This is a genomic window from Arthrobacter sp. 05T410 (assembly GCF_056396505.1).
Genome location: NZ_JBFTLP010000014.1, coordinates 1 through 55,752 on the forward strand (window position 1 = coordinate 1; position 55,752 = coordinate 55,752).

A 55,752-nucleotide genomic window follows, 5' to 3' on the forward strand; every position below is an offset into this window, starting at 1 on the left:
GCCTTGCCGGCGAAATCATCGACGCACTCGGCCAGCAAACAGTCACTGTCGTGGGGACGAACGCGGCCACGATCGTGCTGCCCCAACTGGCCCGGATGCTCGCCGACATCCGCGAGTCCCGGGACACCGTCTTCACCCGGGTCGAGGCCATCGCCCTCGCCCGCCGTCGTTGCGACACCCTCTACGCCATGTTGCGCGACGGCACTCTCTACGAACCACGGCTAAACCCCAGCGGCTTGACGAAAACCATAGAGGCACCCCCCGCAACTCTCCGGCAGTGGGCGAACACGGCAGCGCCGAACTCGGCACCACCGAATTCGCCGGCACCGGCAGCATCGGTAGAGACAAAGAAGGGAGGGTCTGTTTCACGTGAAACAGACCCTCCCGGAGAACTCAGCGAGTCGCGACCTAGCTGGGAGCTCCCGGCGTGAGGACGTCCATGATGCGGTTCAGGTCCTCGACGCTGGCGAACTCAATGCTGACACGCCCCTTGCGGGCACCAAGCGAAATCTTGACATTAGTATCAAGGCGGTCAGACAGCGACGACGCCAGGTAATCCAGTCGTTCGTGGCGGGCTCCGGCCCGCGGGATGTTGTTCTTGGCCGGCGAGGCGGGGCTCTGATACAGGGTCACAGCTTCTTCGGTCGCCCGGACCGACATGCCTTCTGAAACAATCTTCTGCGCCAGGCGTTCCATGGCCGCGGCGTCAGGAAGTGCCAGGAGTGCGCGGGCGTGCCCTGCGGAGATGACATTTGCCGCAACCCGGCGCTGCACCAGCGGGGGCAGCTTCAGCAGGCGCAGGGTGTTGGAAACCTGGGGCCGCGAACGTCCGATCCGGTCCGCCAGCTGCTCGTGTGTGGTGCCGAAGTCCTCGAGTAGCTGCTGGTAGGCCGCCGCCTCTTCGAGCGGATTCAGCTGGCTGCGATGCAGGTTCTCCAGCAGCGCGTCGCGAAGGAGGTCGTCATCGGTGGTGTCACGGACAATCGCGGGGATAGTTTCCAGGCCTGCGGCCTGTACTGCACGCCACCGTCGCTCACCCATGACGAGCTCATAGGGTTCGCCACCCTCCTCGGTTGAGGTACGGACCACAATTGGCTGGAGGACGCCAATTTCCCGCACAGAGTGCACCAGCTCCGCCATGTCATCCTCATCGAAGACCGAGCGGGGCTGCTTGCGGTTGGGATGGATGTCCGTGACCGGGATTTCGGCAAATCTGACGCCGGGCACCTCTACGAGGTCAACAGTTCCCTCGTCACCGTGCTCGGGCGTGGAGTCAAACGTCAGCTGTTCGCCGGCGTCGGATGCGGCCGCCTTGGCAGCAGCGGTCGCCGGCTTGGAGGCAGCCGACTTTCGGGCGGGAGTTTTCTTGGTCCCGGCAGCGGCAGCTGCGTCGGCTTTGTCGGCAGCAACGTCGGCTCCGGCAGCAGCGCTGGTTGCTTCAGTGGTGTCAACCGTGAGATCAGCGGAATCGTCGGCCTTGACAGGTGTGGACTCCGGCTCCCTTGCCAGCGCGGCCTTGGCGTCCGCGAGCGTCTCGGCGTCGGAGGCCTTTTTTCGGGCTTCAGGGAAGAAGAGGTCCACGGGCCGGGATGGGGCAGCACCGCTTCCGGAGGCATTAGCCGCGGCGGAACTTGGAATGAGTGCGCCAAGTCCACGGCCGAGGCCGCGTCGCTTATCGCTCATGGATAAATCCCTCCAGTGGAAGAGCCGGGATTCACCTGGCTCTGGTTAGTGCAATTCTTGAAAGATTCTAACGTTCCGCGATTTCCGCGGCGGCTTCCAGGTAGGACAGGGCACCGCTGGAAGAAGGATCATACGTCATGACAGTTTGCTGGTAGCTCGGCGCCTCGGAAATACGGACCGACCTCGGCACCACAGCGCCGAGCACCTGCTTCGGGAAGTGTTCCCGGACCTCGGCTGCCACCTGGGCGGCGAGGTTGGTGCGGCCGTCATACATGGTCAGCAGAATCGTGGAAACAACCAGATCAGCGTTCAGGTGCTTCTGGATCATCTCGATGTTCTTCAGGAGCTGGCTGAGACCTTCGAGGGCGTAGTACTCACACTGGATCGGGATGAGCACTTCGCCGGCCGCACAGAACGCATTGACCGTCAGGAGCCCGAGGCTCGGCGGGCAGTCGATGAAGATGTAGTCCAGCCGCTCCTCGCCATTCTTGGCGCGCTCCTTGGAGTACACATCGATTGCGCGGCGCAGCCGCTGCTCGCGGGCCACCAGGCTGACGAGTTCAATTTCGGCACCGGCAAGATGGATGGTGGCGGGCGCACAGATCAGGTTGTCGATGTCGGGGCACGGGGCCACGACGTCCTTCAGCGGGACATCATTAATCAGCACATCGTAGATGCTGTCGACATCGGCGTGGTGCTCAATTCCCAGGGCGGTGGAAGCGTTGCCCTGCGGATCGATGTCGATCACGAGCACGTTCAGGCCAGCGGCCGCCAGCGCGGCGGCGATGTTCACGGTCGTCGTGGTCTTGCCGACGCCGCCCTTCTGGTTGGAAACGGTGAAGATCCGGGTTTTCTCCGGTTTGGGGAGCTGCCGGCCGAGCAACCGCTCGCGGCGCTTGTTTTCGTGTGCGAGTTCGCGGGCGATGGGATTGGAATCGTCGATGGAATCCAGCACGTTCCCCGTGTGCGGAAGGGATGTTTCACGTGAAACACCGGCCATCCCGGTCGTCTTCGCAACCGAAGCCGTGTGATTTCCGGAGTAGTCAAAAGCTACTGCAGGAGCCGTAAACGCCCGTGCGGACCCCAGGGACACAAACGGCGGGATCCGTTGTGTGGAGGCTTCGCTACTGCTCACTATGACACGCTCACTCTCATTCGGCTCTTACTGCCGGTTACTAGCCTAACCTCTTCCCCTCAGACTCCCCGGGCACCGGGGCCGGTGCTAGGTAATCTTTTGAGGCTTGTTCACTACGATTCGCACAACGGTGGTGGGTTCCTCAAGCAGGTCTTCACCCACCACCACCACGGACGTCTGAATGCCGCCCAGTTTGCGGATAACCTTGGCGGCCTTTTCGATTTCCTCGCCGGCGCTGCGTCCCTTGATGGCGACGACTTCTCCCTTCCCGGCCAGGAGCGGAATGGTCAGCCCGGCGAGATTGGACAGCGCGGATACGGCGCGGGCAGTCACGACGTCGGCGTTCACGAGTCCCACTGCGAGTTCCGCGCGGGTGCGCATGATCGTGACGTTCTGGAGGCCAAGATCATCCACCACCTCCTGGAGCCAGATGACGCGGCGCTCCAGTGGTTCGATCAGCGTCAGTTCCAGATCCGGCCGCGCAATGGCCAGGCACAGGCCAGGCAGGCCGGCGCCGCTGCCGACGTCGGCGACATGGCTTCCGTGGGCAATCTGGCTCTCAATGACGGCGCAGTTAAGCACGTGCCGGCTCCAAAGCCGCGGCACCTCACGGGGCCCGATCAGGCCCCGCTCGGTCCCGGATGTCGCCAGGTGCTCGACGTAGCGTTTCGCCAGTTCCAGGCGGTCGCCGAAGATGGACTCTGCTGCCTTGAGTTCCGGCGCGGTAATTTCAACCATCAAGCTAGTCAACGGTTCAGTCTGCGGAGACAACGATGTGCCGGTCGGCGCCTTCGCCTTCGGACTCGCTCACGAGTCCCAAATCAGCGACGGCGTCATGCACGATCTTGCGTTCGTAGGCGCTCATCGGAGCCAGGGCAACTGCCTCACCGGAATCCTTCACAGCGGCGACGGCGTCTTCAGCGATCTTCTGCAGGTCGCCGGCGCGCTCGGCACGGTAGCCGTTGATATCCAGCACCAGGCGGGAGCGGTTCTCCGTCGCGGAGAGGACCGCGAGCCGCGTGAGCTCCTGGAGGGCCTCAAGGACTTCGCCGTCACGGCCCACCAGGCTGTCCAGCCCGGCGGCTTCCTCTTCGGCGACGATCGAGATGTAGGTGCGGCCGTTGCGGACCTCGATGTCGATGTCGCCATCAATGTCCGCGATATCCAGCAGTTCCTCGAGATAGTCCGCAGCGACGTCGCCTTCTTCTTCGAGGCGGCTGGCGGAAACACTCTTGCCGGTGCCGGTCTCCGCACCCTGTGACGAGTCGTCGGCCGCGCTCTGGGCGTCGTCCCGGTCGTCGTCAAACTCGGCGGAAATAGCGTGTTCGGTGCTCTCGGCGGACATTACTTCCTCTTCCTGTTCTTACGTTGCGGCTGGACGCGCTGGGTCTTGGCTTCGACGGCGGCCGCGGCGGAGGCTTCGGCCTCGGCGTCGACCTTCTTGCCGCCCAAAAGGGGCAGGGCGGGCAGGCCCTTGGCTGCCCGGCGCTCGGCGAGAGCCTTGGCCGCCGGCGATCCCGGCGTAGGCATCCGGCGGATCACGAAGAACTGCTGTCCCATGGTCCACAGGTTGGTGGTGGTCCAGTAGATCAGGACGCCGATGGGGAAGTTAATACCGCCCACACCGAAGACGACCGGCAGGATGTAGAGCATCATTTTCTGCTGGCGCATGAACGGGCTGGCCAGGGCCTCTTCGGACATGTTCTTGGCCATGATCTGCTTCTGCGTGATGAACTGCGAGGCCGTCATGGCCAGGATCATCACGATGGAGAGGATCCACACCGACACCACATTGCCGCCCGGAGGCGTGCCGTGCAGCAGCGTGGCGGACAGCGGGGCACCGAAGATGGTGGACTCGTCGAACTGCTTGACCTGCTCGGGGCTCATGGCGCCGATGCCCTGGCCGGTGGTGGCCGCCGCAGTGATGCCGGAGAGCACCTGGAAGAGCGCAAAGAAGAAGGGCATCTGGATCAGCATGGGCAGGCAGGCGGAGAACGGGTTGGTGCCGTGCTTCTTGTACAGCGCCATCTGTTCCTGCGCCATGGCCTGGCGGGAGAGCTGGTCCGTCTTGCCCTTGTACTTGTCCTGCATTTTCTTCAGGTCCGGCTGCAGGAGCTGCATCCCGCGCTGGGCCTTGATCTGCTTGACGAAGACGGGAATCAGGGCGGCGCGGATGACCAGCACCAGCCCGATGATGGCCAGGGTCCAGGTCCAGCCGCTGGCCGCCGGCATGCCAATGGCGCTGAGTCCGTCATGGAAGCCGACCATGATGGCTGAGACCAGCCATTTGAACGGGGCCAAGATTGTTCCAAAGATGTCCATACGATTCCCTATTCGTCAGGCCGCAGTGCGGCCTTCTCCATCAGGCTGAGCAGCCAGGTATATGTCCGGATTGTTCAGCACAACAATTGTGGGGGTGCGGCCCGCGGGCCATTCCCGATGCCCGGCGGGGACATGGTCCACACCACCGGCATTCCATGGATGGCAGCGCAACAGGCGCCTCGCAGCGAGCCAGCTTCCCTTCACCGCGCCGTGGACGGTGATCGCTTCAAGGGCATAGGCCGAACAGCTGGGGAAAAAACGGCAAACCTGGCCGTACAGCGGTGAGATCACCTTGCGGTACGCCAGGAGCAACAGGATGAGGACATCGCGGGGCAGGTTCCAGACTGCCCGGCCCAACCATGCTGCTGCGGATCTTGCAGGAGGGACGACGGCGGCAGTTGAGTTACGCACGCGGGGTCCCTTCCTGTGTCGTCTCGTTAGAACCTGGTGAAGCAGCCTGCGAAAGGCGGTTGCCCAGCCTTTTCATGGTCGTCTCCAAAGCGGCGTCATAGTCGGCAAGCAGCTGGTCCCAGCTGGCTCCCGCTGCGGCGGGCAGGGCCCGGACCACAATGGCGAACCCGCTGCCGTATTTCTGCAACGACAATGCACCGGCTTCTCTCAGTCTCCTCTTAACGAGGTTCCTGACAACAGCGTTCCCGACACTCTTGGAAACGATGAATCCGATCCGGCTTGGTTCATCGGCAGCGAGAGCTGCCGCATATAACACTACGTTCCGGCGTCCATTGCGGACACCGGAACGTACAGTTGTTGAAAAATCGGTTGATGTCCGCAGACGGTTCCTGGTGGCTAGCACCGTTCAACTCGCACAGGGATATGGACCGACGAGTCAGTTATTTAGGCCGACAGTTCGGTGCGGCCCTTGCCACGACGGGCTGCCAGGATGGCACGGCCGGCACGGGTACGCATACGAAGGCGGAAGCCGTGCTTCTTGGCTCGACGGCGGTTATTCGGCTGAAAAGTCCGCTTGCTCACGTTAGTTACTCCAGTGGATCAAAGGTGCGCCCACCCGATCAAGGGGAAGAACTGGCCGACGCTAAGTTTTGGTATGTGCCGCTTCCCTCGTATCTCGCACGACGCGGGGCGTCAGGAAAGATGCAGATGAGGCGAAAAGCGTACACATGGGACTTCACAACGTTAGGGCTTGCCAACCTCCCGAGTCAAACCGGGGACCGCGCCGCACGCTATCCCCAGCTGTGGCTAACTCCTCCCGCAGCCTGTGGATGAAGTGCGTCACGCACCCCATTTCAGAACCACAACGGTGTAATTATCCACAGGACTGAACCCAGCTATCTTCTGGCGTTTTCATCCCCTACAGTGTCTCAGTAACCCCTTATCCACGGACTGTGCATAACCCTGTGGATTGAGCCGGCCGGTGGACAGCTCCGGACCGCGTGGATGCACGTAATGCAGGCCAGCAAGTTTGAGGAACTGATTGATGACAGTAGACGAAGCCAACCAAGCCAACACTGTCGGAAGTTCCTGGCGGCGGGTAGTGAGCCTCCTGGAGAACGACCACCGTGTCTCTCCCCGGCAGCGCGGCTTCGTCATCCTCGCCCAGGCGCAGGGGCTCATCGGTTCCACCCTGCTGGTTGCAGTTCCGAATGAGCTCACCCGCGAAGTGCTGCAGACCCAGGTCAAGGAAGCCCTCGACGACGCGCTCCGCAGCGTGTTCTCCGACGAAATCCGCTGCGCGATCGACGTCGACACGGATCTGGTGCCGCTGCACACAGAACCCGAACCCGCCGTCGAACTTTCCCTGGCCGCCGACCCGACCGTGGAGTTGAAGCCGCAGCCGATGCTGCCGAGCACCTCGCATGAATTCGGCCGGCTGAATCCGAAGTACGTTTTCGACACCTTCGTGATCGGTTCCTCCAACCGGTTCGCCCACGCAGCCGCCGTGGCAGTAGCCGAGGCGCCGGCGAAGGCCTACAACCCGCTGTTCATCTACGGGGACTCCGGACTCGGCAAGACCCACCTGCTTCACGCGATCGGCCACTATGCGCGCCGGCTCTACAGCGGGATCCGGGTCCGCTACGTCAATTCCGAGGAATTCACCAACGACTTCATCAACTCCATCCGCGACGATGAAGGCACCAGCTTCAAGACCACGTACCGCAACGTGGATGTGCTGCTGATCGACGACATCCAGTTCCTGGCCGGCAAGGACCGGACGCTGGAGGAGTTCTTCCACACGTTCAACGCCCTGCACAACAACAACAAGCAGGTGGTCATCACCTCGGACCAGCCGCCGAAACTGCTCGCCGGCTTCGAGGACCGGATGAAGTCGCGCTTCGAATGGGGCCTGCTGACCGACATCCAGCCGCCCGAACTGGAGACCCGCATCGCGATCCTCCGGAAGAAGGCCCTCAGCGAGGGCCTTTCCGCGCCGGACGATGCGCTCGAATACATCGCCTCCAAGATTTCCAGCAACATCCGCGAACTTGAGGGAGCCCTCATCCGCGTCACGGCGTTCGCCAGCCTGAACCGGCAGCCGGTGGATGTGGCTCTGGCCGAGATGGTGCTCAAGGACCTGATCACCGACGACGGTGCCCAGGAAATCACCTCGGCGCAGATCCTCACCCAGACAGCCGACTACTTCAAGCTCAGCATGGAAGAACTCTGCAGCAAGTCGCGCACCCGCACGCTGGTGACCGCCCGGCAGATCGCGATGTACCTGTGCCGGGAGCTGACGGACATGTCCCTGCCCAAGATCGGACAGGAGCTGGGCGGCCGCGACCACACCACCGTGATCCACGCCGACCGCAAGATCCGCGAACTCATGGCCGAGCGCCGGGTCATCTACAACCAGGTGACCGAGCTGACCAACCGGATCAAGCAGCAGCAGCGCAATTCCTGAGCCATCGGCCGGCGCACTCATACCTTATTAACAGGGCCCTGTGGACAACCCTGTGGATAGTTAAGGGGACAACCGCGGTTAATGGGCTTAAAACCCTTAAGGCGCCTGTGGATTGGCCAGCCGGCCAAAAATCTTGTCCCCATCCACACCCTGTTTAAAACCTGCTCCGCCCACAGTCCATGAACAGGGCTTAACCGCGGATTCGCACGGCAGGATCGAGTTATCCACAGTTTCCACAGCAGTTATTAACACTACTAATCCCAAGAAAATGAAATTCCCTCAAACAACAATCTCCTTCCCACCTCCAAGCAGCGCCCAGGCCCGTTCCGGACCGGCGCAGGAGACCGGCCCCGCGAACAACACCGATGTAACCCGGGGATGGGAGAAACGCTCACCTTGGGGCTAAGCTGTCTGCAGTGCGTCCGTCCCGGACATCTTTTGTGGTTCCTACCGGGCCATGGGGCCCGGGCGGGCGGACGATTCCCTTGTTGACGGAATTCGGCGTCCCTGCCGAGGTCCGCCGCAGCTCGAGCAGTTTCAGCGATTTTCAGCACTAACAGCAGCAATGAAAGGCGGCACCCTTCCGTGAAGTTCAGAGTCGAACGGGACGTCCTGGCAGAAGCCGTGACATGGACCGCCCGGTCGTTGTCTCCGCGGCCGCCCGTTCCCGTACTTTCGGGCCTGCTCCTGAAAGCTGAAGCCGGTACCGTCAGCCTGTCGAGCTTCGACTACGAGACCTCCGCGAGGCTCGAAATCCCCGCGGACATCAGCGCCGAGGGCACTATCCTGGTATCGGGCCGCCTGCTCGCGGACATCTGCCGCAGCCTGCCATCCGCCCCCGTCGAGGTCGAAACCGACGGCAACAAAGTGACGCTCACCTGCCGCCGAAGCAGCTTCCACCTGGCCACGATGCCCGAGGCTGAATACCCGCCGCTGCCGGCCCTGCCGACGATCAGCGGCACCGTGCCCGGCGATTCGTTCGCCCAGGCCGTATCCCAGGTGATCATCGCGGCCAGCAAGGACGACACCCTGCCGATCCTGACCGGCGTGCGGATGGAAATCGAGGACGACCTCATCACCCTCCTGGCCACCGACCGCTACCGCCTGGCCATGCGGGAAGTCCCGTGGAAGCCTGCGACGCCGGGCATCTCCACGAGCGCTCTGGTCAAGGCCAAGACCCTCAACGAAGTGGCGAAAACCCTGGGCAGCAGCGGCGATATCAACATCGCCCTCGCCGACGACGACAGCCGGCTGATCGGCTTCGAGAGCGGCGGCAGGACCACCACTTCACTCCTGGTCGACGGCGACTACCCGAAGATCCGTTCGCTCTTCCCGGATTCGACCCCCATCCACGCCACTGTGCAGACCCAGGAACTGGTCGAAGCCGTGCGCCGCGTCTCGCTCGTGGCCGAACGCAACACGCCTGTCCGGCTCGCGTTCACCCAGGGCCAGCTGCACCTGGACGCCGGCACCGGCGAGGACGCCCAGGCCTCCGAAGAGCTCGAAGCCCAGCTGTCCGGTGAAGACATCACCGTGGCCTTCAACCCGCACTACCTGATCGAGGGCCTCAGCGTCATCGAAACCAAGTTTGTGCGGTTCTCCTTCACCACCGCACCCAAGCCGGCCATGATCACTGCCCAGCAGGACGCCGAGGGCGAGGACCAGGGCGACTACCGCTACCTCGTCATGCCCGTCCGGCTGCCCAACTAGCCCGTCATTGCCGTGCCCCGGACCTCCGGAGCACAGCACCTGCGGGCCATCACGGCCGTCACCAACGAAGCACCCCAGCGCAGAAAAGAGTTCATCCCCGTGCACATCGGACTAATCGGCCTTGGAAAAATGGGCTTCAACATGCGTGAACGGCTGCGCAACGGCGGGATCGAGGTCACCGGGTTTGACCGCAACCCCGACGTTGCCGACGTCGCCACCCTGGACGAACTCATCGCCGCCGTCCCGGCGCCGCGCCTGATCTGGGTCATGGTCCCCTCGGGCGAGATTACCGACGCCGTGATCACCGAACTGGGCACCAAGCTCGACGCCGGTGACCTCGTGATCGACGGCGGCAACTCCCGCTTCACGGAAGACCAGAAGCACGGTGCCGCGCTGGCCGAAAAGGGAATCCGCTTTGCGGACTGCGGCGTGTCCGGCGGGGTCTGGGGCCTCCAGAACGGTTACGGCCTGATGGCGGGCGGCGATGCCGCGGACATCGAACGGGCACTCCCCGTCTTCGATGCGCTMCGTCCCGCAGGTGAGCGGGCCGACAGCTTTGTGCACGTCGGCGGCGTCGGCGCCGGCCACTACGCCAAAATGGTCCACAACGGGATCGAATATGGCCTGATGCAGGCTTACGCCGAGGGGTACGAGCTCCTGGCCGCCAAGGAGATCGTCGCCGATCTTCCCGGGACATTCCGGGCCTGGCAGAAGGGAACGGTTGTCCGCTCCTGGCTCCTGGACCTCATGGTCAAGGCCCTTGACGAGGATCCCGGACTGGAATCGATCTCCGACTACGTCGAGGATTCGGGCGAAGGCCGCTGGACCGTCGAGGAGGCCATTGCCAACGCGGTGCCGGCCCCGGCGATCACGGCTGCGCTGTTCGCCAGGTTCTCCTCCCGCGAGGACAATTCGCCGGCCATGAAGATGGTCTCGGCGCTGCGCCACCAGTTCGGCGGCCACGCGACCCGGCCGGCCAAATAATCCTGCCCGGCCACTTGATCCTGCCTGTGAAGTCCTGAATCCCGCGTGTACCTAGAAAAGCTCTCGCTCACCGATTTCCGCAGCTACGCCCAGGTCGATCTCAGCCTTGAGCCCGGAGTCACCGTCCTGGTGGGTTCCAACGGCATCGGCAAGACCAATCTGATGGAGGCGATCGGGTATCTGGCCACGCTCAACTCGCACCGGGTCAGCACGGATGCGCCGTTGTTGCGGTTCGGTGCCGAGCGGGCCATGATCCGGGCCAAGCTGGTCCGTGGCGAGCAGTCCACCGTGCTGGAGCTGGAAATCAACGCGGGCCGGGCCAACCGCGGCCGAATCAACCGGAGCAATCCGGTCCGTGCCAGGGACCTGCTCGGGATCTGCCAGACGGTGCTCTTCGCGCCGGAGGACCTGGCGCTGGTCAAGGGCGATCCGTCCAGCCGCCGCCGGTTTCTGGACGAGCTCCTGGTCAGCCTCATGCCGCGCCACGCCGCGACCAGGAGCGACTATGACCGGGTCCTGAAGCAGCGCAACGCGCTGCTCAAGTCGGCCCGCGCCGGAAAATTCAGCACCGGCCACGAGGCAACGCTCGATGTCTGGGACCAGCACATGGCCCGGGCCGGGGCTGAGCTGCTGCACGCGCGCCTGGAGCTGGTGGACCGGCTGCAACCGCACCTGAAAAACGCCTACGCGCAGCTGACCGACGGCTCCAAGGAGGCCACTGCGGTGTACCGTTCCACGCTGCAGGACAGCCTGGACGACGACGGCGCCACCTCAGGACCAGCGGATTCCAGGCCTGCGGACGGAACCGCAGCCGATGAGGCCGCACCGGCGGACGACCTGCGCGTGCTCTCGGTGGAGCAGCTCACCGACCGCTACATCCAGGCCTTCGCCGCAGCCCGGCGCAAGGAACTGGAACGGGGAATCTCGCTGGTCGGTCCACACCGCGACGAACTTGAGCTCGTGCTTGGATCGGCGCCGGCCAAGGGCTACGCCTCCCACGGGGAAACCTGGTCCATGTGTCTGTCCCTGCGCCTGGCCTCCTACTACGTCATGCTCGACGATGCCCGCACGGGCGGCTCGCCCCCGATCCTGATTCTGGACGATGTCTTTGCCGAACTCGACGTCCAGCGGCGGCGTAAACTGGCGGCAATAGTATCCGGCGCCGAGCAAGTGCTGGTCACTGCCGCCGTCGAGGACGATATCCCGGCAGAGCTGACCGGACGGCGGGTGAAGGTCATCCCGGGAGGAATCGATGAGCAGGAAAATCGATGAATAAGGATACCGACGGCGGCCTGCAGCCCGGCCGTGACCCCGACGATATCGATGCCGCGCAGGCCGCATTGAACCGGATGCGCGACGCCGCCGCGGCCCGGGGCGAAATCCGCCGAAAGGCGCCGCCGCGGCCCGGCAGCACCCAAAAGCCTGCCCGCAGCGCTGGAACCCGCGGGTTCTCCCAATTCCACGGTACCGGCAGGGATCCGTTGGGCCTCGGAAAAGTCGTGGGACGCCTCGTGGCCGAACGCGGCTGGAGCTCGCCGGTGGCCGTCGGGTCCGTCATGGCGCAGTGGGCCGTGCTGGTGGGCCCGGAGATCTCGGCACACTGCACTCCCGAGAGTTTTACCGACACCACCTTGCATGTGCGGACCGATTCCACGGCTTGGGCAACCCAGCTGCGGCTGCTCAGCAGCAGCCTGCTGGAAAAATTCCGGACCGAGCTTGGCGATGGCGTCGTCACCAGCATCCAGGTGCTCGGACCCGCCGCCCCGAGCTGGCGCAAGGGCCTCCGGACGGTCAACGGCCGGGGTCCCCGCGACACGTACGGATAGCCCCGGCCCAATGGCGGGCACCGGATCTGAAGCACTTCTTGCAAAAACCCTTGAAAAATCCGCAAGCGGCGTGTAGGGCGCTTGAACCTCCCGGAGTCGTATAGGAACCCTAGGGCTGGACCCCGAAAGCCTTGCAGGGGGAGCCAGCGCCCTCCCAGCGGCACTTTCCCGCCCGTTTGGCGCCCTGGAATGCAAGTTTGGCCCCTATAACACGATAGAATCGGTGTAGATAACTGGGCGCCGGTGAAGCGTTGACTGAGTCCGTTTCCGACGCAATTTCAGCGTGCGGCGGACGGGATCCCCAAGTCAGCGGAAACACCCGGCGTCGTCAGTGACGTGCCTGTTGGCAGGAGCCTTTTCCACGGAAGGGGCAACCGCCGGCCTTCAACGAACATAGAGGAGTCGAAAGCGCCTGTGGCTAACGACAATGCAGAGATCCCGGCAGTGGAAGACGTAGCGGAAGCGGTGGAACAAGAGGCTGCGGTGGCGGCGCCGTCGGGGACCGCGACATCGCGCGAATACGGCGCCAGCGACATCACCGTACTTGAAGGCCTGGAAGCTGTCCGGAAACGTCCCGGCATGTACATCGGCTCCACCGGCCCCCGCGGCCTGCACCACCTGGTCTATGAAGTGGTGGACAACTCGGTGGACGAGGCCCTGGCCGGCTACTGCACGCACATCGAAATCGTGCTGCAGGCCGACGGCGGGGTCAAGGTGGTCGACAACGGCCGCGGCATCCCCGTGGACATGCACCCCACCGAGCACAAGCCCACCGTGGAAGTCGTCATGACGATCCTGCACGCCGGCGGCAAGTTCGGCGGCGGCGGATATGCTGTCTCCGGCGGCCTGCACGGCGTCGGCATTTCGGTGGTCAACGCACTCTCCAGCCGGGTCGACACCGAGGTCCGCCGCCAGGGACACGTCTGGCGGATGTCTTTCGCTGACGGCGGTAAGCCGCAAGGCGGCCTGGTCGAGGGCGAGGAAACCACCGAGACCGGCACCACCCAGACGTTCTACCCCGATGCCAGCATCTTCGAGAGCACCGACTTCGACTTCGAAACACTGCGGGCCCGCTTCCAGCAGATGGCATTCCTCAACAAGGGCCTGCGCATCACGTTGACGGACGAGCGCCGCGCTCCGGAGGAATCGTCCGAGGACGACGACCTGGACCTGGACACCGTCCCCACCGAAGGTGAGATCGCCGCGGAATTCCACACCGTGGTCTACCAGTACGACGACGGCCTGCTGGACTACGTCAAGCACCTGAACTCCGGCAAGAAGGTTGATGTGGTCCACGAGGACGTCATCGCCTTCGAAACCGAGGACACGGAACGGCACATTGCCCTGGAAATGGCGATGCAGTGGACCAACGCGTACTCCGAAAGCGTCCACACCTACGCCAACACGATCAACACGCACGAGGGCGGCACCCACGAAGAGGGTTTCCGCGCCGCGATGACTTCACTCATCAACCGCTATGCGCGGGAGAAGAACATCATCAAGGAAAAGGAAGACAACCTCACCGGGGACGACATCCGCGAGGGCCTGACGGCAGTCATTTCCGTGAAGCTCTCCGAACCGCAGTTCGAGGGCCAGACCAAGACCAAGCTCGGCAACTCCGAGGTCAAGGGCTTTGTCCAGCGCGTTGTCACGGACGGCCTGGGCGACTGGCTCGAGCGCAACCCCGGCCCCGCCCGGGACGTCATCCGCAAGGCCATCTCCGCAGCCCAGGCGCGCATGGCCGCCCGGAAGGCCCGGGACAACGCCCGCCGCAAGAGCCCGCTGGAATCCTTCGGGATGCCCGGCAAGCTGTCCGACTGCTCCTCGAAGAACCCGGAGAGGTGCGAGGTCTACATCGTGGAGGGTGACTCGGCCGGCGGCTCCGCCAAGCGCGGCCGCAACCCGGAGACCCAGGCCATCCTGCCGCTGCGCGGCAAGATCCTGAACGTCGAGCGTGCCCGGCTGGACAAGGCGCTCGGCAATGCGGAGGTCCAGTCCATGATCACGGCATTCGGCACCGGCATTGGCGAGGACTTCGACATCGCCAAGCTGCGCTATCACAAGATCGTGCTCATGGCCGATGCCGACGTCGACGGCCAGCACATCACGACGCTGCTGATGACGCTGCTGTTCCGCTACATGCGCCCGCTGATCGAAAACGGCTACGTCTACCTCGCGCAGCCGCCGCTGTACCGGATCAAGTGGTCCAATGCCCCGCACGACTACGTCTACAGCGACCGTGAACGCGACGCGAAGCTGCTCTCGGGCCAGGCCGCCGGCCGCCGCATCCCCAAGGACAACGGCATTCAGCGCTACAAGGGCCTCGGTGAAATGGACTACACGGAACTGTGGGACACCACCATGGACCCGGACCACCGGACCCTGCTGCAGGTGACGATGGACGATGCCCTGGCGGCGGACCAGATCTTCTCGGTCCTGATGGGCGAGGACGTTGAATCGCGCCGAAACTTCATTCAGCAGAACGCCAAGGACGTTCGGTTCCTGGACATCTAGAGGGCAGTCAAGCCCCGAATATGCCCGGACTGATATATACCTGAAACGGAAAATATAGACTATGAGTGACGAAACACCAGAGGTGCCGGCCGGCTCCGAGCCCGTCCTTGAAGGCGCCATCCTCGATGGCGACGTACTGACCGACCGCGTCGAGCAGGTTGACCTGCAGACCGAAATGCAGCGCTCCTACCTCGACTACGCCATGGCTGTGATCGTGGGCCGTGCCCTGCCGGATGTCCGCGACGGCCTCAAGCCCGTCCACCGCCGCGTGCTCTATGCGATGTTCGACGGCGGCTACCGCCCGGAACGCTCCTTCAACAAGTGTGCCCGCGTGGTGGGCGAGGTCATGGGCCAGTACCACCCGCACGGCGACACCGCGATCTACGACGCCCTGGTCCGCCTGATCCAGGACTGGACCATGCGCTACCCGCTGGCACTGGGCCAGGGCAACTTCGGCTCGCCCGGCAACGACGGCGCGGCCGCCCCGCGGTACACCGAAACCAAGATGGCGCCGCTGGCCATGGAGATGGTCCGGGACATCGACGAGGAAACCGTCGACTTCCAGGACAACTACGACGGCAAGAACCAGGAGCCGACCATCCTGCCGGCCCGGTTCCCGAACCTGCTGGTGAACGGTTCCTCGGGCATCGCCGTCGGTATGGCCACCAACATCCCGCCGCACAACCTCCGTGAGGTCGCCGACGGTGTGCAGTGGTACTTGGCCAACCCGACCGCCAGCCGCGAAGAGCTGCTCGAAGAGCTGATCCAGCGCGTCAAGGGACCGGACTTCCCGACCGGCGCCACGATCCTGGGCCACAAGGGCATCGAGGACGCCTACCGCACGGGCCGCGGCTCCATCACGATGCGCGCCGTGGTCAACGTCGAGGAACTCCAGGGCCGCACGTGCCTGGTGGTCACCGAGCTGCCGTACCAGGCCAACCCGGACAACCTGGCCATCAAGATCGCCGAACTCGTCAAGGACGGCAAGATCTCCGGCATCGCCGACCTCCGCGACGAGACCTCGGGCCGCACCGGCCAGCGACTGGTGATCGTGCTCAAGCGCGACGCCGTGGCCAAGGTGGTGCTGAACAACCTCTACAAGCACACCCAGCTGCAGGACAACTTCGCCGCCAACATGCTCGCGATCGTCGACGGCGTGCCGCGCACGCTCAGCCTCGATGCCTTCATCCGGCACTGGGTCACGCACCAGATGGACGTCATTGCCCGCCGCACCCGGTACCGGCTGCGGAAGGCGGAGGAGGAAGCGCACATCCTGCGGGCCCTTCTCAAGGCGCTGGATGCGCTCGATGAGGTCATTGCCCTGATCCGTGCGTCCACCACCACCGAAGCGGCCCGCGACGGGCTGATGGAGCTGCTGGACATCGACGAGGTGCAGGCCCGGGCCATCCTGGACATGCAGCTGCGCCGGCTCGCCGCCTTGGAGCGCCAGAAGATCCAGGACAAGCACGCCGAACTTGAGGCCCTGATCGTCGAATACAACTCGATCCTGGCCTCGGAGGAGCGCCAGCGCGAGATCATCAGCACCGAACTCTCGGAGATCGTGGCTAAGCACGGCGATGACCGCCGCACCAAGGTCCTGCTGGGCTACGACGGCGACATGTCCATCGAGGATCTGATCCCCGAGGAGGAAATGGTCGTCACCATTACCCGCGGCGGCTACGTCAAGCGCACCCGCAGCGACAACTACCGCTCGCAGCAGCGCGGCGGCAAGGGCATCAAGGGCGCGCAGCTGCGCGGCGACGACGTCGTCGAACACTTCTTCGTCACCACCACCCACCACTGGCTGCTCTTCTTCACCAACCTGGGCCGGGTCTACCGCGCCAAGGCGTACGAGCTCGTGGAAGCCGGCCGCGACGCCAAGGGCCAGCACGTGGCAAACCTGATGGCGTTCCAGCCGGACGAGCACATCGCCCAGGTGCTGGACCTGCGCGACTACCAGCACGCCCCGTACCTGGTGCTCGCCACCAAACGCGGCCTCGTCAAAAAGACCCGTCTGGAGGACTACGACACCAACCGGTCCGCCGGCGTCATCGCCATCAACCTGCGCGACGGCGATGAGCTTGTCTCGGCCCAGCTGGTGTCCGAGACCGATGACCTCATGCTGGTCTCCCGCAAGGGCCAGTCCGTCCGCTTCACCGCGACGGACGATGCGCTGCGCCCGATGGGCCGTGCCACCTCGGGCGTGACCGGCATGAAGTTCCGCGAGGACGACGAACTGCTGGCGGCCGACGTCGTGCAGGACGGTTCGTTTGTCTTCATTGTCACCGAAGGCGGCTTCGCCAAGCGGACCGCTGTGGAGGAATACCGCCTCCAGGGCCGCGGCGGCCTTGGCATCAAGGTGGGCAAGTACCAGGAAGAACGCGGCCACCTCGTCGGGGCCCTCATTGTCAACGAGGAAGACGAAGTCCTGGTGGTCATGGAAGGCGGCAAGGTGGTCCGCTCGTCGGTCAGCGGCGTGCCGGCCAAGGGCCGCGACACCATGGGCGTGATCTTTGCCAAGCCGGACAAGAACGACCGCATCATCGCCGTCGCGCGCAACAGCGAACGCGGGCTCGAAGTCGAGGAACCGGCCGAAGGTCAAGATGCCGGTGAAGACACCGGCGAAAATACCGCAGACGTGACCGAAAATCGGGCATCCACGCCCGATGACGTAACGTTGGCTGAAGATGGCGGACTGCATGAGGAGTCCGCAGCGGCAGAATCAGTACCGGCCCCGGAGTCAGATGAGTCATCAGGCAATGCCGAGCTGGACGAAGACAATACCGGAGGTAACGAGTGAGTAATTCCGACTCATATCCCAAGCCGAGCAGCGGCGTGCCGAGCGGAGTGCGGCAGCCCGCCGCCGCACCGCGCGTAGGCGCCCCCTCGCGTCCGCAGCAGCGCCCCGGCGTGTCCGGCGCACCCACGGGAACGGGCCAGCGGCCCGCCGCACCCGGCCAGCGCCCCACGGTCCCCGGACAGCGCCCCGCCGTCCCGGGTCAGCGCCCCGCCCAGCCCGGCGGGCAAGGCACTGCCGGGCTGATCAAGCCCGCTCCCAAGGCCAAGGTGCGCCGTGCCCGGCTGCTGGTCAGCAAGGTGGACCCCTGGTCCGTGCTGAAAATGGCCTTCCTGCTCTCCGTGGCGCTGGGAATCGTCACCGTCGTGGCGGCGATCGTGCTCTGGACCGTCCTGGACCTGACCGGGATCTTTGACCAGGTGGACAGCCTGCTCGGGACCCTCGCCGGCTCTGAAGGCGGCGGCTTCGAATTGAAGAAGGTGGCATCCCTGGGCCAGGTGGCGTCATTCGCCACCATCATCGCCGTGATCAATGTGGTGCTGCTGACGGCGTTGTCGATGCTTTCGGCGGTGCTCTACAACATTGCCGCGACGCTCGTCGGCGGCATCGGCGTGACCCTCACGGACGACTAATTCCCGTACTTTTCCGCGGATTCCCGCGGAAAAAGGCCTCGATTTGAGATCGGGCCGGGATGTGCTGTACAGTCATATCTCGGCCCGATGAGGCATCGGGGCGTATAGCTCAGGCGGTTAGAGCGCTTCGCTGATAACGAAGAGGTCCCAGGTTCAAGTCCTGGTACGCCCACGGAACCTGTACTGGTTCTGGCAGAGGTTAGTGAAGGTTCGTCCATGACAGAACCGGAACGGGGTGCATGTGAAGAAGTTGCTGGTTATCGCAGCCACGGTCGCAGGCGTCCTCCTCTACAGGAAAGTGCAGGAATCCGAAGCCGGGAAAGTGGTCTGGAGCAATTCAACCGATACGGTTGACTAGCCCGGAATCTGGGGATGGAAGCTGGAAACCGGCTCTCCAGACCTAGGGTATGATTGTCTGGTTGCTTCTTATGGGGGCATGGCGCAATTGGTAGCGCACCTGCTTTGCAAGCAGGGGGTTCGGGGTTCGAGTCCCCGTGCCTCCACCATAGGAAAAGCCCCGGACAGCGGAAACGCTGTCCGGGGCTTTTTTCATGCCTTCCCCACTCACTCCTTCGGCTTGGCGTAGTCCGCCATCCCTTGCCAGTCGATATACACGTAGGGCTCGTCGCCGAGGACCCAGGCGTCGTGGCCCGGCGGAATCACACCGAAGTCGCCGGGCCCGAATTCGAGTTCTTCGCCGTCGTCCATGACGACTTTGATGCGGCCGGAAATCGTGTAGCCGGTATGGCTGGCCATGCAGCTGTCAGTTTTGGCGATCGGCTTGACGTGGTCTGACCATTTCCAGCCCGGAAGGAAGGTGGCCCGTCCAACCGGGCCGGCCTCGAGGTTGACGAGATCCACCTGACCCATGCCCTCGGCAACGGGGCGCGTCTCTTCGGGATCGTCCAGGCTCTTGCGGATCATTGACGCCATGATGGTCTCCTTCTTCGATGATGGCGAGACCGGAACGTGAGACCGCGCCTTAAGATTGGCACCGCGGTATGCACCCGTCAAGGAGCAGGGGCCGTAAGGGCCCCTGCTGTCCGTCCCATTAGTGTTGGAGCGTGAACTTCTTACTTGCGGCCGTAGGCGTGCTGGGTGTGGCCTCGTCGGGGCCCCTCATTGCCGCCACGCTGGGCGCCACGTCGGTCAGTGCCCTCGCCATCGCTTTCTGGCGCAACGCCATTGGAGCAGTCGTGATGGCCGGTCCGGTTGTGGTCCGCAACCCCCGTCAGTTCGGAAAGGTGACCGGAGCCGAGTTCCGCTGGTCGCTCGCCGCGGCGGTGGCCCTGGCCCTGCACTTCGCGTGCTTCATTACCTCCCTGCAGCTGACGTCGGTCGCGGCGGCGACGGCGCTGGTGTGCCTTCAGTCAGGCTGGATCGCGATCTTCCAACTCTTCCGGGGAGTCCGGTTCCGCTGGCCGGTCCTGGTAGGGCTGGGGCTCGCCTTCGGCGGTGTCGTGACAATCACCGGTTTTGATATGGGTTCCTCGCCCGAGGCGCTTGTGGGCGATCTCTTGGCCGTCGCCGGCGGCGCCCTGGCGGGCATCTACACGCTCGCCGGAGGCAAGGCGCGGCAGAGCATGGGCACCGGCGTCTATACGACCCTGTGCTACGGCATGTGCGCCGCGATTGTGGCGGGGATGGCGCTGTTGGCTGGACAGCCGCTGGCAGGGTTCGAAGCCACCGGCTGGCTGGGGATCCTCGCCATTACCGTGTGCGCACAGCTGGTGGGGCACACCGCGTTCAACTATCTGCTGGCGACCATGAGCCCGCTGCTGGTGTCCATGATCATCCTGCTGGAAATCCCCGGAGCGGCGCTCCTGGCCGCAGCCTTCCTGGACGAGACGCTGCCGGCCGGAACCTACGCGGGGCTGGCGATGATCCTGGTGGGGCTCGCCGTCGTGGTCCTGGGGCAGCGAGGCTCACGTTCCGCCCGGAGAACGGGCGAGGGAGCCGGTGAAGAGCGGCTGGCGGAGCTCGGCACCGACTAGGCCGCTCCCGGCGGCCGCATCTCCCGGTGGCCGCGTGGCCGCCGTCATTGGCCGCTATTGGCCGCCGCGGCGGGCCGGCTGGGGAACGTTGACCGTGTGGATGGCACGGAGCAGTTTCGCCGGGAAGTAGACCGAGAAGAAGACCACCATGGGCGCCTTCAGTGCCATCTTCTTGACGTTGTGGGCCTTGTAGGTGCGGTCAAAGCGCGTCACGTAGTAGCGGTAATCCCGCGGCGAGTCCTCCAGCCGCCGGGCCGACATGCCCGAGATCATCTGCGGCCAGTACTGGATCCTGAGCTCGTGGTCGGCCAGGTGCAGCGACAGATCGATGTCCTCGTGCATCTCGTCCCGCTCGTCGCGGCAGGCTTCTGTGCGGATGGTCTCCCAGGCCGAGCGGCGCATTGCCATGTTGGAACCGAAGAGGAAGTGATACTGGTGCTTGGCAAGCCTGAGCATCAGTTGGCGCATTTTGTCGTCGGCCTTGAGCCCGAACCGGCGCATGGGCATGTCGTAATAGACCACCGGACCGGTCGCAGCGTGCACAGACTCGTCGGCGAAGGCCTTCTGCACCTGCTCCACCCAGTCCGGTTCCAGCACGGAATCGGCGTCGATCCGGCCGAGGATATCGCCCGTGGCATGGTCCAAACCGAAATTGCGTGTGGGGATGAGCCCCTGGTCGCGGTCCTGGCTGAGCAGGATGATCGGGCTCTCCGGATACTCCAGCTGCATCTGCCGCACGATTTCCGCCGTGCGGTCCTTGGACAGGTTGTCCACCACAATGATTTCGTGGGCGGGCACCGACTGGTAAACCGCGGCGATCAGACACTGCCGGATGACGCTTTCCTCGTTGTACGCCGGGATGACGATAGACACAGCCGGCGGCGGAGCAAGGAGCAAGGCATCCTGGGGTGATCTATGGGGTGACATCACCACAAATTTAGCATCTAGCCTGGCGTTTCAAGCCGGACCGTGACGTGCCTGCGGAGGCCGCGTCAAACAAAAGGAGGGATCCCGCACCGTGGCGGAATCCCTCCTTGGGAGAGTGCAGGTCACCTGCCGGCAGCGGGACTGCCCGGCGCAGGGTCTCGACTCAGCCGGCCTGTGCCGGCCAGGTTCTACTTGCCGGGCTTGTCTGCGCCGTTGTTCAGGCTGGCCGCGATGTTGCGTACGGCCGTTTTGGCGTCGGTGGCAACCTTGTCGGCGGCCTCAGCGGCGTTGCCGGCGGCGTCCTTGGCCGTTTCCGTGGCTTTGTCCGCCGCGGTGGCTGCGGAATCGGAAGCCTCCTTGGATGCCTCAGCCGCGGAGTCCGCTGCCGCTACAGTCGCGGAACCGGCCTTGTCGGCGGCGTCCTTCAGCGATTCGCCGGCCGGGGCGGCCGTGGGGGCGGGCTTTACCGGCGTCGGTACCTTCCAGGGGTCCTCCACCGGCCTGGACGCCCGCCAGGCGGCGACACCGGCTGCAACGGCGGCAGCGATGATGCCGAAGATCAGCAGGCCGCGGTGCTTGGGCTTCTGCTGCTTGGCGAGCTTGGCATTAGCCGTCTTGGTGACCTCATTGGCGGCCGCCTTGATGTTCTTGCTGGCGTTCTTGCCTGCCTTTTTGGCGTGTCCCTTGACGGCCTGGGCCTGCGTCTGGACGCCGGTGACAACACCGGAATCAACAAGCTTCTGTGCGACGGCGTCCACGTGGGCCGGGGCGTTTTCCAACGTGCGGTGGACGGCCACGGAAGCCTGCCCGATCTGGTCGGAAAGCCTGGGCAGGTACTCGACAACAACCCGGTCGCGTGCATTGGCGATGACCGGGGCTGCCTTGTCCACAGCTTCGTGCAGGCGCGGGGTCGCGCTGTCCGCGGCATCGTGGATCCTCGGCGCCAGCTGGGCCAGGCCATCCTGAAGGCGGGGAGTGACAGTGGCAACGCCGCCGGCCAGATTGTGGGCCGCCGACTTGAGGCCCTCCTGGATCTTGGGAGAGGCGGTGTCCAGTCCGTGCTGCAGGCGGGGAACAGCCCAGTTCACGGCAGCCTCAACCCGCGGGGCCGCCCAATCCTTGGCGCTGTCTACTCCGGTGCTGACTGACTGCTCCAAGTCACGGGCAATACGATCCGTTTTCTTCACAACTACCTCCCGATTAATGTGACGGTTCTGCTGTTAGCCTACGTGTCTAGGAACGCACCGGCTATTCTTCAGGCCGATTTCCAGTGGATTTCACCCAGCGCGGAACTGACTGTGCGGCCCCATGCGGGCGTAGCCGTCATGGAAGAATGGGCCCTATGACTGCCAACGCAACCGCAAAAGCCACTATCCACACGAGCCTCGGCGACATCGTCGTCAACCTCTTTGGCAACCACGCGCCGAAGACCGTCGACAACTTCGTCGGGCTGGCCACCGGTGAGAAGGCCTGGACCCACCCGGAAACGGGCGAGGACAAGACCGGCACGCCGCTCTACAACGGCACCATCTTCCACCGCATCATCAAGGACTTCATGATCCAGGCCGGCGATCCCCTGGGCCGCGGCACCGGTGGACCGGGCTACAAGTTCGACGATGAGATCCACCCGGAACTGACTTTCAACGAGCCGTACAAGCTGGCCATGGCCAACGCCGGCGTCCAGATGGGCCGCGGCACCAACGGCTCGCAGTTCTTCATCACCACCATCCCCACCGGCTGGCTGCAGGGCAAGCACAGCATCTTCGGTGAGGTCGCCGACGACGAATCCAAGAAGGTCGTCGACGCGATCGAAGGCGTCCGCACCGGCATGGGCGACCGCCCCGTCGAGGATGTCACCATTAACAGCATTGACATCGAAAAGCTCTAACCCACCACCATGAGCTACGGAATTCCGGCGGCAGAGCCGTCCGCAGAGGTCCCGGTATGCCCCAGGCACCCGGACCGGCCCGCCTATGTGCGTTGCCAGCGGTGCGGGCGCCCTGCGTGCCCCGACTGCCAGCGGGCGGCCGCCGTCGGATTCCAATGCGTTGACTGTGTCAACGAAACCAAGCGCACGACGCCGGCCGTCAGGACCGTCTACGGCGGCGCTGTGACCGCCGGCAAACCCGTGGTCACTTACGTGATCATCGCGCTGTGTGCCCTTGTCTATGCGCTGCAGTGGATAGTCCCCAACGACGGGATTTACCAGCAACTGGCCTACGCTCCCGCCCTGACCGGCGTTGAACCGTGGCGGATGCTCACCTCGGCGTTCCTGCACTCGCAGGGATTCCTGCTCCACATCGTCCTGAACATGTACACGCTGTGGATATTCGGCCAGATCCTTGAGCCGCTGCTGGGCCACGCCCGCTTCCTGGCCATCTACCTGCTCTCGGCCGTCGGAGGCTCCGTCGGCTTCCTCCTGCTGACCCCGGTGTATCCGGTGAACGGCCCGGTGGGCCTCGTCGGCGCCTCCGGCGCCATCTTCGGCCTGTTTGGCGCCCTGCTGGTGGTCCAGCGCCAGCGCGGCGGCGAAGTCCGCCAGCTCCTGGTCCTGATTGCCATCAACGGCGTCATCGGCTTCATGGTCCCGCAGATCGCCTGGCAGGCCCATCTTGGCGGCCTCGTCACCGGCGCCCTGAGCGCCGCCGTGATTGCCTACACCCCCCGCGGCCCGCGGCAGACCCTGCTGCAGGCCATCGGCCTCGCGGTGGTCCTGGCCCTGGTGATCGCCGTGTCCGTCGTGCGGATGGCCGGCGCCGGCGCTTAGCCCGCTCCTGCCGAAGTCCCCGGCCGCAATCGGCCGTAACCGGCCGGAATTGAACGCCCGGCCCCTTCACTCTTTTCCAGTGTTTCCCTCGCTGGTGTTCCTTGGCTGTTCCCTCCGCTTTGTGGATCTTTCCCCCTGTACACCCGGGCCGCGCCCCGAACCTGAAATCACAGGTGCGGATCCGAGAGTTTTCCACAGCGGTTATCCACATTGTTAATAACTTACAAGCGTGTAGTTCACTGTGACGACCCGGTTCTGACCGCCCGGGCTGGCGATTATCCAGCTTGCAGGCGTTGCTGCCGACCCGATCTCCACACCTGTGGATAACTTCTGTGGGTTGCCCTGTGAGTAAGTGGACAACTTTGCCCGCCCAGGCCCTGTTGCCTGGCGCTGGGCGGCACCAGCCCTGTTCCGGCCCTGCGCCGCTGGCACTCCAGGGAGTACTCCACAGAACGGTGCCACGGGCACGCCAGGGACCGGTGCCTCAGGACCTCCAGGCGGCGCCGCGTCTCCCCGACGTTCTCCCAGCACTGTCGCCCCCACAGGGCCCGCGCGCGGCGGCGGCAGGTCGCGACGGGCCGTGGGACGGCCGCGGTGTGTGTTTCAACAGGGTTATTCACAGTGTTAATAACTTGATGGTCTGAGCATCCGCGGGATTTAACCCGGCTCATGGCCCGGCAGAGGGGGTTGCGGCTCCGATGCGCCGGCTGTTATCCCCAGCTGTGGATAACTTGTGGGTAGTGAGCTGTTATTAAGTGGATAACTCGCCCGGTGCAGCTGTGGTCGGGACGGGCCACAACGGCGGGCGGCCGGCCTGCCCCGAGGCGGCCCCGAGGCTGCCGTGAGCCGGCCGTGCGGCGGGACCGCGGTGCCATCCGCGGCCTGTTGCCGGGATCGGGGAACTTGTCCACAGGAAATCCACACTGTTAATAACTTACAGCCGTGTAATTCAGGACCGTCCGGGGATCTCAACAGTGGCTTTGCGCCCCGCTGTGGCCTCGGAACCCGGCTGAACCGCATGAAGACCCGGAAACTTATGAACAGTGTGGATAAGTTTCCCCAGACTTGTGCACAGCTGTGGATAATGAGGCGGGACCTCGCCGGGTCGCCGCCGGGTCAATGTGGCCAGACGCCCGATGACCCGCGCCGGTGGCTGTCCAGCAGATGGGTGTCCACCATTCCGATGGCCTCCATGAGCGCGAACATCGTGGTGGGCCCCACGAAGGCGAAGCCCTTCTTGCGCAGCGCCTTGGAGAGCGCGACGGACTCGGCCGAGGTGGTGGGGACCTCATCCAGGGAGTTCGGCCGGGGTGTGGCGGGCGGCTGGAACGCCCATACGAAGTCAGCCAGGCCGCCGTCGTCCCTCAACGCCAGAGTAGCGCGGGCATTGGTGATGGTTGCCTGGATCTTCAGCCGGTTCCGGACGATCCCGGCATCGAGCATGAGCCGCTCCACATCGGCGTCCGTGAAGCGCGCCACCAGTTCCGGGTCGAACTCCTTGAACGCCGCGCGGAAAGCGGGCCGCTTGCGCAGGATCGTCGCCCATGAAAGCCCCGCCTGGAATCCCTCGAGGCTGATGCGTTCGTAGAGGCCCTGTTCGTCCCGGACGGGCATGCCCCATTCGGAGTCGTAATACTCGCGCAGCATGGGATCCACGGCGGCCCACGCCGGCCGCGCCAGTCCGTCGTCGCCAATGGTCGAGCCGTTTACTGCCGGGGTCATCTGGATTCCTTCGCTGGGCCGGGACTAGTGCTGTGGGTTAACGGCGACGGGCCGGCACACTGTGTGTACCGGCCCGTCAGGGATCTGCGCCGCGCGGGCCTGGTGTCAGGAACGCCAGCGTGTGGTCATCAGGAAGCCGATGATCGCGATTCCGAAGCCGGCGACGATGTTCAACGAGCCCCAAGCCTGAACCGGGAAGGCGCCCTCTGTGATGTAGAACGTGATGATCCACAGCAGGCCAATGATCATCAGGCCAAACATGACGGGCTTGAACCAGACCGGATTGGGCTTGTAGGCCTCCGCGGCAGAAGTCTGCGGGGCCACACGGGCAGTCCTTTTACGCGGCTTCGACTCGGGCACTGATCCTCCTTGGCGGGCTGGAACAAGAGCGGCCAACGTGGCTTGGTATCCTGCAGGAAGCGAGCCCCCGCCGGCCAACGTGCTCTTGGTCGAGCTTGAATTCTTGTGTCGCACAATTCTAGCTGTAGTTCCGGCCACGCCGGGGACCCGCGCAACCGTCCTGGAGGAGAACCCGCAGTGCTGGAGTTGGAGCAGGAATCCGGCCGGACGGCGCGCAGCCGCCGCGGGCTGCTCCTGCGCACCATCCACGTCGCGGGCGAGCTGCTCCTGACCGTGGGCGTCATTGTCTTGCTCTTTGTGGCCTGGCAGTTGTGGTGGACGAATGTGGCCTCCGACGCCCGGCAGCGCGAGGCGGTGCACGACTTCGCCCGCGGGATTGGAACAGCCGCTCCCGCAGCGCCGCCTCTGCCGTCGGCTGTTGCCCCGGATCCCGCCGACGCGCCCGAACCGGCCGAGGGCGCGACCATCGGCATCCTGTATGTTCCCCGTTTCGGCGCCGGATACACGCGTCCAATCGTTCAGGGAACCACTCCGGCGGTGTTGGACACTCTGGGCATCGGGCACTATCAGGGCACGGCCATGCCAGGGGCTGCGGGAAACTTCGCCCTGGCAGGGCACCGGCAGACCCACGGCGCCGTCCTGGACCATATCGACGCCCTGGTGCCCGGGGACCGGATCTACGTCCAGACCCGTGAGGGCTACTATGTCTACGTGTTCCGGAACAGCCAGACAGTCCTCCCCTCGCGGACCGATGTGCTGTTGCCGGTGCCGATGCGGCCGGGCGCCGCGCCGACAGAGAGCTACCTGACCATGACGAGCTGCAACCCGCGGTTTGGCTCCGAGGAACGCTTTGTGGCCTACGCCCTGCTGGAGCGGTGGCAGTCCCTTTCGGCTGGACCGCCGGCTGAAATTTCCCGGGCGGCCCGCGCGGCCGGGGAAGGCTGACGAATGTATGGCTGGCTTTTCCGCCGCCTTCCCGGGCCCTTGTGGCTCAGGATTGCGACCGCGCTGGTGCTGGCGGCCGGAGCACTGGTATTGATGGTTCAGTTCCTTTTTCCCTGGCTGGCGCAATTCACCCAGTTAACAGATTCAACGATTGGTTCGGCAAGGCACCCATGAGCACAACGAAGATCCTGGTCGTAGACAACTACGACAGCTTTGTCTACACCCTGGTCGGCTATCTCCAGGAGCTCGGTGCGGAGACCACCGTAGTCCGCAACGACGACGTCACGCTCGCCGAGGCGATCGAAATGGCCGAGGCGCGGGACGGGGTCCTTATCTCTCCCGGTCCGGGGAATCCAGCCGGGGCCGGCGTCTGCATTGAGCTGATCAAGTGGTGCGGCAGCCACGACAAGCCCATGCTGGGTGTCTGCCTGGGGCACCAGGCGCTGGCGGAGGCCTACGGCGGAACCGTGACGCACGCTCCCGAACTGATGCACGGCAAGACTTCCCTCGTCGAACACCATGGAACCAGCGTCTTTGCGGGGCTCCCGTCGCCCCTCACGGCCACCCGCTACCATTCGCTGGCCGCTGTCCGCGAGAGCATCCCGGAGGTCCTGGAGATCACCGCGGAAACGGGCACCGGTGTGGTGATGGGCCTGCAGCACCGCACCGCCCCGCTGTGCGGCGTCCAGTTCCACCCGGAATCCGTCCTGACCGAAGGCGGCTACCAGATGCTCGGCAACTGGCTGGAGTCACTGGGCATGGCGGGCGCTGCCGAACGGGCAGCGGACCTGAGCCCGCTCATCAAACACTGACCCGGCAGGCACTGAAAGCGCGGGCGCGGCGGTAGCCGGCACCTTAGGTTTTTCCCGACCGGGTTAGGGGAACAGTCCGCCCAGGGCCGCGTCCTCTTTGGACGCGCTCTTGGTCGGCGTCGGTGTGGGCGACGGCGGGGGCGGCGGCGGCGCCGGTGCCTTCGCCACGGTCACGGTAATGGTCTTGCCCTGTTCGACGAGCGAATCCGCGGCATCGGCCTGGCCTGTCACCTTGCCCGGAGCCACCTGGGAGTTCTCCACCTCGGTGGCCTTGAGCACCAGGCCCTGTTCCTTCAGTTTCGCCTCCGCCTCCGCCAGCGGCAGCCCGATCAGCTGCGGCACAGCCACCTTGCCGGTGGAGACGACGATTTCGACCGCGTCCGCCACGGCCACAATCTGGCCGGGGGCCGGGTTGGTGGTGATGACAATGCCGACCGGAACCGTGGGGTTGTTGGACATCTTGGTGGTGAGGGCGCCAGTCAGCCCCGTTTGGTGGAGAAGATCGCGGGCTGCCGCCTCGGTCCGGCCGGGCAGATCCGTCGGAATGGTGATCGCGCTGGGGCCCTCGGAGATGTTGAGGATGATGTCCGAGTTGGCGTCCATGGAACTCCCCGACGTCGGCACGGTGCCAATCGCGGTGCCTTTGGGAATGCTCTCGTGCTGCAGCCGTTGGAGCTGTGGCTTGAAACCTGCGTTGTACAGCCTTTGCAGGGCCTCTGATTCCGTCAGGGACGTCACCGTGGGAACCAGTACCTTGGTTGCCTGCGGCGGGGCCTGATTCATGAGGTTGTACAGCCACAGGCCGCCGCCGGCCAGCACCAGCAGTGTGAGGACCACGAGCGTCGCGATCCAGGTGCGGCGGCGCGTCTTCTGGCGCGGGGTGTGCTCGCGTTCGACCGGCAGTGCCAGTGGCAGGCTGCCGGTGTCCGCAATGCCATAGAGTTCGGTGCCAGCCGGCTGCAGCACTTCCTCGTCGTCGGGTATTTCTTCGGCGGGCCGCAGCCGGCCGCCGGGGGAATCGTCGAGGAACTTGGCGCCGGTCAGGGAGAAAGCTGCCGTGGGCGCCAGGGGGTCGTGCCGGGGAACCTCGTTGGTGGGGTCGGTGGGGGCCTCGCTGGCGGACGGCGCCGTCACCGGAACGCCGCTGCGCGCGGCCCGCAGGGCGCGGCGGAAGGCGGCGGCGTCCTGGAAACGGTCGGCGCGGTTCTTCTGCAGGGCCTTCATCAACACGCTGTCCAGCGCGGCGGAGACTTCGGGATTGAGGCTGCTGGCGGGCTCGGGGATCTCGCGAACGTGCTGGTAGGCCACGGAGACGGGGCTGTCGCCGATGAAGGGCGGCCGGCCGGTCAGCATCTCGTAGAGAAGGCATCCGGCGGAGTACAGGTCGCTGCGCGCGTCGACGGCTTCGCCCCGCGCCTGTTCCGGGGACAGGTACTGCGCCGTGCCGACGACGGCCTGCGTCTGTGTCATGGTGGCGGACGAATCCGCAATGGCGCGGGCGATTCCGAAGTCCATGACCTTGACGCTGTTTGAATCGGGGCAAAACATCACGTTGGCGGGCTTGATGTCGCGGTGCACGATCCCGGCCTTGTGGCTGTAATCGAGCGCGGACAGCACGCCCAGGGTGAAGTCGATCGCCTGGTCGATGGTGACGTCCTTGGCCCGCACCATGTCGCGGATGGTCTTGCCGGAAACGAACTCCATCACGATGTAGGGCACCCGGACGCTGTCGTCGTGGTCACCGGGGACCGCGTGGTCCCCGGTGTCGAAGACAGCCACGATCGAGGGGTGGTTGAGTGCCGCGACAGCCTGGGCCTCGCGCTTGAAGCGGGCCTGGAACTGCGGATCCCGGGCCAGGTCCGGGCGCAGCAGCTTGACGGCCACGGTACGTCCCAGCCGGGTATCGAGGCCGCGGAAAACATCCGCCATGCCGCCACGGCCGATCAGCTCACCCAGCTCATAGCGCCCGCTGAGGACGCGCTGCGTGTTCGCCGGGCGTTCCTCCCTGTGCGACGGAGTGCGGGGTGTATTGCTCATGATCGTTTAGGGTCCGGACTTGGTAGCTGAAGGTGAAGGGGATGCGGCCGTGGCCTTGGCGAGGTGGTAGGTCACGACGCTTCCCGCGGTCACTTTGGACCCGGAAGGAGGCTGCGAGCTCACGAAAGTGCCCGGATCTTCCTTCTTGTTTGTGGGACTGACGTCGGCTCCCTTGGCCCAGCGCAGCCCGGCGTCCTGGATTGCCTGCTGGACTTCAGCCTCGCTGGCGCCCGCCTTGATGGACGGGACGTCGACCATTTCCGGGCCCTTGGAGTAGCTGACCGTGATGGTGGTGCCGGGCTGGACCGCACCGGAGGGATCGATGTTGGTGACGGTGCCTGGCGTCGCGTCGTTGACGACCTCGACACCGGTGACTTGCAGCCCCTTGCCGATCAGCTCATTGCGGACATCGTTGTACGGCCGCCCGAGGTAGGCGTCCGGGATCAGGTTGACCGCGGCCGGGGTGGATTCGGTGGGTGTCGCGGAGCTGGGCGTGGGGGTGGGGGTCTCGGTCGGGGAAGCCGAGGACGCCGACGGCGTGGCACTGCTCGGTTTCGCGATGCTGGACGTGGCACTGCTCGTGGCCGGACCCTGCGAGGGGAAGAGGCTGCCGGCCTGGCTCAGGACCACACCGACCAGGGCGAACACCACCAGCAGGATCAGCGCAATCAGCGGCCACGTCCACGGGCTGCGTCCGCGGCGCTTCGGCTCCTCCTCCGGCTCGTCGTAGTCTTCTTCCTCCTCTTCCTGCACCCAGCTTCGCTCGGCCGCCAGGGCATCGGCGCGGTTGAGAGCGTTGCGGGCGCCGTAGCCGCTGGCTGCGGCAGCGCCTGCTGCCAGGCCCGCGGCTGCACCTGCACCGGCGGCGCCCACTACGGGCAGCGCGGACGTCGCCGACGTCGACTTGTCCTCTGCGGCGCTGGAGCCAATGACGCTGGTGGCCGCTGTGGGGACGTCGACGGGGGCCGTGATGGGCCCGGTGGCTGCCTCGAAAAGCAGCATGCCCGGTACGGCTGCGTGTGCGGCGGCGATATCACCGTTGCGGATGGCCTCGGCCGCCTCGGACAGCTTGATGGCGTCGGCCGGGCGGTTCTTCGGATCCTTGGCCAGCATGGACATCAGCAGGGCGCGGACGGGTCTGGGCAGTGTGTCCGGCAGGGGCGGAGGCGCATCGTTGACCTGGGCCAGCGCGATGGCGATCTGGGATTCCCCGGAGAACGGCCGGTGGCCCGTGAGGCACTCGTAGCCGATGACGCCGAGGGAGTAGATGTCCGAGGCTCCGGTGGCAGTCTGCCCCGTGGCCTGTTCGGGCGCCAGGTACTGGGCGGTGCCCATCACCTGGCCGGTCTGGGTCAGCGGAACCTGGTCGGCCAGGCGCGCGATGCCGAAGTCGGTGACCTTGACGCGGCCGTCGGGGGTGATGAGCAGGTTCCCCGGCTTGATGTCGCGGTGCACGAGGCCCTGGGCGTGGGCGACTGCCAGGGCCCGCGCCGTCTGGGCGATCATCGAAAGGGTGCGGTCCGGGGAAAGCACTTGTTCGTGCTCGATGATGCTGCTCAGCGGCTGGCCCGGAACCAGTTCCATGACCAGGTAGGCGGAACCCTCTTCCTCGCCGTAATCGAAGACGTTGGCGATGCCCACGTGGTTCAGCAGGGCGGTATGGCGTGCCTCGGCGCGGAAGCGCTGCAGGAAACCGGGGTCGCCCGTGTATTCCTCCTTGAGCACCTTGATGGCGACGATGCGGCCAAGGATCAGGTCTTTGGCTTTCCAGACTTCTCCCATGCCGCCGATCGCAATGCGCGTGGTCAGCTGGAATCTGCCGCCGAGGGTGATTCCCGAAGTAGGCCTCACTTATTCAACACCGCCTCAAAAATCTTCTTCGCGTTCGGACTGGTTAGGTTTGCGCCAGTGGTGATGTCTACGCCTTCCATGACGATGGTGACGGCCACTTGCGGGTCATTTGCCGGGGCAAACCCGGTAAACCAAGAATTGTTCAGGCCGTTGCCGAGTTCCGCGGTACCGGTCTTGCCGGCCACCTGGACACCGGGCACGGCCGCACGGTGTGCGATGCCGTCGTCGACAACGCTGACCATCCACTCGTTGATCTGCCGTGCGATCTCCGGAGTCGTGGCGGTGCGCAGGGCCTGGGGTTTCGGTTCGTTGATCGTCCGCAGGTCGGGGGCGCGTACGGCCTTGATCAGGTTCGGCTGCATCTGCACTCCGTCGTTGGCGATCGCCGCTGTCATGGTGTTGATCTGCAGCGGCGTGGCGCGGACGTCGCGCTGGCCGATCGAGGACTGCGCCAGCCCGGCGTCGTCCAGCGGTTCGGTCGGGAAGAAGCTTGGGGCACTGTCGAGCTTGAGCTGGTCGCCGAAGTCCTGGCCGAAGCCGAATTTCTCCGCCTCGTCCGCGATGGCTTTCTGCTTCAGGTCCAGGGCGATGCTGGCGAACGGTGTGTTGCAGGACTGCTGCAGGGCAAACGCGAACGACGCCGTCGTGCGCGTGTAGCAGTTGCCGCCCGCGTAGTTGGGCAGCTTGTAGTCGATGCCGGGGAAGGACATCTCGGCCGGGTTGGGCAGGTCGCTGTCCTTGTTGTACTTGCCCGATTTCAGCGCCGCAGAGGTGTCTATGAGCTTGAACACCGATCCCGGTGCCAGCAGCTCGCCCGTGGGTCCAGAGACGTTCTGGTTCAGGTTGATCCCGGGGACCTGGTTCAGCTCGGTGTAGTTGGCCTGTTCGGCGGCAGCGTCCTGGGTGGCAATCAGGTTGGGGTCATAGGACGGTTTGGACACCATGGCCAGGACCGCGCCGGTCTTCGGGTTGGTGACCACGATGTGCCCGCGAATGCCGTCCGGGATGAGGTCGTACGCCAGCTTCTGGAGCTTGGGGTCCAGGGTCAGCTCCACGGACGCGCCCTTGGGCTGGTTGCCGAGGAACAACTGGCCCACCCGGTCCAGGAACTGCTGGTCCGAGCTGCCGGCCAGGACATCGTTCATGGACTTCTCGAGTCCGGTGAGGCCGTAGTTCTTGGAGAAGTAGCCGGTGACGCCCGCGTAGAGCTCGGGCTGGGAGTAGGTCCGCTGGAATTTGCAGCTTTCCGTGGCGGGCACGGACTCTGCCACCGGGGTGCCGCCGACAATGATCGCACCGCGGTCGTTGCAGTAGTTCTGCAGGATGGCGCGCCTGTTCCAGGCGTTGGCCTTAAGCTCGTCGGCGCCAACCACCTGCACATAGCTGAGCGCGCCGAAGATCAGCACGAACATCGCGATGGCGGCAATCCATGAATTGCGGATGGCCTGGTTCACAGCTGTTTCACCGCCTCGGTGGGTGCGTCGGGACTGTTACGGGGATCCGGCGCCGGTTTGGCAGGCAGCACGGGGAAGTTCTTGCGCGCACCGGGTTCCTGGCCGGGCGGCAACGGCGTTGTATCCACCGGGCCGCGCGCAGAGTGCGAAATCATGAGCAGCAGACCCACAATGATCCAGTTCGCCAGGAGCGAGGACCCGCCGGCGGCGAGGAACGGCGTCGTAAGTCCGGTCAGGGGGATCAGGCGCGTCACGCCGCCGATCACCACAAAGCACTGCAGCGCGATCGCGAAGGAGAGCCCGGTGGCGAGCAGTTTGCCGAACGCGTCACGGGTGCCCAGCGCGGCACGGAAGCCCCGGGTGAACAGCAGCAGGTACATCAGGACGATCGCGAAGACGCCGATCAGGCCCAGTTCCTCACCAAAGGAGGCGATGATCATGTCGCTGTTGGCGAAGGGGACGAGGTTGGGCCGGCCCTGGCCGAGGCCGGTGCCGACCAGGCCGCCGTTGGCCATGCCGAACAGGCCCTCGACAATTTGGAGGCTGCCGCCGAACTGCCGGCCGTAGACCTCATCGGTGAACGCGTTGAGCCAGCCGTCGATCCGCAGGGCCACGTGCGAGAACACGCGGGCAGCGACGACGCCGCCGACGGCAATCAGCACGAGGCCGATGATCACCCAGCTGATGCGGCTCGTGGCGACGTAGATCATGACGAGGAACAGGCCGAAGAACAGGATCGAGGATCCCAGGTCACGCTGGAAGACCAGCACGCCGATGCTCACGAGCCAGGCGGTGATCATGGGGCCCATGTCCTTGAACCGCGGGAACTGCACCGGGCCGATCTTGCGGCCCGCCAGCAGGATGAGGTCCCGGTTCGACGACAGATAGCCGGCAAAGAAGATGGCCAGCGTGATCTTGGCGATTTCACCCGGCTGGAAGGTCATGGAACCGATCTTGATCCAGACGCTGGCACCCAGGACCTCTCCGGCGGAGACGCCGGGAACCAGCGGCAGGATGAGGAGCACGGCGCTGATGGCCAGGGAGATATAGGTGAAGCGGCGCAGGATCCGGTGGTCCTTGAGGAACCAAATGACCGCGATCGCGACCGCCATGGCCACCAGGGTCCAGCGCAGCTGGTTGTTGCCGGTGTCTTCGCCCACCCTGTCCAGCCGGTGGATCATGGCCAGGCCCAGCCCGTTAAGGGCGACCACGAGCGGAAGTATTACCGGGTCGGCATATTTTGCGCGGAGCCGCAGCACCACATGGAAGGCGAGGGCGGCCAACGCCAGGAGTCCGGACTGGAACCAGAAGTCGGTGTCAAACGCTTTTTGCCGGTCCACGCCCACGAGTGCCTGGGCACCAATCCCTACGGCGAGGGCGAGGACCAGGAGGACAAGCTCCACGTTTCGTCGTGGCCTGGGCACGGGGTCGATGGGTGTCATTTGGCCCCCTCGCAATTCGTAGTCGGGGTGGCGGATGGCGACGGCTTGGCCGCTCCAGGGGAGGCTGTGGCACTTGGCGACGCCGTGGAGCCCGGCTTGGCCGTGGTGCCGGGGGAGGGGGTGGCACCGGCGGCCGTCGCTGCGGGGGACGGGGTGAGGCATTCATCGGCCGGGGCGGTCGTGCCGGTGCGTTCCAGGTTTTTGACGATCCGCTGCGCGTCGTAGAGGTCGCGGGCGGGCACAGTCTGGCGCACCCGCTGCTGCGAAAATTCGGGAAGGTCGGACATCTTGATATCGGTTACCGCTTCGAGAGTGGAAAGCTGGATAGGTCCGAGACGCTGGGAGACGCCGTTGAAGATGGCCACATGCTGATCGTGTTCGCCGATGTAGTAGCGCGTCTGGGTCCAGGCGTAGCCAAGCCAGAGTCCGACGGCCAGCAGCGCGACGATCGCGGCGGCAATGGATACGGTAAGCCACCGGCGCGGCCGTCCGGCGGGCCTGAAGTCGTCTGCCTCCTCGCGGTCCTGTTCGGACTTGTGCGTGAGGACCGTGGCCGCGCGCCGGGCCACGGTGCGTCCGGCGATGGAAGGAATGGACCCTGATTCCGCTGCTGCGGCGGCGGCCCCGACAAGTTCGTGCGGGCGCATGGAGAGTTCTTCCCGCAGGACTTCGGCCGAGAGGTGTTCGCCCAGATGCGGGTCGGTGGTGGTCTCGGGTTCCTTGCCCTCGGCGGCCTTCTGTGTGGCGGCGGCCGGCGATGTGCCGTCGGCCGGGGACCCTGCGGCCGGTTCGGCCGGCGGCCCCGAGGCTCCTGCCGCGGCGGCCAGCGCGGCGGGCCCGGTGTCCTGGGCGGAGTTGTCCTTCTTTACGGACTCGTTTACGGACTCGCCGGGGGTTTTCGCGGCACCAACGGTGCTCCCGGCCAGGGGCCCGGCCAGGGGTCCGGCCGGGGCGGCGGGCGCTGACGTCCCGGCGGCCGCTGCGGGCGCGGGCACGACGTCGACGGCGGCGGTCCGGACGTCATCGCGTGTCGGCTCGGCGATGTCGAGTACCACCACGGTCACGTTGTCCGGGGCGCCGGCCTCCAGCGTGAGTTCAACCAGCAGTTCGGCGCATTCGCCCAGGTCCTTCGTCTCCCGGACGGTGCGCTCCACGACGTGGCCGGCCACATAGTTCAGGCCGTCCGAGCAGAGCAGCCATCGTTCCCCGGCCTGGACTGCCAGTGTGTCAAGATCAAGCTCCGGGCTGGCATCGACGTCGCCCAGCACGCGCATGAGGACGTTCTTGTGCGGATGCGTTTCGGCCTCTTCGGGGCGGAGCCTGCCCTCATCGATGAGCCGCTGGACAAAGGTGTGGTCGACACTGACCTGTTCGAACTCGCCGTCGCGCAGCCGGTAGGCCCGGGAGTCGCCGATGTGGGCGAAGTGGAGCTTTCCTTCGGCGAGGAGCAGGGCCGTGACCGTGGTGCCCATCCCGGCGAGCTTGGGATTCATGTGCACCAGTTCGGACAGCAGGGAGTTGGCCGTCTGGATTTCGTCGGCGAGGACGGTCCCGGCGTCGCCGTCGTAGTCGTCATGGTCCAGGTGGATCATGTCCAGGACGGTCGCGGCGGAGGCGACGTCGCCGCCGGCATGGCCACCCATGCCGTCGGCAACGACGGCGAGGTGCCGGCCGACGTAGGCGGAGTCGTCATTCTTGGCGCGTATGCGGCCGACGTCTGACCGCGCGGCGTAGCGCATGATGAGCGGCCGCTTCGGGGCAGTTGGCTTGCCTTCGGCCCTGTCTGCGGGAAATTCCGGGGCAGCCACGGCTACGGCCTCAATTCGATGACCGTCTTGCCGATTCTCACGGGGACGCCCAGCTCCACCGGGAGGGCCCGGGTCAGCTGCTGGTCTGCCAGATATGTGCCATTAGTGGAGCCGAGGTCCTCGATGAACCAGCGGCTGCCCTGCGGGAACAGGCGGGCATGGCGGCCCGAGGCGTAGTCGTCCTCCAGGACCAGGGTGGCTTCCTGTGCCCGGCCAAGGAGGATCGGGCTCGCCGCGAGGGCGATGGTGGTGCCCTTCAACGGTCCCTCGGTCACGATCAGCTGGCGGGCCTGCTGTTTGACGGGGGCGGGCGGCGGTTCAGCAAGGGAAGGATTCTTGCGCACCTGGCGTGCCGTGGGGGCACCGGCCGCCGCCTTGCGGCCGATCATCAGGTCGCGGCGCATGGCCGAGACAATGCTGAAGATCAGCACCCACAGGAGGATGAGGAACCCGAAACGCAGGGCCGTGATGGTCAATTCGCTCATGCGTGGCCGCCTGGGTGGGCGGGCAGTAGGCGGAAGATGATTTTGGTTCGTCCCATCATGATCGTGGCGCCGTCAGCAAGATCCGAACTGCCCACGATCTTTTGGCCGTTGACGTAGCTGCCGTTCGTGGAGCCGAGATCGATCGCCTGGGCCGTACCAGGCCCAGTCCGGATTTCCAGGTGGCGGCGCGAAACGCCGGTGTCGTCAATAAGGATGTCTGCTTCGGAGGACCGTCCGAGGACGATTGAGGGCGCGTTCAGCGAATAGCGCTGGCCGTCGATGTCCAGTACAGGCTGAAGCTGTGTCGGCTGGCGTGTCGGAGCCGCGGGTACGTTGCCGTGAATACCCGGCTGCGCCGGGACGGAAGGGGCGGAGGCTTTCTCGGTCCGCGAGGTGATGTCGAAATTCCCGGCGCGGTGCTCCTCATCGCGGCGGAAACTGATCCGGACCGGGCCCTGGAGGGTGTAGCCCTGGCTGCGGACATGGTTGATGACGACGTCGCACAGTTCCTCCGCGAGCGGTGTGCCCCATTCCTGGGCGCGCTGGAAGTCCTCGCTGCTGAGGAGTACGTCAAAAACGTTAGGGGCCAGGGTGCGTCCCGCGGCGATCGTGATGGCCTTGTTGTCCACCTCGGTGCGGAGGCGGCTCGCGATCTCGACAGGCTCAACCTGGGCGCGGGAACCGGTGGAGAAGACTCCGCGGACGGCCTTTTCGATGCCGCGCTCGACTTTGTCCAGCAATCCCATGGTCCTTCTCCTTTCCTGTTGGCTGCGGGGCAGCGTTCGTTCCGGAACTCGGTTTCCAACTTTTGCGAGCCCGCGCTCAGCGGACACTCCTACATCAGATACTACTGGGCGTGTCTGGGAATGGCCTCAACGGACGCCGCCGGGGCGACGTCAAAATGAGTGCCCGCCGCGCCCTGACGTGCGCGGACACCGCCGCCGGGACTGCCGCGGCGGGTCCCCGCGTGACGCCCGGCCGCGGGGCAAGCGTGGCCGGCAAACGACCCCATTCAGGGGGCTCTGGGGCTCGATTGGTGTTTTCCGGCAATTGTCCGTTATGCTTGATCTCGCTGCTTTTACGAGGTTGGCGGTCCGGGAAACCGGCCCTATCCGAGTGGAAGAAGTTGCGCGCGAGTGGCGGAACGGCAGACGCGCTGGCTTCAGGTGCCAGTGTCCGAAAGGGCGTGGGGGTTCAAATCCCCCCTCGCGCACGCAATCGAAAGAACCCCGGTCTTGGACCGGGGTTCTTTTGTTTAACCCGCACGGGGGCAGCCGGCGTCGGGGTTTCCCGGTTTCCCCACATTCGAAGGCTTGGCCCGGCGTGTTGCGCCGACCCGCCGGTGTGGGGCGGCGCCGGTCCGTCAAAAGTGGGGAAACTCCGCAGCAGCGGACCACGCGGCAAGACCGCTAGGCTGCCCGCAGCGCCCCGAGCCCGGCGAGGAGTGCCTCGAGTCCCAGCTTGAAGGCGACGTCGGCCGGTTTCTCATGGCCTTCCTCGGCCAGGCGCTGGACGGCGGCGGTGAAATGCGGTGTCGACGCGGCCATGGTGCCGGAATCGAAGATGTCCGCGGGTGCGGTGACGTCGTAGGCGGAGCCAAAGATGAACGATTCGATCGCGACAATGGCCGGGACAATGCGCTTCTGCGGAAAGCCTGCGCGGCTGAAACCGGCACTGACGGCCTCATACATGGCCAGTGTCTTGGGCGCGTCGGTCACGGGCAGTACGGCAATGACGGGAATCAGCGGGGTGTGCTTGGAAAATACATCGCGGTAGCTCCAGGCCCAATCCCTCACGGCCTGTTCCCAGTCCCCGGCCTCGAAGGCGGTGACGTCCACGAACGAGGTCAGGTGGTCCTGGACGAGGACCAGCACGTCCCGTTTGGACGAGACATGGTTGTACAGCGCCGAGGGAGCCACGTTGAGGGTCCTCGCCAGGGCAGCCATGGTGAACCCGTCGTAGCCGCTCTTGCCAATCAGCTGCAGGGCCGCCACGGTGATGCCGTTCTGGTCCAGCACTGCCGCGGCGGGCCGTCCCGCGCGGCGGCGGGGCCTGGCTGCGGGGCCGTGCGGATCGGCGGGGGCGCTGGTTGCTGCCGTCATTCCGGGCCTTTCTTCTCTGCTTGGCTTCTCAGTTTGGCTGGCGGGTTCGGGGTGAGCCCGTTCTGCCCCTACTTTACGGGCGAAATTCATTAGGCGGAGGGTCTTCCCCGAAGCGTGTGGAAGGTCTATCATTCTAAATGAACGCCATTCATTTTGTGGTCCGCATCACTCTAGCGGCCACGGGGAGGAACATCATGCTGGAACTTGACCGCGACGTCGTCATCGTAGGAGCCGGCCCGTCGGGCTTGACCGCCGCCCGCGAGCTGAGAAAGGCCGGACTCAGTGTGGCGGTGCTCGAGGCGCGGGACCGCGTGGGCGGCCGGACCTGGACCGACACGGTTGACGGGGCCATGCTCGAGATCGGCGGCCAGTGGGTTTCGCCGGACCAGACCGGGCTCCTGGGGCTCCTGGATGAGCTCGGACTGCAGACCTATTCCCGCTACCGCGACGGCGAATCCGTCTACATTGGCGCGGACGGCAGGCGCACCCTGTACACCGGTGACACCTTCCCGGTCAGCGAAACCACCGCCGTCGAAATGGACAAGCTCACGGCCCTGCTGGACTCCCTGGCCGCGGAGATGGCTCCCGAGGAGCCGTGGGCCCACCCCAAGGCCCGCGAGCTGGACACCATCTCCTTTCACCATTGGCTGCGGCAGAACTCAACAGATGAGGAAGCCTGCAACAACATCGGCCTGTTCATCGCCGGCGGCATGCTGACCAAACCGGCCCACGCCTTCTCCGCCCTGCAGGCCGTCCTCATGGCTGCCTCGGCGGGGTCCTTCACCAACCTCACGGATGAGGACTTCATCCTGGACAAGCGGGTTGTCGGCGGGATGCAGCAGGTTTCGCTGCTGCAGGCCGCGGAACTGGGCGACGACGTCGTCCTCGGCAGCCCGGTCCGCACCATCAACTGGGCCGATGACGCGAGCGGAGGCTACCGTGTCACTGCCGTCTCCGACCGGGCCACGGTGAACGCACGTTTCGTCATTATGGCCGTGCCGCCGAACCTCTACACCCGGGTGTCCTTTAACCCGCCGTTGCCCCGCCGCCAGCACCAGATGCACCAGCACCAGTCACTTGGCCTGGTCATCAAGGTCCACGCCGTCTATAGCAGCCCGTTCTGGCGCGAAGACGGCCTGTCCGGAACGGCCTTCGGCGCCGGCGCCATTGTGCAGGAGGTCTACGACAACACCAACCACGAGGACCCGCGCGGCACGCTGGTGGGCTTTGTCTCGGATGAGAAGGCCGACGCCATGTTCGAGCTCAGCGCGGAGGACCGCCGCCGCGCCATCCTCGAGTCGATTGCGTCCTTCCTCGGCGAAAAGGCCCTGGATCCCGAGGTTTACTACGAGTCCGACTGGGGTTCGGAGGAATGGACCCGGGGGGCTTACGCCGCCAGCTACGACCTTGGCGGACTGCACCGCTACGGCAAGGACCAGCTGACGCCGGTCGGGCCGATCTACTGGTCCTGCTCGGACCTTGCGGCCGAGGGCTACCAGCATGTTGACGGCGCCGTCCGGATGGGGCAGCTCACGGCGGCCCGGATCGTCGCTGCTGCGGACCGTGCGTCCGTCGCCTCGTAGAAAATCCCAACAATTCAGTTGAATGCAGTCCAGTTCAGTTAGGAGAGCGGCCAGATGCGTTACGTAGTGGGGTATTCAGCCAATGCCAGGGGCCATGATGCGGTCAATCTGGCCGTCTCCCTGGCGCTCGGGCGGGGGGCGAGCCTGGACCTTGTGCTGGTGGTGCCCGAAGTGCAGCAGTCCGGGCACGCCCTCGCGCCGAAGGCGGGCTTCGAAAATCTGCTCACCGAGCAGGCCCAGGAGTGGCTCGACCAGGCCCTGGCGCTGGTTCCATCCAGTGTCCCGGCGCAGGCCCACATCCGCAGCCATGATTCCGACGCGCACGCACTGATCGAGGCGGCCGAGGAACTGGGCGCGGACATGCTCATCATCGGGGCCACCAGCACCGGGCTCTTCAAACGGTTCACGATCGGGTCGGTGGCCAGTGCACTCCTCCACGCCTCGACCGTTCCGGTGGCCCTGGCACCGCACGGCTATCACCGCCAGGAGGCCCTGACCCGGATCAGCTGCGGGCTCGGAACCCGCGCCGGCGCCGAGAAGCTGCTCGAATTCGCCCTAGGCATGGCGTCGAACCGGGACGTGCCGCTGCGGGTGGTGTCGCTTCTGGCCCTCGACGGCGACGCGGCCGATTCAGCCGACGCGGCCCGGGAGTATGCGGCCAAGTGCCTTGCCGACGCACTGGCTGCCGGCGGGCCGGCAGTCCCGGGGGAGGCGAAGGCGGAGGTCCCGGGGGAGGCCAAGACGGAAGCCCAGGTAGAGGCGAAGACGGAAATCGTCGTCGCCCACGGGCGCAGCATCGAGGAAGCCGTGGACCGCCTGGACTGGGAAGACGGCGAGGTCCTGTTGATCGGATCCAGCCGGCTTGCCAAGGGCCGGTCCATCTTCCTCGGCAGCACAGCGGGCCGCATTCTGCGCGCCCTGCCGGTGCCGATGATCGTGGTCCCCAGCGACTATGAACTCAAGCACCTCAATCATTCAGCGTCGAGTGACACCCCCCGAGAGGCACAACAATGAGCGCAGACCATGCGATGTCCAAGCCGTCGCAGACAGGACAGCAGACAGGACAGCACACCGAACAGCAGCACGGACTCAGTGAGAAGGGCCTGAAAGCCGGATCGGTGGGGCTCATTGGCGCCGTCGTCATCGGCATTTCCTGTATCGCCCCGGCATACACCCTCACGGCCGCCCTGGGTCCCACCGTGGCCGAGGTCGGCGTGCAACTGCCGGCGATCTTCCTGGTGGGCTTTATCCCCATGCTGCTGGTGGCCTTCGGCTACCGGGAGCTGAACAACGCCATGCCCGACGCCGGGACCTCCTTCACCTGGGCGTCGCGGGCGTTCGGCCCCTGGATTGGCTGGATGGGCGGCTGGGGACTCATCGCCGCCACCATCATCGTGCTCTCGAACCTGGCCGCCGTCGCGGTGGACTTCTTCTACCTCATGCTGGCGCAGATCTTCGGCAATCCCGAACTCGCCGACCTCACCACCAACCTGCCGCTGAATATCGCGACCACGCTGGTGTTTATCGCCCTCGCGTGCTGGATCTCCTACCGCGGCATGGAAACCACCAAGACCGTCCAGTACGTTCTCGTGGGATTTCAGTTGCTGGTCCTCGCCTGGTTCTCGATCTCAGCGTTCAGCCACGTCGCCAACGGAACCGCCTTTGACGCCACGGCCATCTCCCCGGACTGGTTTAACCCGTTCGCCGTGGGATCCTTCTCCGCCTTCGCCGCCGGCGTTTCGCTGTCCATCTTCATCTACTGGGGCTGGGACGTCACGCTGACCATGAACGAGGAGACCAAGAACCCGGAGAAGACGCCGGGACGTGCCGCCACGATCACCGTGCTGGTCATCGTGATCATCTACATGACGGTTGCCCTGGCCACGCTGAGCTACGCCGGCGTCGGCGACACGGGGCTGGGCACCGGCAACCCGGAGAACCAGGGCAGCATCTTCGCCGTTCTGGCGGGACCGGTAATGGGCCCGTTCGCCATCCTGATGTCCCTGGCTATCCTGAGCAGCTCCGCCGCGTCCCTGCAGTCCACATTTGTCTCGCCGGCGCGCACCCTGCTGTCCATGGGCCATTACCGGGCGCTGCCGCAGAAGTTCGGCAGGATCAGCCCCACATACAAGTCGCCGAGTTATGCCACGATCGCCTCTGCCATCGCGGCCGCGGCGTTCTATGTCATCACCCGGACCACGTCGGAAAACGCACTGTGGGACACCATCACGGCCCTGGGCATGATGATCTGCTTCTACTACGGCATCACCGCGTTGGCCTGTGTCTGGTTCTTCCGCGCCGAGGCGTTCAGCGGAGCGAGGGCCTTCTTCTTCAAGTTCCTCGCGCCACTCCTGGGCGGCGTCATCCTGCTGGTCATGTTCGTCAAGACCGCCTACGACTCCATGGATCCCGCGTACGGATCAGGGTCGTCGATCGGCGGTGTGGGGCTGGTCTTCATCCTGGGCATGGGCGTCCTCCTGCTGGGCGTGGTGCTCATGCTGGTCATGGCCAAGCTCCGCCCCGAGTTCTTCAGGGGCCAGGTCCTGACCCGCGGGCACTGAATCCACTGCCGGTTCAGGGAAGGTCCCGGGAAGGTCTCCGGCCGGCAGCCATTGGAAAGTAAGCACACTTACCAATAGGCTGTCCGGAGGGGGACCTTCCTCCGTTGGAACCAGAACGAGGTGAGAGCATGTCGGATGCCGAAAGCATCAGCAAGGTCACGGACATCATCAACGATTCGCACATCGGAATGTTCACCACCATCAACGAAGCAGGCGCGCTCGTCAGCCGGCCGCTGGCCGTCCAGGAGGTCAAGGACGACGGCGACATGTGGTTTTTCACGTCGGCGACCACCTCTCAGGTGGCCCACATCCGCGCCAACCCGGCGGTGAACGTCTCCTTCGGCCAGCGCACCGAGTGGGTTTCGGTGGCCGGGACCGCTGAAGTGGTCACTGACCGGCAACTGATCCACGACATGTGGAATCAGGTGGTGGAGGCCTGGTTCCCGGACGGCCCGGACACCCCTGAGGTGGTCCTGCTCCACGTCGACTCGGACTCCGCCGAGTACTGGACCAGCCCGGGCGGCACGGCGGCCACCGTGCTGCAGTGGATCAAGTCCAAGGTGACCAACAGCCGGATGAGCGTCGGCGACAGCGGCACGGTCGAGCTGTAGCGCGCTGAAGCGGGCCACCGCCCGGTCTCCCCGGTGGATATTGCCGCTCGATATCACCGCTCTGGGCCGATGACGGCCGGTCGGGACCGGACTGCTCCTAGTCGGTGATTTTCAGGCCGGTGCCCCAGTTGAAGGTTGGATACGCGGGGTTGGCCTGCAGCGCCATGACCAGCAGCATGAAGCCCTCGAGTTCACGGGCGTGGCGCAGTCCGCCCACTTGGAGCGGACGCAGCCCGGCGGCTTCGGCGAAGACCGCAACCTCGTTGCGGGCCTCTTCGGAGTCCGAGGCGATGAACACATCCATCGGCTGGCCGCCGGCTTCCGCGGACCCGAGCGGGCCGGCAAAGGTGGTGTTGAAGGCTTTCACCACTTGTGCGCCCGGGAGCAGTGCGGCGATTTCCTCCGCCGCCGACGTCCCCGGGGCGACCACCAGCGAGTCGAAGGTTTCGGTGTCAATCGGATTGCTGATGTCCACCACCGTCTTGCCGCTGAGCGTGTCGCCGAAATGCGTGGCAACTTCCCTGGCCGGGCCGAAGTACAGCGCGAGGACGACGATGTCGCCCTCGGGAACCTCGCTCAGGCCGCCGGAGCCGGTGGTGCCGCCAAGTTCAGCAGCGAGCTTGGCGGCATTCTCCGGCGTCCTGTCCAGGATCTGGACGGAGCGCCCGGCGGCGACAGCCCGGGTCCCGATCGCCCGTGCCATGTTGCCGCTGCCGATGATCGTGATGTCAGTCATGATGGAACCTTTCCAAGGTGGCCGCGAACTGCCGGATCGGCAATTCCGGGGAATCAGCCGTGCGCGTGGTCCGGGCCAGGCGGCCCGGCGGCGCTGACGCCGGCCGCGCGTTCGGCGGCAGCGAGGGCATGTTCCAGCCGTTCCACGGCCGGGGCGTAGGCGGCATCGGTGCAGGCGCGGTCCGTACGGCCGCCGAGGCCCTCGGCGGCCTTGATCGCCCGGATCAGTGCCGCGGTTTCTGGTTGCCGGGTATCGCTCATCGCGGGATAGTCAATCGAGAACCCCGGATCCAGTTCGTACCGCTGCCATCGGGCGAGGGCGCTCCGGTGCCGTGCGGCGGCCGCCTCGTTCAAGAGCCGGGTTTCCCGGCTGGCCCGGCGGGCTTCCTGCCGGCGGAGCAGCCGGGGTGCCGCAGCGACGGCCGCCAGGGCAGCCCCCGCGGCCAGCATCCCGAGCGCCAGGCCGGCCCAGGGCCATGTGGAAGAGGCCAGGACGATGGCGGGCACAATGACGGCGAGTCCGGCGAATGCGTCCCAAAACGCGCCGTCCGCGCCTTCGGAAGGCCCGTCGTCGGCCGCCAGGTGCTTGCGGGCGAAATAGACCGAGGCGAACGCTGCCCCGGCAACCAGAATGGCGAGGGCCAGGAACTGCCAGGCCGCGAGGGCGCCGGATAGTGAAAGCGTCATTGCACACCTCCCCGGAACGGTCCCGGGCGGGCGCTGTTCCGCTAGTTCCATTGGAATCCCTGGCGGCGGGGCCGTCAATGCCTGCCGGGCCGGGGCAATGCCCGGCGCCAGCGCGGACGCAAACCCAGGCGCCAGGGCCGGTGCGGAGGCCGCGTCGCGGTTCCTACGCCGAGCCTCCCGGCGTAGCCTAGGGGCCATGCGACTGAAAATGTGCAGTATCCACGTCAAGGATCCGGCCTCGGCCCATGAGTTCTACACCGGCACGCTGGGCTTCGAAACGCTGATGGCCATGCCGGAGCACAACCTCTTCATCATCAAGGATCCGGATGGTGCCGGAGGCGCCGGACTGCTGCTGGAACCCAGTGACAACCCGATCGGCGCGGCCTACATGAACGGTCTGCACGACGCCGGGATTCCCGCGATCGTCTTTGGCGTGCCGGACGTGCGCGCCGAATACGACCGGCTGGCGGCCAAGGGCGTGATGTTCCAGGGGGAACCGTCCGAGGGGCCCGGCGGGACCAGTGTGGTGTTGGATGACGGCTGCGGGAACTTCGTGCAGCTGCACCAGGACTAGATGCCGGACCACCGCGCCCTGACTCTGCCTAACGGCTCGTCTTGTCCTTGTCCGGGTGCTCGTCGCCGATATGGCCCGGTGCATTGGCGGCCAGGACCCGGGCCACGAAGGAGGCATACTCCTCCATATAGTGGCGCAGCAACCCGGCCGTAGCCTCGTCCTTGACCTCACCGTCCTCGCCGTAGGCCTCCGGGACGAAGCGGATGTAGGCCTCCGGAGCATTCAGCTGCGGCGCGTCGAGGAAGCTCAGCACGCTGCGGAACGAGGACTGCATCACGGCCGTCCCAATGCCGCCGGGGGAGGCGCCGATGATGCCGGTGGGCTTGCGGGCGAAGGAGTTGGTGCCCCAGGGCCGGGATCCCCAGTCGATGGCGTTTTTGAGCGCTCCGGGGATGGACCGGTTGTATTCGGGCGAGACGAACAGGATGCCGTCGGAAGCCGAGATGGCATCTTTGAGGGCCTGCCCAACGGGTGGGAAAGCGGCATCAAAATCCGGGCTGTACAACGGCAGATCCCTGATGGGGATCTCCGTGAACTCCAGTTCCGCAGGTGCAAGCCGGATCAGCGCCCTGGACAAGGTGCGGTTGATGGAATTGCTCGAGAGGCTCCCGACAAAATATCCGATCTTGAAGCCCATGAACTTGTTCCTTCCCGATACGCCGCCGGTGGCAGGTGAATTGGGATGCGGAGGGGATCGGACCGGCGGCCCCGACCCATTCCGCGAGCGTAGTCCTGCGTCCGCGGGTTGAAAAGAGGGGCCGGGAGAAAGCTCGTGCCGCTATTCGGCCTTGGCGCGGGCTTTCTTGGCGTCCTTCTTGGCGGCCTCGTCCTTGACCCGCTGGGCCTCGGCGCGGACGGCGGCGTGGGTGGCGCGCTCGGCCACCAGCCAGGCCGGGGGAGCCTGGAGCAGTGCGGTGATTTCCGCCGTCGTCAGCGCTTCCTCAACACCACCGCGGGCCAGGCCGGCGATGGAGACGTTGAGCTTCTGCGCGACCACGGGGCGCGGGTGTGGGCCGTTGCGGCGCAGTTCCGCGAGCCACTCCGGCGGGTTGGCCTGGAGATCGGCAAAATCAGCGCGGGTGATGGTTGAATCCTGGAACTCCTGGGGTGTCGCCGGCAGGTAGATGCCAAGCTTCTTGGCAACGGTGGCCGGTTTCATGGACTGGGAGTTTGCAGAGGTCATAGTCCAAGGGTATCCGGCCAGAGCACTGCGAGGCACCAAACTAGCACCGGATCAGCACGGTGCCGCCATCGCGGCGGACCCCCGCGCCACCCCGGGCGGTACTGTGAACATGTGTCCGCAGCAGAAGAACCATCCCAGACCCCCGACGAAACCGCCGTCGTCCCAGCCGTCGCAGTTGGGCGGGAGCTGCGCTTCGCGTACGTCGCCGGTGTGACACCGGGCAAATGGATCCGCCGCTGGGAGGAACGGATGCCCGATGTTCCGCTGCACTCCTTTATGTCCGACGACGGCGCGCAACTGTCCGTGCTCCGCGACGGTTCCGCGGACCTGAGTTTCGTCCGGCTCCCGGTGGAACGCGAGGGCCTCAGCGTGATCCCGCTCTACGAGGAGCAGCCCGTGGTGGTGGCACCGAAGGGGCACGAAGTCTCCTTGTTTGAAGAAGTGGACCTGGCGGACCTGTCCGCCGAGACGTTTCTCGATGTGCAGGAGCTCGGCGGCCCGGCGATGGCGCTGCAGGTGGTGGCGTCCGGTGCCGGGCTGGTGATCCTGCCGATGTCCGTGGCCCGGCATTTCAACGTCAAGGACACCGTGGCGCGGAAACTCACGGGGGCGCCCGGCACGGAGATCGCCCTGGCCTGGCCGAGCGACGCCACGGACGAGGTCATCGAGGAATTCATCGGTATTGTCCGCGGACGCACCGCCGCGAGCTCCCGCCAGCCCTCGGCGCAGCAGGAGAAACCCAAACGCGAGCCCAAGCCGGACCGGCGCGGCACCGGAGCCGCGAAGAAGCCCAAGGTGGCGCAGCGCTACGCTCCCAACCCGGACAAGGGCCGCGGCAAGGGATCCCGGAAGAAGGGGAAACGCTAGGCCTTACTACGAGGGGCGCCACGATTGCGGCCTCCCGCAGATGATTCGGACCTATCGTTGGAACACGACCCCGCGATCAAAGGATTTGCCGTGGACACTCAGGTTCCCCAGTTCGATGGCGTGCACCACCTCAAACTCCCGGTCAGTGATCTCGACCGCAGCCGCGAGTGGTACCAGAGCCGGCTTGGTTATGCCGTTGCGATGGAGTTCCGCGAAGATGGCAAAGTCATGGGCCTTGCTCTTAATCACCCGGATGGCGGACCGAGACTGGCCCTGCGGCTGGACCCCGGCAAAGCGGCGGCCTCTTCCGGATTCGATTACTTCTCCATAGGCGTTCCGACCAAGGCGGCAATTGACCAGCTCTCCGCGCGGCTGACGCAGTTGGGGGACGCCCATGCTGGCGTCCAGGTCGCTTCTCTGGGGTGGATTCTGCCCGGTCTCTCGGACCCGGACGGACACGAGATCCGCTTCTACACCACGGAGTCCCACAAAAAAGGGCCCGACGGGGAGGTCTATGTTGTGGAGAATGCCCGGCAGACGACGACGCACCGAAACCAGGAACGGTTGTCTCAGTGACCACTCAAGTTTGAACCCACCGATGACATTCCGGACTATCTACTGCCCGTCGATTGGCAGACGCTGGTGTGGAGTCCTTCCTCGACCGCCCGGAGGAAGCGTGCTCAGCGCCTCGCCTCGTACCTGATCAGGACCACGCCGCCGGGAAACGTCCGCGTCTCCACCAGGTCCAGGTTCACCCAACTGTCCAGCGCGGTGAAGAACGGAGTGCCGCCGCCTACCAGGACCGGATGGGTGGCCAGCACGTACTCGTCGATCAGCCCGGCCCGCATGGCCGCCCCGGCGAGCGATGCGCCGCCGACGCTCATCGGGCCGCCGTCCCCGGCCTTGAGCCGGGTGATCTCGGCGATCGCGTCACCGGTGACCAGGCGGGTGTTCCAGTCGACCTTGTCGATCGTCGAGGAGAACACCACCTTCGGTGTGTCCCGCCAGTTTCTTGCGAACTCGATCTCCGCCGCGGTGGCGTCGGGCTGCTGATCGCCGGTCGGCCAGTAGGAGCTCATGGTCTCCCAGAGCTTTCGGCCGTACAGCGACAGGCTGCTAGCCCGCTCCTGGTCGAGCCACCACTGGAACAGTTCCTCGCTCGGCCCGCCCCAGCCGATGTCGTCGCCAGCCGCGGCGATGTAGCCGTCCAGGGTCAGGTTCATGCCGTAGATCAGTTTCCGCACGGCGCCAGCCTTCCGTCTCGTAGTGGTCGAGGGCGTCATTGGACTCTGCTGTCCCGCACATGATCAGGAGCCTCCCGTCCCTCATGGAGCCACCGTAACTGCCCATGAGCTGGATGCCATAGCCCTTCGGTCCGCGTTTCAACTGAGCTGCCCGGTGAAGGATCCTCGAACGGGTCACTCCGGCGGTTTGCTATCACCCGAACTTCGTCCATTCTCCTTCGGAAACCACCACGACGGAGCCGTCGACGACCTTGATAGCTGTCTGCTCGTCGATGGCATAGGCCGGGCCGCCGAGGTCGGCGGCCCACCGCTCTGCGTGGGCCAGAGTGTTGGTCGGGAAAGCGTTCAAGTGCGGGAAGATCGAAAAGTCCACCACCCCCAGGGTGCGGTCGTCCGGCGCGGACGGCCACTCGACGAAGTACTTCCCGATCCGGGGCGTCATCACCATGCTCCCGGCACTCACTCCCACCCACACCGTGTCCGGCAGCGACGGCAGCAGGTCGGCCAGCCCGGACTCACGCATCCAATGGCACAGGTACGTCGCGTCGCCGCCGTCGACCAGGAGCACGTCGGCCTCCCGAAGCCAGGGGACCCATCGCTCCGCGCCGATGGTGGGCAGCGCGGTGAGCTCAAGAACGCCGAGCGTCGCCCAGCCCATGCCGGACAAGTGACGGGAGCCGGGCTCGGCGGCCAGGAGGCCCCGCACCGATGCCGGTCCGCACATCGGGTGACCCCACTGCGCTGTCGGGACGACCAGGGCGTGGCACTGGGCGATCGGCTTGTTGAGAAGCTGCACGAGCGCCGAGTGGATGCTCGGGTTCGTCACGCCGCCTGACGTAAGCAAGAGTTTCAAACGTGCCCCCAAAGTTCGCGCGGATGGTGGATGTGCCTGAAAACGCGGGACCGGGCTGGAACTCACGGTCGATTTGGTAAGCCCCGCCGGCCTCGCGCTCGGCCCTTCAATAGGGACACACCCAGCAAGACCTTGTCCAGAGTTCGCTTGGACGCAAATCTCAAGTTGGCTCGGCTAGCCACGTAGGCTACCGCGAAGACACAACTATTGGGGGTAATCAGTGAACAACATCGAAGTCTTTGGCGTCTCGTACGTCCTCTATCTGATCTTCACTGCCGTGCTGATCGGCTTGGCACTGTACGTTCTGATCCTCGTGATCGTCTTTCTCCGGCTGCGTATTGCCGAGCTGAAGCGCGCCCTGCCTCCCAAAGGACACGCAGAGCGGCAATGACTGAAGTCAGGCGCACTGGCCCCTCACCCTCCTCATTCAGAGACCGGGCGATCACGGAACGCCGCCACGAGGCGCCGAACTCCACACGCCAGGGGTGCCGCCCGCTACTTGGCGCAGGCGTCCTGAAGGGCCTTGACGGATTCGGCCGGAACCTGGTCTCCGGAGTCGGCGATCTGGCGCAGCGGGGTGGTGATCTCAGCGGGTGCACCCGCGGCTTCCGCGCTGGTGACAAGACCGCCCAGCAGTTCCTTGTCCTTGGCGCTGACCAGGCCGTTCTTCACGATGGCGCAGGCCTGCTTCTTCACTTCATTGCCGGCCGCCGTCGCAGCCCGTGACGCCCCGTCGTTGACGGCCTTTTCGGCAGCGTCCTGCACTTGCCCACAGCCGGTAAGTCCGATCAAGAAGGCGGCAGCGGCAAGGGCGGCGAGACGTCGTTTCATCCACCCACCCTAACAAGCGCGGCTTGTGCCGGCCTGAGGAAAAAGGGCAAACGCCAGGCCGTAGCCGTGTGGGCACCGGCGCGCATAGGCTCGGTGAGTGGACATCGTCGAGTTCCTGACCGCGCGCATTAGAGAAGACGAAGCCGTCGCCCTAAAGCTGCTCGGCGACCCCACGCTTGCCGTCTCCGGCGAGTGGTATGAACGCCGCCTGCTCCGTGAGTGCGAGGCCAAGCGCCAGCTCATCGGCATCATTGAATCCGCACGCCAGTCCGTGCTGGCCATGTTGGTCAGCCAGGAACCCGCCGAGGCCGGATGGGTGCCGGACGTCATCGAATGGACCACGCTCTCCCTGCACACCCTGGCGCTGCCGTATGCGGACCACCCCGAATTCCAGGCGCACTGGCGGATCACCGGATAGGGCCGTCAGCGGTTAGCTCCTGAGATGATGACGGGTCCCGGAAACCTGCAGGAAATCTCCGCGGCCTACTCTGGTCACACCGCGGCTTCTGCGGTCCGCCAGTCGGCTGGTTCTTGAAGGGATACCGTCATGCACCTCTTGCCCCGTGAGCAGGAAAAGCTCATGATCGTGGTCGCGGCGGATCTCGCCCGCCGCCGCCAGGCACGCGGACTGAAGCTGAACTTCCCCGAGGCCGTCGCGGTGATCAGCTACGAACTGATCGAGGGCGCCCGGGACGGCCGGACCGTTCCGGAGCTCATGAGCTACGGAACCACCATCCTTGGCCGCGACGAAGTGATGGAGGGCGTGCCGGAAATGATCCACGACGTCCAGATCGAAGCAACCTTCCCGGACGGCACCAAGCTCGTCACCGTTCACGACCCGATCCGTTAGGAGCTTCGATGATTCCGGGAGAATACGTGCTCAGTTCCGCGCCGCTGGTCATCAACGCCGGCCGTGAGGCGGTGGACGTCGCGGTGACCAACACCGGAGACCGGCCCGTCCAGGTCGGCTCGCATTATCACTTTGCCGAAGCCAACTCCGCGCTGCAGTTTGACCGGGCGGCCGCCTACGGCCGCCGGCTGGACATCCCGGCCGGCACGGCCGCGCGGTTCGAACCCGGGGACAGCAGGACCGTCCGGCTGATCGAGCTCGCGGGCAGACGGGAAGTGTACGGCCTCAGCAACGCCGTCAACGGCACACTCCGCAAGAGCGGACTCCCTGTTTCCGAAGGGGAAGGTGACGCACAGTGAGTTTCGAGCTATCCCGCAGGCAGTACGCGGACCTCTACGGCCCGACGACGGGCGACGCCATCCGCCTGGCCGACACGGATCTGTTTCTTGAGATCGAGAAGGACCTCACCGCTTACGGCGAGGAAGTGGTGTTCGGCGGCGGCAAGGTGATCCGCGACGGCATGGGCCAGAACGGCCAGGTGACCCGGGACGGTGACGGTTCCGGAGGTATTGGTTCCGGCGGCGGAGTCCCGGACACCGTGATCACCAACGTCGTGGTGCTGGACTACACCGGCATCTACAAGGCCGACGTCGCGCTCCGGGACGGCCACATCTTCCGGATCGGCAAGGCCGGCAACCCGCAGATCACCGACGGCGTGGACATCGTGATCGGCGCGAGCACCGAGATCATTGCGGGTGAGCGGAAAATCCTGACCGCCGGCGGGGTGGACTCGCACATCCACTTCATCTCCCCGGACCAGGTCCCTGCCGCCCTGTGCAGCGGCGTGACCACGATGGTCGGCGGCGGCACCGGTCCCGCCGAAGGCACCAAGGCCACCACGGTCACCCCCGGAAAATGGCACATCCAGCGGATGCTGCAGGCCGCCGAAGGGCTGCCCATCAACATCGGCCTGTTCGGCAAGGGCCACGCGTCCGCCGTCGAACCCCTGGCCGAGCAGATCCGCGCCGGCGCGATCGGGCTGAAAGTCCATGAGGACTGGGGCTCCACCACGTCCTCGATCGACACGTCGCTGCAGGTAGCGGACCAGTACGACGTCCAGGTGGCCATCCACACCGACACCCTGAACGAGTGCGGCTTCGTGGAGGACACCATCCGGGCCATCGACGGCCGCGTGATCCACACCTTCCACACCGAAGGCGCCGGCGGCGGCCACGCCCCGGACATCATCAAGATCGCCGGGCTGCCCAACGTCCTGCCGGCGTCCACCAACCCCACCCTGCCGTACACGCGCAACACCATCGAAGAGCACCTGGACATGCTCATGGTCTGCCACCATCTGAACCCGGACATCCCGGAGGACGTGGCATTCGCGGACTCCCGCATCCGCGCCGAGACCATCGCCGCCGAGGACGTCCTGCAGGACCTGGGCATCTTCGCGATCACGTCCTCGGACTCGCAGGCCATGGGCCGGGTGGGCGAGGTGGTCATCCGCACCTGGCAGGTGGCGGACAAGATGAAGCGGCAGCGCGGCGTACTGAAGGATCCTGCCGGCGGCAGCCACGGGGCCGCGTCAGGCCTGGGCGCCCAGAGCGACAACTTCCGGCTCAAGCGTTACGTGGCGAAATACACCATCAACCCGGCCATCGCGCAGGGCATGGCGGATTCCATCGGCTCGGTGGAGGTGGGAAAGTTCGCGGACCTGGTGCTCTGGGATCCCGCGTTCTTCGGAGTGAAGCCGGACCTTGTGCTCAAGGGCGGCCAGATCGCGTACGCCCTCATGGGTGACGCCAACGCCTCCATTCCCACCCCGCAGCCGCGCACCATGCGGCCGATGTTCGCCGCCTATGGCAAGGCGCTGCAGCAGTCCTCCATCACCTTCCTCTCCCAGGCCGCCATCGACGCCGGGGTCCCGGCCGAGCTCGGACTGGAGAAGGTCATCCGGCCGGTGTCCGGAATCAGGAACCTCACCAAGGCGGACCTCAAGTACAACGGCGCCACCCCTGATATCGAGGTGGACCCGGAAACGTATCAGGTGAGCGTCGACGGCGAGGACGTCACCTGCGAGCCCTCAGACGTGCTGCCCATGGCGCAGCGCTACTTCCTTTTCTAGGCTTCCAGAGGAGATCACCATGATCATCGAAAAGGTCCTCGGCAACACCCACGACCTCCCTCCCGGTCCGGACCCCTACCTTGGGCTCCACCGCGAGAAGGTGGTGCTGCCCAGCGCCCAGCTGGTCAAACGCATCCAGCGCGTCACCACCGACCACGGGAAGGAACTCGGCATCCGCCTCCCCGCCGGTTCCGGGGACCTTCGCGACGGCGACATCCTGCACGTGGCCGGCACCAACATGATCGTGGTGTCAGTCCTGCCCACCGACGTCCTGGTGATCGCCCCGCGCTCCATCCACGAGATGGGGGTGGTGGCCCACTCCCTAGGCAACCGGCACCTGCAGGCCCAGTTCTTCGACGCTTCCTCGGAGTACGGGGCGGAGGTGATGGTCTGCCAGTACGACCACACCGTGGAGGACTATCTCAAACACGTCGGAGCGCCCTACAACCGCCAGGAGCGCGTGATGCCCGTACCCTTCCGCCATGCCGAACACTCGCACTAGCCTCTGCCGTTGTGGCTGGGGCGCCGTGGGCGCTGCGGCGGGTGATAGGGGTCGTGCCCGCTTCGCGGTGCCCGCCACGCCGCGACCCCTATCACCCGCCTTCGCAGGTTCGACTGCTTGCCTTGCGTCGCGGAGCCCGTTATGACTTACCAGCTTGCGTTGCAGCAGCTGACGGATTCTGCTCTGCCTACCGGGGCGTTTGCTCACTCGCTGGGGTTTGAGACGTATGTGGAGCGCGGGCTGGTGCACGACGAGGAGTCCTTTGGGGTGTGGCTGGCGGCGTTCATTTCACAGCAGCTGACGTACTCGGACGCCCTGGCAATCCGGTTCCTCTATGAGGACGTTCCGGTTGCCGAACTGGATGCGTTGTTGACCGCCCAGTTGTTGCCCCGGCAGTTGCGCGAGGCCAGTACCAAAATGGGCGGGCGTCTGCTGGAGATCGGCGCCGAGATCTTTCCGTCCGCAGATCTGGCGGAGTACCGGGAGCTGGTGGGTTCCGGCCGTGTCGCCGGGCATCAGCCGCTGGCGTTCGCCGTCGTCGCACGGTCCCTGAACGTACCGCTCCCGGAGGCCCTCGCCGCTTATCTTTTCGCCGCGGTGACGTCCTTGACGCAGAACGCCGTCCGGGCGATCCCCCTGGGGCAGAACTCCGGCCAGCGGATCCTGCGGAAGGCGGCCGACGGCGTAGCTGCCGCCGCCGAGCGCTCCAGTCACCTCACGCCTGACGACTTTGGGGCCGTCAGCCCCGGGCTGGAAATTTCGCAAATGCGGCACGAACGCCAGCGCGCCCGCATGTTCATGAGTTAACCGAGCTACACACGAAATATGTCTGGAGAAGAATATGTCTGAGCCCGTCAAAATCGGCATCGGCGGCCCGGTGGGTGCCGGCAAGACCCAGCTCGTGGAGCGGCTCACCCGTCATATGAGCCGGGAGATCTCCATGGCGGCCATCACCAACGATATCTACACAATCGAGGACGCCAAGATTCTCGCCGCCAATGGGATCCTGCCGATCGACCGGATCATCGGCGTCGAAACCGGCGGCTGCCCGCACACGGCCATCCGCGAAGACACGTCCATGAATACGGCCGCCATCGAGGAGCTGAAGAAGCGGCACCCTGACCTGCAGGTGATCTTCGTGGAATCCGGCGGCGACAACCTCTCCGCAACGTTCAGCCCCGAACTGGTGGACTTTTCCATCTACATAATCGACGTGGCCCAGGGTGAGAAGATCCCGCGCAAGGCCGGCCAGGGCATGATCAAGTCCGATCTGTTCATCATCAACAAGACCGACCTCGCCCCCCACGTCGGCGCGGACCTGGCCGTCATGGAGCGGGACTCCAAGGAATTCCG

At 65.4% G+C, this 55,752-nt stretch carries 57 protein-coding genes, 3 tRNA genes and 1 pseudogene (1 of these 61 only partly in view); 33 read left to right on the plus strand and 28 right to left on the minus strand.

The window, feature by feature from the left end:
• Positions 1-224 (plus strand): annotated as a pseudogene (locus AC1DFR_RS15805) (IS110 family transposase); the annotation flags it as partial.
• A 184-nt stretch (positions 225-408) separates the two neighbouring features.
• Here the strand turns inward: AC1DFR_RS15805 and AC1DFR_RS15810 are convergent.
• The 8 genes from AC1DFR_RS15810 to rpmH all read right to left on the minus strand — a co-directional run bounded on the left by AC1DFR_RS15810 (position 409) and on the right by rpmH (position 6,133).
• Complete coding sequence (locus AC1DFR_RS15810; protein WP_476873849.1) at positions 409-1,683, minus strand: ParB/RepB/Spo0J family partition protein; 1,275 nt, start codon at positions 1,681-1,683, stop codon at positions 409-411.
• A gap of 67 nt (positions 1,684-1,750) precedes the next feature.
• Complete coding sequence (locus tag AC1DFR_RS15815; protein ID WP_476873850.1) at positions 1,751-2,818, minus strand: ParA family protein; 1,068 nt, start codon at positions 2,816-2,818, stop codon at positions 1,751-1,753.
• Positions 2,819-2,905: 87 nt separating this feature from the next.
• Positions 2,906-3,556 carry a 16S rRNA (guanine(527)-N(7))-methyltransferase RsmG gene (gene rsmG, locus AC1DFR_RS15820; RefSeq protein ID WP_370116794.1) on the minus strand — a complete coding sequence of 217 codons (651 nt, stop codon included), beginning with the start codon at positions 3,554-3,556 and terminating at the stop codon, positions 2,906-2,908.
• Between the two features lie 16 nt (positions 3,557-3,572).
• On the minus strand, positions 3,573-4,163 hold the full coding sequence (locus AC1DFR_RS15825; RefSeq protein ID WP_230009108.1) for a Jag family protein: 591 nt from the start codon (positions 4,161-4,163) through the stop codon (positions 3,573-3,575).
• Positions 4,163-5,140, minus strand: a complete 978-nt coding sequence (yidC, locus tag AC1DFR_RS15830; RefSeq protein ID WP_476859643.1) for a membrane protein insertase YidC — start codon at positions 5,138-5,140, stop codon at positions 4,163-4,165. The genes AC1DFR_RS15825 and yidC overlap by 1 nt, the downstream gene beginning before the upstream one ends.
• A 15-nt stretch (positions 5,141-5,155) precedes the next feature.
• Positions 5,156-5,551: a membrane protein insertion efficiency factor YidD gene (gene yidD, locus AC1DFR_RS15835; protein WP_230009110.1), complete on the minus strand. Its 396-nt coding sequence runs from the start codon at positions 5,549-5,551 to the stop codon at positions 5,156-5,158.
• Entirely contained in the window at positions 5,544-5,954 is a 411-nt protein-coding gene (rnpA, locus tag AC1DFR_RS15840) for a ribonuclease P protein component (protein WP_079552763.1), read from the minus strand. Before rnpA ends, yidD begins: the two co-directional genes overlap by 8 nt.
• Before the next feature lie 41 nt (positions 5,955-5,995).
• On the minus strand, positions 5,996-6,133 hold the full coding sequence (gene rpmH / locus AC1DFR_RS15845; protein WP_003800212.1) for a 50S ribosomal protein L34: 138 nt from the start codon (positions 6,131-6,133) through the stop codon (positions 5,996-5,998).
• Between the two features lie 463 nt (positions 6,134-6,596).
• On the opposite strand from rpmH, the gene dnaA reads away from it, so the two are divergent.
• The 11 genes from dnaA to AC1DFR_RS15900 all read left to right on the plus strand — a co-directional run bounded on the left by dnaA (position 6,597) and on the right by AC1DFR_RS15900 (position 18,987).
• Positions 6,597-8,018, plus strand: coding sequence for a chromosomal replication initiator protein DnaA (gene dnaA, locus AC1DFR_RS15850; RefSeq protein WP_018775671.1), 1,422 nt, complete (start codon positions 6,597-6,599; stop codon positions 8,016-8,018).
• 585 nt (positions 8,019-8,603) lie between these two features.
• Complete coding sequence (dnaN, locus tag AC1DFR_RS15855) at positions 8,604-9,728, plus strand: DNA polymerase III subunit beta (RefSeq protein WP_018775670.1); 1,125 nt, start codon at positions 8,604-8,606, stop codon at positions 9,726-9,728.
• Between the two features lie 99 nt (positions 9,729-9,827).
• Positions 9,828-10,712, plus strand: coding sequence for a phosphogluconate dehydrogenase (NAD(+)-dependent, decarboxylating) (gnd, locus tag AC1DFR_RS15860; protein WP_223915420.1), 885 nt, complete (start codon positions 9,828-9,830; stop codon positions 10,710-10,712).
• A 45-nt stretch (positions 10,713-10,757) separates the two neighbouring features.
• Entirely contained in the window at positions 10,758-11,984 is a 1,227-nt protein-coding gene (gene recF, locus AC1DFR_RS15865; RefSeq protein ID WP_476873851.1) for a DNA replication/repair protein RecF, read from the plus strand.
• Positions 11,981-12,538 (plus strand): DciA family protein, encoded by a 558-nt coding sequence (locus tag AC1DFR_RS15870; protein ID WP_223914868.1) that lies wholly within the window; start codon positions 11,981-11,983, stop codon positions 12,536-12,538. The genes recF and AC1DFR_RS15870 overlap by 4 nt, the downstream gene beginning before the upstream one ends.
• Positions 12,539-12,952: 414 nt before the next feature.
• Positions 12,953-15,052: a DNA topoisomerase (ATP-hydrolyzing) subunit B gene (gene gyrB, locus AC1DFR_RS15875; protein WP_374706707.1), complete on the plus strand. Its 2,100-nt coding sequence runs from the start codon at positions 12,953-12,955 to the stop codon at positions 15,050-15,052.
• 61 nt (positions 15,053-15,113) lie between these two features.
• Complete coding sequence (gene gyrA, locus AC1DFR_RS15880; protein ID WP_476850707.1) at positions 15,114-17,852, plus strand: DNA gyrase subunit A; 2,739 nt, start codon at positions 15,114-15,116, stop codon at positions 17,850-17,852.
• Entirely contained in the window at positions 17,849-18,481 is a 633-nt protein-coding gene (locus tag AC1DFR_RS15885) for a DUF3566 domain-containing protein (protein WP_476873852.1), read from the plus strand. Before gyrA ends, AC1DFR_RS15885 begins: the two co-directional genes overlap by 4 nt.
• A 98-nt stretch (positions 18,482-18,579) precedes the next feature.
• A tRNA-Ile gene (locus tag AC1DFR_RS15890) sits at positions 18,580-18,653 on the plus strand.
• A 69-nt stretch (positions 18,654-18,722) separates the two neighbouring features.
• Positions 18,723-18,839, plus strand: a complete 117-nt coding sequence (locus tag AC1DFR_RS15895) for a DLW-39 family protein (protein WP_476873853.1) — start codon at positions 18,723-18,725, stop codon at positions 18,837-18,839.
• Positions 18,840-18,911: 72 nt separating this feature from the next.
• A tRNA-Ala gene (locus AC1DFR_RS15900) sits at positions 18,912-18,987 on the plus strand.
• A gap of 58 nt (positions 18,988-19,045) precedes the next feature.
• Here the strand turns inward: AC1DFR_RS15900 and AC1DFR_RS15905 are convergent.
• Entirely contained in the window at positions 19,046-19,414 is a 369-nt protein-coding gene (locus AC1DFR_RS15905; protein WP_230006371.1) for a cupin domain-containing protein, read from the minus strand.
• A 131-nt stretch (positions 19,415-19,545) separates the two neighbouring features.
• Between AC1DFR_RS15905 and AC1DFR_RS15910 the strand changes: the two genes are divergently transcribed.
• Positions 19,546-20,475 (plus strand): DMT family transporter, encoded by a 930-nt coding sequence (locus tag AC1DFR_RS15910; protein WP_476850708.1) that lies wholly within the window; start codon positions 19,546-19,548, stop codon positions 20,473-20,475.
• Positions 20,476-20,529: 54 nt separating this feature from the next.
• On the opposite strand, the gene AC1DFR_RS15915 is transcribed toward AC1DFR_RS15910, so the two are convergent.
• Together AC1DFR_RS15915 and AC1DFR_RS15920 are read right to left on the minus strand one after the other, a co-directional pair.
• Positions 20,530-21,402, minus strand: a complete 873-nt coding sequence (locus tag AC1DFR_RS15915) for a glycosyltransferase family 2 protein (RefSeq protein ID WP_223914864.1) — start codon at positions 21,400-21,402, stop codon at positions 20,530-20,532.
• A 188-nt stretch (positions 21,403-21,590) separates the two neighbouring features.
• Positions 21,591-22,589: a hypothetical protein gene (locus tag AC1DFR_RS15920; protein WP_230011606.1), complete on the minus strand. Its 999-nt coding sequence runs from the start codon at positions 22,587-22,589 to the stop codon at positions 21,591-21,593.
• Between the two features lie 155 nt (positions 22,590-22,744).
• Here AC1DFR_RS15920 and AC1DFR_RS15925 point away from each other — a divergent pair, with 155 nt between their 5' ends.
• Positions 22,745-23,290, plus strand: coding sequence for a peptidylprolyl isomerase (locus AC1DFR_RS15925; RefSeq protein WP_026538031.1), 546 nt, complete (start codon positions 22,745-22,747; stop codon positions 23,288-23,290).
• A 9-nt stretch (positions 23,291-23,299) separates the two neighbouring features.
• On the plus strand, positions 23,300-24,169 hold the full coding sequence (locus AC1DFR_RS15930) for a rhomboid family intramembrane serine protease (protein WP_028278236.1): 870 nt from the start codon (positions 23,300-23,302) through the stop codon (positions 24,167-24,169).
• Positions 24,170-25,285: 1,116 nt separating this feature from the next.
• On the opposite strand, the gene AC1DFR_RS15935 is transcribed toward AC1DFR_RS15930, so the two are convergent.
• Positions 25,286-25,891 (minus strand): DNA-3-methyladenine glycosylase I, encoded by a 606-nt coding sequence (locus tag AC1DFR_RS15935; RefSeq protein WP_476870304.1) that lies wholly within the window; start codon positions 25,889-25,891, stop codon positions 25,286-25,288.
• 105 nt (positions 25,892-25,996) lie between these two features.
• Entirely contained in the window at positions 25,997-26,251 is a 255-nt protein-coding gene (locus AC1DFR_RS15940) for a cell division protein CrgA (RefSeq protein ID WP_028278234.1), read from the minus strand.
• A gap of 177 nt (positions 26,252-26,428) precedes the next feature.
• Between AC1DFR_RS15940 and AC1DFR_RS15945 the strand changes: the two genes are divergently transcribed.
• Positions 26,429-27,196 (plus strand): class E sortase, encoded by a 768-nt coding sequence (locus tag AC1DFR_RS15945; protein WP_476873854.1) that lies wholly within the window; start codon positions 26,429-26,431, stop codon positions 27,194-27,196.
• A 170-nt stretch (positions 27,197-27,366) separates the two neighbouring features.
• Positions 27,367-28,008, plus strand: a complete 642-nt coding sequence (locus tag AC1DFR_RS15950; protein ID WP_028278232.1) for an anthranilate synthase component II — start codon at positions 27,367-27,369, stop codon at positions 28,006-28,008.
• Between the two features lie 63 nt (positions 28,009-28,071).
• Here the strand turns inward: AC1DFR_RS15950 and pknB are convergent, their stop codons facing one another.
• The 7 genes from pknB to AC1DFR_RS15985 are packed head-to-tail and all read right to left on the minus strand — an operon-like array spanning position 28,072 to position 37,831.
• Positions 28,072-30,045, minus strand: a complete 1,974-nt coding sequence (pknB, locus tag AC1DFR_RS15955) for a Stk1 family PASTA domain-containing Ser/Thr kinase (RefSeq protein WP_476859649.1) — start codon at positions 30,043-30,045, stop codon at positions 28,072-28,074.
• A gap of 6 nt (positions 30,046-30,051) precedes the next feature.
• Positions 30,052-31,896, minus strand: coding sequence for a protein kinase domain-containing protein (locus AC1DFR_RS15960; RefSeq protein ID WP_476850714.1), 1,845 nt, complete (start codon positions 31,894-31,896; stop codon positions 30,052-30,054).
• Positions 31,893-33,350, minus strand: coding sequence for a peptidoglycan D,D-transpeptidase FtsI family protein (locus AC1DFR_RS15965; protein ID WP_476850715.1), 1,458 nt, complete (start codon positions 33,348-33,350; stop codon positions 31,893-31,895). Before AC1DFR_RS15965 ends, AC1DFR_RS15960 begins: the two co-directional genes overlap by 4 nt.
• Entirely contained in the window at positions 33,347-34,792 is a 1,446-nt protein-coding gene (locus AC1DFR_RS15970) for an FtsW/RodA/SpoVE family cell cycle protein (RefSeq protein WP_476850716.1), read from the minus strand. Before AC1DFR_RS15970 ends, AC1DFR_RS15965 begins: the two co-directional genes overlap by 4 nt.
• Positions 34,789-36,600: a PP2C family protein-serine/threonine phosphatase gene (locus tag AC1DFR_RS15975; RefSeq protein ID WP_476873855.1), complete on the minus strand. Its 1,812-nt coding sequence runs from the start codon at positions 36,598-36,600 to the stop codon at positions 34,789-34,791. The genes AC1DFR_RS15970 and AC1DFR_RS15975 overlap by 4 nt, the downstream gene beginning before the upstream one ends.
• Positions 36,601-36,602: 2 nt before the next feature.
• Positions 36,603-37,085, minus strand: a complete 483-nt coding sequence (locus AC1DFR_RS15980) for an FHA domain-containing protein FhaB/FipA (RefSeq protein ID WP_018775647.1) — start codon at positions 37,083-37,085, stop codon at positions 36,603-36,605.
• Positions 37,082-37,831 (minus strand): FhaA domain-containing protein, encoded by a 750-nt coding sequence (locus AC1DFR_RS15985; RefSeq protein ID WP_476870300.1) that lies wholly within the window; start codon positions 37,829-37,831, stop codon positions 37,082-37,084. The genes AC1DFR_RS15980 and AC1DFR_RS15985 overlap by 4 nt, the downstream gene beginning before the upstream one ends.
• A 384-nt stretch (positions 37,832-38,215) precedes the next feature.
• Here AC1DFR_RS15985 and AC1DFR_RS15990 point away from each other — a divergent pair.
• Positions 38,216-38,298, plus strand: a tRNA-Leu gene (locus AC1DFR_RS15990).
• Positions 38,299-38,494: 196 nt separating this feature from the next.
• Here AC1DFR_RS15990 and AC1DFR_RS15995 read toward each other — a convergent pair.
• Entirely contained in the window at positions 38,495-39,187 is a 693-nt protein-coding gene (locus tag AC1DFR_RS15995) for a TetR/AcrR family transcriptional regulator (RefSeq protein WP_476873856.1), read from the minus strand.
• Between the two features lie 194 nt (positions 39,188-39,381).
• Between AC1DFR_RS15995 and AC1DFR_RS16000 the strand changes: the two genes are divergently transcribed.
• The 4 genes from AC1DFR_RS16000 to AC1DFR_RS16015 all read left to right on the plus strand — a co-directional run bounded on the left by AC1DFR_RS16000 (position 39,382) and on the right by AC1DFR_RS16015 (position 43,942).
• A complete protein-coding gene (locus tag AC1DFR_RS16000; protein WP_476873857.1) occupies positions 39,382-40,770 on the plus strand; it encodes a flavin monoamine oxidase family protein in 1,389 nt (462 codons plus the stop codon).
• Positions 40,771-40,824: 54 nt separating this feature from the next.
• A complete protein-coding gene (locus AC1DFR_RS16005; protein WP_459383496.1) occupies positions 40,825-41,784 on the plus strand; it encodes a universal stress protein in 960 nt (319 codons plus the stop codon).
• Positions 41,785-41,798: 14 nt separating this feature from the next.
• Positions 41,799-43,331 carry an APC family permease gene (locus tag AC1DFR_RS16010; RefSeq protein ID WP_476850727.1) on the plus strand — a complete coding sequence of 511 codons (1,533 nt, stop codon included), beginning with the start codon at positions 41,799-41,801 and terminating at the stop codon, positions 43,329-43,331.
• A gap of 128 nt (positions 43,332-43,459) precedes the next feature.
• Positions 43,460-43,942: a pyridoxamine 5'-phosphate oxidase family protein gene (locus tag AC1DFR_RS16015; RefSeq protein WP_476873858.1), complete on the plus strand. Its 483-nt coding sequence runs from the start codon at positions 43,460-43,462 to the stop codon at positions 43,940-43,942.
• 97 nt (positions 43,943-44,039) lie between these two features.
• Here the strand turns inward: AC1DFR_RS16015 and AC1DFR_RS16020 are convergent, their stop codons facing one another.
• Both AC1DFR_RS16020 and AC1DFR_RS16025 read right to left on the minus strand, forming a co-directional pair.
• The gene (locus AC1DFR_RS16020; RefSeq protein WP_476873859.1) at positions 44,040-44,678 is read right to left on the minus strand and encodes an NADPH-dependent F420 reductase; all 639 of its coding nucleotides are present in this window, start codon (positions 44,676-44,678) and stop codon (positions 44,040-44,042) included.
• A gap of 53 nt (positions 44,679-44,731) precedes the next feature.
• Positions 44,732-45,364 carry a hypothetical protein gene (locus AC1DFR_RS16025; RefSeq protein WP_230008241.1) on the minus strand — a complete coding sequence of 211 codons (633 nt, stop codon included), beginning with the start codon at positions 45,362-45,364 and terminating at the stop codon, positions 44,732-44,734.
• A 196-nt stretch (positions 45,365-45,560) separates the two neighbouring features.
• On the opposite strand from AC1DFR_RS16025, the gene AC1DFR_RS16030 reads away from it, so the two are divergent.
• The gene (locus AC1DFR_RS16030; protein ID WP_223914848.1) at positions 45,561-45,938 is read left to right on the plus strand and encodes a VOC family protein; all 378 of its coding nucleotides are present in this window, start codon (positions 45,561-45,563) and stop codon (positions 45,936-45,938) included.
• Between the two features lie 28 nt (positions 45,939-45,966).
• Here the strand turns inward: AC1DFR_RS16030 and AC1DFR_RS16035 are convergent, their stop codons facing one another.
• Positions 45,967-46,575, minus strand: a complete 609-nt coding sequence (locus tag AC1DFR_RS16035; protein ID WP_230008239.1) for an NADPH-dependent FMN reductase — start codon at positions 46,573-46,575, stop codon at positions 45,967-45,969.
• A gap of 141 nt (positions 46,576-46,716) precedes the next feature.
• On the minus strand, positions 46,717-47,121 hold the full coding sequence (locus AC1DFR_RS16040) for a DUF5997 family protein (protein ID WP_018775636.1): 405 nt from the start codon (positions 47,119-47,121) through the stop codon (positions 46,717-46,719).
• 111 nt (positions 47,122-47,232) lie between these two features.
• Between AC1DFR_RS16040 and AC1DFR_RS16045 the strand changes: the two genes are divergently transcribed.
• Positions 47,233-47,988: a LysR family substrate-binding domain-containing protein gene (locus tag AC1DFR_RS16045; protein WP_026538047.1), complete on the plus strand. Its 756-nt coding sequence runs from the start codon at positions 47,233-47,235 to the stop codon at positions 47,986-47,988.
• Between the two features lie 90 nt (positions 47,989-48,078).
• Entirely contained in the window at positions 48,079-48,564 is a 486-nt protein-coding gene (locus AC1DFR_RS16050) for a VOC family protein (protein ID WP_476873860.1), read from the plus strand.
• Positions 48,565-48,668: 104 nt separating this feature from the next.
• Here AC1DFR_RS16050 and AC1DFR_RS16055 read toward each other — a convergent pair whose 3' ends face one another.
• Together AC1DFR_RS16055 and AC1DFR_RS16060 are read right to left on the minus strand one after the other, a co-directional pair.
• On the minus strand, positions 48,669-49,232 hold the full coding sequence (locus AC1DFR_RS16055; protein ID WP_476873861.1) for a dihydrofolate reductase family protein: 564 nt from the start codon (positions 49,230-49,232) through the stop codon (positions 48,669-48,671).
• Positions 49,233-49,425: 193 nt separating this feature from the next.
• The gene (locus AC1DFR_RS16060; protein WP_476873862.1) at positions 49,426-50,085 is read right to left on the minus strand and encodes a Type 1 glutamine amidotransferase-like domain-containing protein; all 660 of its coding nucleotides are present in this window, start codon (positions 50,083-50,085) and stop codon (positions 49,426-49,428) included.
• A gap of 220 nt (positions 50,086-50,305) precedes the next feature.
• Here AC1DFR_RS16060 and AC1DFR_RS16065 point away from each other — a divergent pair, with 220 nt between their 5' ends.
• Positions 50,306-50,476 carry a hypothetical protein gene (locus tag AC1DFR_RS16065; protein WP_476873863.1) on the plus strand — a complete coding sequence of 57 codons (171 nt, stop codon included), beginning with the start codon at positions 50,306-50,308 and terminating at the stop codon, positions 50,474-50,476.
• Between the two features lie 104 nt (positions 50,477-50,580).
• Here AC1DFR_RS16065 and AC1DFR_RS16070 read toward each other — a convergent pair whose 3' ends face one another.
• Positions 50,581-50,916, minus strand: a complete 336-nt coding sequence (locus AC1DFR_RS16070; protein ID WP_476873864.1) for a hypothetical protein — start codon at positions 50,914-50,916, stop codon at positions 50,581-50,583.
• Positions 50,917-51,013: 97 nt separating this feature from the next.
• Here AC1DFR_RS16070 and AC1DFR_RS16075 point away from each other — a divergent pair, with 97 nt between their 5' ends.
• The 7 genes from AC1DFR_RS16075 to ureG form a co-directional block, all read left to right on the plus strand.
• Entirely contained in the window at positions 51,014-51,334 is a 321-nt protein-coding gene (locus AC1DFR_RS16075) for a DUF6221 family protein (RefSeq protein ID WP_230010922.1), read from the plus strand.
• A gap of 129 nt (positions 51,335-51,463) precedes the next feature.
• Positions 51,464-51,766 carry an urease subunit gamma gene (locus tag AC1DFR_RS16080; protein ID WP_223914842.1) on the plus strand — a complete coding sequence of 101 codons (303 nt, stop codon included), beginning with the start codon at positions 51,464-51,466 and terminating at the stop codon, positions 51,764-51,766.
• Between the two features lie 8 nt (positions 51,767-51,774).
• A complete protein-coding gene (locus AC1DFR_RS16085; RefSeq protein WP_476873865.1) occupies positions 51,775-52,125 on the plus strand; it encodes an urease subunit beta in 351 nt (116 codons plus the stop codon).
• Positions 52,122-53,897 carry an urease subunit alpha gene (gene ureC, locus AC1DFR_RS16090; RefSeq protein WP_476873866.1) on the plus strand — a complete coding sequence of 592 codons (1,776 nt, stop codon included), beginning with the start codon at positions 52,122-52,124 and terminating at the stop codon, positions 53,895-53,897. The genes AC1DFR_RS16085 and ureC overlap by 4 nt, the downstream gene beginning before the upstream one ends.
• Before the next feature lie 19 nt (positions 53,898-53,916).
• Positions 53,917-54,399 carry an urease accessory protein UreE gene (ureE, locus tag AC1DFR_RS16095; RefSeq protein WP_476873867.1) on the plus strand — a complete coding sequence of 161 codons (483 nt, stop codon included), beginning with the start codon at positions 53,917-53,919 and terminating at the stop codon, positions 54,397-54,399.
• A gap of 141 nt (positions 54,400-54,540) precedes the next feature.
• Complete coding sequence (locus AC1DFR_RS16100) at positions 54,541-55,206, plus strand: urease accessory protein UreF (RefSeq protein ID WP_476873868.1); 666 nt, start codon at positions 54,541-54,543, stop codon at positions 55,204-55,206.
• Positions 55,207-55,240: 34 nt separating this feature from the next.
• Positions 55,241-55,752, plus strand: the 5' portion of a protein-coding gene (gene ureG, locus AC1DFR_RS16105; protein ID WP_476859662.1) for an urease accessory protein UreG. It continues 106 nt past the right edge of the window; only the first 512 of its 618 coding nucleotides appear in the window; it begins with the start codon at positions 55,241-55,243; its stop codon lies beyond the right edge, outside the window.

What these genes read in the sequence shown, in the direction of transcription:
- AC1DFR_RS15810 (WP_476873849.1), bottom strand. Translation starts at nt 1,683, where the DNA reads ATGAGCGATAAGCGACGCGGCCTCGGCCGTGGACTTGGCGCACTCATT.
- rsmG (WP_370116794.1), bottom strand. Translation starts at nt 3,556, where the DNA reads ATGGTTGAAATTACCGCGCCGGAACTCAAGGCAGCAGAGTCCATCTTC.
- AC1DFR_RS15825 (WP_230009108.1), bottom strand. Translation starts at nt 4,163, where the DNA reads ATGTCCGCCGAGAGCACCGAACACGCTATTTCCGCCGAGTTTGACGAC.
- yidC (WP_476859643.1), bottom strand. Translation starts at nt 5,140, where the DNA reads ATGGACATCTTTGGAACAATCTTGGCCCCGTTCAAATGGCTGGTCTCA.
- dnaA (WP_018775671.1), top strand. Translation starts at nt 6,597, where the DNA reads ATGACAGTAGACGAAGCCAACCAAGCCAACACTGTCGGAAGTTCCTGG.
- AC1DFR_RS15870 (WP_223914868.1), top strand. Translation starts at nt 11,981, where the DNA reads ATGAATAAGGATACCGACGGCGGCCTGCAGCCCGGCCGTGACCCCGAC.
- gyrA (WP_476850707.1), top strand. Translation starts at nt 15,114, where the DNA reads ATGAGTGACGAAACACCAGAGGTGCCGGCCGGCTCCGAGCCCGTCCTT.
- AC1DFR_RS15905 (WP_230006371.1), bottom strand. Translation starts at nt 19,414, where the DNA reads ATGGCGTCAATGATCCGCAAGAGCCTGGACGATCCCGAAGAGACGCGC.
- AC1DFR_RS15915 (WP_223914864.1), bottom strand. Translation starts at nt 21,402, where the DNA reads ATGTCACCCCATAGATCACCCCAGGATGCCTTGCTCCTTGCTCCGCCG.
- AC1DFR_RS15925 (WP_026538031.1), top strand. Translation starts at nt 22,745, where the DNA reads ATGACTGCCAACGCAACCGCAAAAGCCACTATCCACACGAGCCTCGGC.
- AC1DFR_RS15930 (WP_028278236.1), top strand. Translation starts at nt 23,300, where the DNA reads ATGAGCTACGGAATTCCGGCGGCAGAGCCGTCCGCAGAGGTCCCGGTA.
- AC1DFR_RS15935 (WP_476870304.1), bottom strand. Translation starts at nt 25,891, where the DNA reads ATGACCCCGGCAGTAAACGGCTCGACCATTGGCGACGACGGACTGGCG.
- AC1DFR_RS15950 (WP_028278232.1), top strand. Translation starts at nt 27,367, where the DNA reads ATGAGCACAACGAAGATCCTGGTCGTAGACAACTACGACAGCTTTGTC.
- pknB (WP_476859649.1), bottom strand. Translation starts at nt 30,045, where the DNA reads ATGAGCAATACACCCCGCACTCCGTCGCACAGGGAGGAACGCCCGGCG.
- AC1DFR_RS15970 (WP_476850716.1), bottom strand. Translation starts at nt 34,792, where the DNA reads ATGACACCCATCGACCCCGTGCCCAGGCCACGACGAAACGTGGAGCTT.
- AC1DFR_RS15980 (WP_018775647.1), bottom strand. Translation starts at nt 37,085, where the DNA reads ATGAGCGAATTGACCATCACGGCCCTGCGTTTCGGGTTCCTCATCCTC.
- AC1DFR_RS15985 (WP_476870300.1), bottom strand. Translation starts at nt 37,831, where the DNA reads ATGGGATTGCTGGACAAAGTCGAGCGCGGCATCGAAAAGGCCGTCCGC.
- AC1DFR_RS15995 (WP_476873856.1), bottom strand. Translation starts at nt 39,187, where the DNA reads ATGACGGCAGCAACCAGCGCCCCCGCCGATCCGCACGGCCCCGCAGCC.
- AC1DFR_RS16000 (WP_476873857.1), top strand. Translation starts at nt 39,382, where the DNA reads ATGCTGGAACTTGACCGCGACGTCGTCATCGTAGGAGCCGGCCCGTCG.
- AC1DFR_RS16005 (WP_459383496.1), top strand. Translation starts at nt 40,825, where the DNA reads ATGCGTTACGTAGTGGGGTATTCAGCCAATGCCAGGGGCCATGATGCG.
- AC1DFR_RS16010 (WP_476850727.1), top strand. Translation starts at nt 41,799, where the DNA reads ATGTCCAAGCCGTCGCAGACAGGACAGCAGACAGGACAGCACACCGAA.
- AC1DFR_RS16015 (WP_476873858.1), top strand. Translation starts at nt 43,460, where the DNA reads ATGTCGGATGCCGAAAGCATCAGCAAGGTCACGGACATCATCAACGAT.
- AC1DFR_RS16020 (WP_476873859.1), bottom strand. Translation starts at nt 44,678, where the DNA reads ATGACTGACATCACGATCATCGGCAGCGGCAACATGGCACGGGCGATC.
- AC1DFR_RS16025 (WP_230008241.1), bottom strand. Translation starts at nt 45,364, where the DNA reads ATGACGCTTTCACTATCCGGCGCCCTCGCGGCCTGGCAGTTCCTGGCC.
- AC1DFR_RS16030 (WP_223914848.1), top strand. Translation starts at nt 45,561, where the DNA reads ATGCGACTGAAAATGTGCAGTATCCACGTCAAGGATCCGGCCTCGGCC.
- AC1DFR_RS16035 (WP_230008239.1), bottom strand. Translation starts at nt 46,575, where the DNA reads ATGGGCTTCAAGATCGGATATTTTGTCGGGAGCCTCTCGAGCAATTCC.
- AC1DFR_RS16040 (WP_018775636.1), bottom strand. Translation starts at nt 47,121, where the DNA reads ATGACCTCTGCAAACTCCCAGTCCATGAAACCGGCCACCGTTGCCAAG.
- AC1DFR_RS16070 (WP_476873864.1), bottom strand. Translation starts at nt 50,916, where the DNA reads ATGAAACGACGTCTCGCCGCCCTTGCCGCTGCCGCCTTCTTGATCGGA.
- AC1DFR_RS16080 (WP_223914842.1), top strand. Translation starts at nt 51,464, where the DNA reads ATGCACCTCTTGCCCCGTGAGCAGGAAAAGCTCATGATCGTGGTCGCG.
- AC1DFR_RS16085 (WP_476873865.1), top strand. Translation starts at nt 51,775, where the DNA reads ATGATTCCGGGAGAATACGTGCTCAGTTCCGCGCCGCTGGTCATCAAC.
- ureE (WP_476873867.1), top strand. Translation starts at nt 53,917, where the DNA reads ATGATCATCGAAAAGGTCCTCGGCAACACCCACGACCTCCCTCCCGGT.
- AC1DFR_RS16100 (WP_476873868.1), top strand. Translation starts at nt 54,541, where the DNA reads ATGACTTACCAGCTTGCGTTGCAGCAGCTGACGGATTCTGCTCTGCCT.